This is a genomic window from Streptomyces sp. NPDC045678 (genome assembly GCF_056432085.1).
This window is the reverse complement of sequence record NZ_JBWKJS010000008.1, coordinates 143,716-199,843: the sequence shown is the minus strand read 5'-3', so window position 1 is coordinate 199,843 and position 56,128 is coordinate 143,716. Positions and strand designations below refer to the sequence as shown.

At 71.7% G+C, this 56,128-nt stretch carries 50 protein-coding genes (1 of these 50 cut by a window edge); 35 read left to right on the top strand and 15 right to left on the bottom strand.

The window, feature by feature from the left end; translation table 11 throughout:
* Nucleotides 1–244: the 3' end of a tRNA (adenosine(37)-N6)-threonylcarbamoyltransferase complex ATPase subunit type 1 TsaE gene (gene tsaE / locus AC07DO_RS27445; RefSeq protein ID WP_479063415.1), read on the top strand. It extends 308 nt beyond the left edge of the window; 244 of the gene's 552 nt are visible here — the last part of the coding sequence; its start codon lies off the left edge, out of view; its stop codon occupies nt 242–244.
* 194 nt (nt 245–438) lie between these two features.
* Nucleotides 439–642: a hypothetical protein gene (locus AC07DO_RS27440; protein WP_479063414.1), complete on the top strand. Its 204-nt coding sequence runs from the start codon at nt 439–441 to the stop codon at nt 640–642.
* A gap of 85 nt (nt 643–727) precedes the next feature.
* On the opposite strand, the gene AC07DO_RS27435 is transcribed toward AC07DO_RS27440, so the two are convergent.
* A complete protein-coding gene (locus AC07DO_RS27435; protein WP_479063413.1) occupies nt 728–1,276 on the bottom strand; it encodes a hypothetical protein in 549 nt (182 codons plus the stop codon).
* Between the two features lie 134 nt (nt 1,277–1,410).
* Between AC07DO_RS27435 and tsaB the strand changes: the two genes are divergently transcribed.
* From tsaB to AC07DO_RS27415, 4 genes are read left to right on the top strand one after another with little or no spacing between them, the layout of a single operon-like run.
* Nucleotides 1,411–2,067: a tRNA (adenosine(37)-N6)-threonylcarbamoyltransferase complex dimerization subunit type 1 TsaB gene (gene tsaB, locus AC07DO_RS27430; protein WP_479063412.1), complete on the top strand. Its 657-nt coding sequence runs from the start codon at nt 1,411–1,413 to the stop codon at nt 2,065–2,067.
* Between the two features lie 32 nt (nt 2,068–2,099).
* A complete protein-coding gene (rimI, locus tag AC07DO_RS27425) occupies nt 2,100–2,582 on the top strand; it encodes a ribosomal protein S18-alanine N-acetyltransferase (protein WP_268775748.1) in 483 nt (160 codons plus the stop codon).
* Nucleotides 2,575–3,699, top strand: a complete 1,125-nt coding sequence (gene tsaD, locus AC07DO_RS27420; protein WP_479063411.1) for a tRNA (adenosine(37)-N6)-threonylcarbamoyltransferase complex transferase subunit TsaD — start codon at nt 2,575–2,577, stop codon at nt 3,697–3,699. The genes rimI and tsaD overlap by 8 nt, the downstream gene beginning before the upstream one ends.
* Nucleotides 3,696–3,953, top strand: coding sequence for a hypothetical protein (locus tag AC07DO_RS27415; protein ID WP_479063410.1), 258 nt, complete (start codon nt 3,696–3,698; stop codon nt 3,951–3,953). The genes tsaD and AC07DO_RS27415 overlap by 4 nt, the downstream gene beginning before the upstream one ends.
* Here the strand turns inward: AC07DO_RS27415 and AC07DO_RS27410 are convergent.
* A complete protein-coding gene (locus tag AC07DO_RS27410) occupies nt 3,950–4,540 on the bottom strand; it encodes a class I SAM-dependent methyltransferase (RefSeq protein WP_479063409.1) in 591 nt (196 codons plus the stop codon). The two genes, AC07DO_RS27415 and AC07DO_RS27410, sit on opposite strands and share 4 nt — an antisense overlap.
* Before the next feature lie 533 nt (nt 4,541–5,073).
* Complete coding sequence (locus AC07DO_RS27405) at nt 5,074–5,796, bottom strand: TetR/AcrR family transcriptional regulator (protein WP_479063408.1); 723 nt, start codon at nt 5,794–5,796, stop codon at nt 5,074–5,076.
* A gap of 81 nt (nt 5,797–5,877) precedes the next feature.
* Here AC07DO_RS27405 and AC07DO_RS27400 point away from each other — a divergent pair, with 81 nt between their 5' ends.
* Genes AC07DO_RS27400 through AC07DO_RS27390 form a run of 3 tightly spaced genes read left to right on the top strand, consistent with a single transcriptional unit; the run spans nt 5,878 to nt 9,188 of the window.
* Complete coding sequence (locus AC07DO_RS27400) at nt 5,878–7,407, top strand: MFS transporter (RefSeq protein WP_479063407.1); 1,530 nt, start codon at nt 5,878–5,880, stop codon at nt 7,405–7,407.
* A gap of 43 nt (nt 7,408–7,450) precedes the next feature.
* The gene (locus tag AC07DO_RS27395) at nt 7,451–7,804 is read left to right on the top strand and encodes a YciI family protein (RefSeq protein WP_479063406.1); all 354 of its coding nucleotides are present in this window, start codon (nt 7,451–7,453) and stop codon (nt 7,802–7,804) included.
* A 49-nt stretch (nt 7,805–7,853) separates the two neighbouring features.
* Complete coding sequence (locus tag AC07DO_RS27390; protein ID WP_479063405.1) at nt 7,854–9,188, top strand: RNA polymerase sigma factor; 1,335 nt, start codon at nt 7,854–7,856, stop codon at nt 9,186–9,188.
* Here the strand turns inward: AC07DO_RS27390 and AC07DO_RS27385 are convergent.
* Entirely contained in the window at nt 9,185–10,429 is a 1,245-nt protein-coding gene (locus AC07DO_RS27385; RefSeq protein WP_479063404.1) for a class I SAM-dependent methyltransferase, read from the bottom strand. The two genes, AC07DO_RS27390 and AC07DO_RS27385, sit on opposite strands and share 4 nt — an antisense overlap.
* An 82-nt stretch (nt 10,430–10,511) precedes the next feature.
* Between AC07DO_RS27385 and AC07DO_RS27380 the strand changes: the two genes are divergently transcribed.
* From AC07DO_RS27380 to groL, 3 genes are all read left to right on the top strand, one after another.
* A complete protein-coding gene (locus AC07DO_RS27380) occupies nt 10,512–11,438 on the top strand; it encodes a polysaccharide deacetylase family protein (RefSeq protein ID WP_479063403.1) in 927 nt (308 codons plus the stop codon).
* Nucleotides 11,439–11,908: 470 nt separating this feature from the next.
* Nucleotides 11,909–12,217, top strand: a complete 309-nt coding sequence (gene groES / locus AC07DO_RS27375; RefSeq protein WP_006347174.1) for a co-chaperone GroES — start codon at nt 11,909–11,911, stop codon at nt 12,215–12,217.
* Nucleotides 12,218–12,344: 127 nt separating this feature from the next.
* Nucleotides 12,345–13,973, top strand: coding sequence for a chaperonin GroEL (gene groL, locus AC07DO_RS27370; protein WP_479063402.1), 1,629 nt, complete (start codon nt 12,345–12,347; stop codon nt 13,971–13,973).
* Between the two features lie 226 nt (nt 13,974–14,199).
* Here the strand turns inward: groL and AC07DO_RS27365 are convergent, their stop codons facing one another.
* On the bottom strand, nt 14,200–14,973 hold the full coding sequence (locus tag AC07DO_RS27365) for an SDR family NAD(P)-dependent oxidoreductase (RefSeq protein WP_479063401.1): 774 nt from the start codon (nt 14,971–14,973) through the stop codon (nt 14,200–14,202).
* 139 nt (nt 14,974–15,112) lie between these two features.
* Between AC07DO_RS27365 and AC07DO_RS27360 the strand changes: the two genes are divergently transcribed.
* On the top strand, nt 15,113–16,009 hold the full coding sequence (locus tag AC07DO_RS27360) for a LysR family transcriptional regulator (protein WP_150171153.1): 897 nt from the start codon (nt 15,113–15,115) through the stop codon (nt 16,007–16,009).
* Between the two features lie 53 nt (nt 16,010–16,062).
* Here the strand turns inward: AC07DO_RS27360 and AC07DO_RS27355 are convergent, their stop codons facing one another.
* Nucleotides 16,063–16,392 (bottom strand): WhiB family transcriptional regulator, encoded by a 330-nt coding sequence (locus tag AC07DO_RS27355; RefSeq protein ID WP_150171156.1) that lies wholly within the window; start codon nt 16,390–16,392, stop codon nt 16,063–16,065.
* Between the two features lie 389 nt (nt 16,393–16,781).
* Between AC07DO_RS27355 and AC07DO_RS27350 the strand changes: the two genes are divergently transcribed.
* The 4 genes from AC07DO_RS27350 (at nt 16,782) to AC07DO_RS27335 (ending at nt 21,106) form a co-directional block, all read left to right on the top strand.
* Nucleotides 16,782–17,393 (top strand): response regulator transcription factor, encoded by a 612-nt coding sequence (locus AC07DO_RS27350; RefSeq protein WP_003948568.1) that lies wholly within the window; start codon nt 16,782–16,784, stop codon nt 17,391–17,393.
* A gap of 245 nt (nt 17,394–17,638) precedes the next feature.
* A complete protein-coding gene (locus AC07DO_RS27345; protein WP_055563244.1) occupies nt 17,639–18,214 on the top strand; it encodes a sigma-70 family RNA polymerase sigma factor in 576 nt (191 codons plus the stop codon).
* A 137-nt stretch (nt 18,215–18,351) separates the two neighbouring features.
* Nucleotides 18,352–19,869, top strand: coding sequence for an IMP dehydrogenase (gene guaB / locus AC07DO_RS27340; protein WP_479063400.1), 1,518 nt, complete (start codon nt 18,352–18,354; stop codon nt 19,867–19,869).
* A gap of 112 nt (nt 19,870–19,981) precedes the next feature.
* On the top strand, nt 19,982–21,106 hold the full coding sequence (locus AC07DO_RS27335; protein ID WP_150171160.1) for a GuaB3 family IMP dehydrogenase-related protein: 1,125 nt from the start codon (nt 19,982–19,984) through the stop codon (nt 21,104–21,106).
* A gap of 86 nt (nt 21,107–21,192) precedes the next feature.
* On the opposite strand, the gene AC07DO_RS27330 is transcribed toward AC07DO_RS27335, so the two are convergent.
* On the bottom strand, nt 21,193–22,446 hold the full coding sequence (locus tag AC07DO_RS27330) for a nucleotide sugar dehydrogenase (RefSeq protein WP_479063399.1): 1,254 nt from the start codon (nt 22,444–22,446) through the stop codon (nt 21,193–21,195).
* Nucleotides 22,447–22,673: 227 nt separating this feature from the next.
* Between AC07DO_RS27330 and AC07DO_RS27325 the strand changes: the two genes are divergently transcribed.
* Nucleotides 22,674–24,383: a glycerol-3-phosphate dehydrogenase/oxidase gene (locus AC07DO_RS27325; RefSeq protein WP_479063398.1), complete on the top strand. Its 1,710-nt coding sequence runs from the start codon at nt 22,674–22,676 to the stop codon at nt 24,381–24,383.
* Nucleotides 24,384–24,422: 39 nt separating this feature from the next.
* Here AC07DO_RS27325 and AC07DO_RS27320 read toward each other — a convergent pair whose 3' ends face one another.
* A complete protein-coding gene (locus AC07DO_RS27320; RefSeq protein ID WP_479063397.1) occupies nt 24,423–25,562 on the bottom strand; it encodes a serine hydrolase domain-containing protein in 1,140 nt (379 codons plus the stop codon).
* A 148-nt stretch (nt 25,563–25,710) separates the two neighbouring features.
* On the opposite strand from AC07DO_RS27320, the gene AC07DO_RS27315 reads away from it, so the two are divergent.
* The 7 genes from AC07DO_RS27315 (at nt 25,711) to AC07DO_RS27285 (ending at nt 39,510) form a co-directional block, all read left to right on the top strand.
* Nucleotides 25,711–27,753, top strand: a complete 2,043-nt coding sequence (locus tag AC07DO_RS27315) for a serine/threonine-protein kinase (RefSeq protein WP_479063396.1) — start codon at nt 25,711–25,713, stop codon at nt 27,751–27,753.
* Nucleotides 27,754–27,882: 129 nt separating this feature from the next.
* Nucleotides 27,883–30,309, top strand: a complete 2,427-nt coding sequence (locus AC07DO_RS27310; RefSeq protein ID WP_479063395.1) for a protein kinase — start codon at nt 27,883–27,885, stop codon at nt 30,307–30,309.
* A gap of 132 nt (nt 30,310–30,441) precedes the next feature.
* A complete protein-coding gene (locus AC07DO_RS27305) occupies nt 30,442–32,166 on the top strand; it encodes a serine/threonine-protein kinase (RefSeq protein ID WP_479063650.1) in 1,725 nt (574 codons plus the stop codon).
* Nucleotides 32,167–32,280: 114 nt separating this feature from the next.
* On the top strand, nt 32,281–33,969 hold the full coding sequence (locus AC07DO_RS27300; protein WP_479063394.1) for a serine/threonine-protein kinase: 1,689 nt from the start codon (nt 32,281–32,283) through the stop codon (nt 33,967–33,969).
* A 114-nt stretch (nt 33,970–34,083) separates the two neighbouring features.
* Nucleotides 34,084–35,856, top strand: a complete 1,773-nt coding sequence (locus AC07DO_RS27295) for a serine/threonine-protein kinase (protein ID WP_479063393.1) — start codon at nt 34,084–34,086, stop codon at nt 35,854–35,856.
* Nucleotides 35,857–36,004: 148 nt separating this feature from the next.
* Complete coding sequence (locus tag AC07DO_RS27290; RefSeq protein WP_479063392.1) at nt 36,005–37,621, top strand: succinic semialdehyde dehydrogenase; 1,617 nt, start codon at nt 36,005–36,007, stop codon at nt 37,619–37,621.
* A 74-nt stretch (nt 37,622–37,695) separates the two neighbouring features.
* Nucleotides 37,696–39,510 carry a GMC oxidoreductase gene (locus AC07DO_RS27285; RefSeq protein WP_479063391.1) on the top strand — a complete coding sequence of 605 codons (1,815 nt, stop codon included), beginning with the start codon at nt 37,696–37,698 and terminating at the stop codon, nt 39,508–39,510.
* Between the two features lie 111 nt (nt 39,511–39,621).
* Here the strand turns inward: AC07DO_RS27285 and AC07DO_RS27280 are convergent, their stop codons facing one another.
* Nucleotides 39,622–40,653, bottom strand: a complete 1,032-nt coding sequence (locus tag AC07DO_RS27280; RefSeq protein WP_479063390.1) for an LPXTG cell wall anchor domain-containing protein — start codon at nt 40,651–40,653, stop codon at nt 39,622–39,624.
* A 252-nt stretch (nt 40,654–40,905) separates the two neighbouring features.
* On the opposite strand from AC07DO_RS27280, the gene AC07DO_RS27275 reads away from it, so the two are divergent.
* The 3 genes from AC07DO_RS27275 (at nt 40,906) to AC07DO_RS27265 (ending at nt 43,100) form a co-directional block, all read left to right on the top strand.
* On the top strand, nt 40,906–41,277 hold the full coding sequence (locus AC07DO_RS27275) for a hypothetical protein (RefSeq protein WP_479063389.1): 372 nt from the start codon (nt 40,906–40,908) through the stop codon (nt 41,275–41,277).
* 143 nt (nt 41,278–41,420) lie between these two features.
* Nucleotides 41,421–42,194: a hypothetical protein gene (locus tag AC07DO_RS27270; RefSeq protein WP_479063388.1), complete on the top strand. Its 774-nt coding sequence runs from the start codon at nt 41,421–41,423 to the stop codon at nt 42,192–42,194.
* A gap of 165 nt (nt 42,195–42,359) precedes the next feature.
* Nucleotides 42,360–43,100 (top strand): hypothetical protein, encoded by a 741-nt coding sequence (locus AC07DO_RS27265; protein WP_479063387.1) that lies wholly within the window; start codon nt 42,360–42,362, stop codon nt 43,098–43,100.
* A gap of 602 nt (nt 43,101–43,702) precedes the next feature.
* Here AC07DO_RS27265 and AC07DO_RS27260 read toward each other — a convergent pair.
* Complete coding sequence (locus AC07DO_RS27260) at nt 43,703–44,023, bottom strand: chorismate mutase (RefSeq protein ID WP_479063386.1); 321 nt, start codon at nt 44,021–44,023, stop codon at nt 43,703–43,705.
* A 491-nt stretch (nt 44,024–44,514) separates the two neighbouring features.
* On the opposite strand from AC07DO_RS27260, the gene guaA reads away from it, so the two are divergent.
* Nucleotides 44,515–46,101 carry a glutamine-hydrolyzing GMP synthase gene (gene guaA, locus AC07DO_RS27255; RefSeq protein WP_479063385.1) on the top strand — a complete coding sequence of 529 codons (1,587 nt, stop codon included), beginning with the start codon at nt 44,515–44,517 and terminating at the stop codon, nt 46,099–46,101.
* Between the two features lie 113 nt (nt 46,102–46,214).
* Here guaA and AC07DO_RS27250 read toward each other — a convergent pair whose 3' ends face one another.
* A complete protein-coding gene (locus tag AC07DO_RS27250) occupies nt 46,215–46,694 on the bottom strand; it encodes a pyridoxamine 5'-phosphate oxidase family protein (protein WP_479063384.1) in 480 nt (159 codons plus the stop codon).
* A 154-nt stretch (nt 46,695–46,848) separates the two neighbouring features.
* Between AC07DO_RS27250 and AC07DO_RS27245 the strand changes: the two genes are divergently transcribed.
* The 3 genes from AC07DO_RS27245 to AC07DO_RS27235 all read left to right on the top strand — a co-directional run bounded on the left by AC07DO_RS27245 (nt 46,849) and on the right by AC07DO_RS27235 (nt 49,790).
* On the top strand, nt 46,849–47,634 hold the full coding sequence (locus AC07DO_RS27245; RefSeq protein ID WP_479063383.1) for a class II aldolase/adducin family protein: 786 nt from the start codon (nt 46,849–46,851) through the stop codon (nt 47,632–47,634).
* Between the two features lie 151 nt (nt 47,635–47,785).
* Nucleotides 47,786–49,051 carry a hypothetical protein gene (locus AC07DO_RS27240; protein ID WP_479063382.1) on the top strand — a complete coding sequence of 422 codons (1,266 nt, stop codon included), beginning with the start codon at nt 47,786–47,788 and terminating at the stop codon, nt 49,049–49,051.
* Nucleotides 49,052–49,193: 142 nt separating this feature from the next.
* Nucleotides 49,194–49,790, top strand: coding sequence for a DoxX family protein (locus AC07DO_RS27235; protein ID WP_479063381.1), 597 nt, complete (start codon nt 49,194–49,196; stop codon nt 49,788–49,790).
* Here the strand turns inward: AC07DO_RS27235 and AC07DO_RS27230 are convergent.
* Both AC07DO_RS27230 and AC07DO_RS27225 read right to left on the bottom strand, forming a co-directional pair.
* Entirely contained in the window at nt 49,759–50,010 is a 252-nt protein-coding gene (locus AC07DO_RS27230; RefSeq protein WP_479063380.1) for a hypothetical protein, read from the bottom strand. The two genes, AC07DO_RS27235 and AC07DO_RS27230, sit on opposite strands and share 32 nt — an antisense overlap.
* Nucleotides 49,997–51,376, bottom strand: a complete 1,380-nt coding sequence (locus tag AC07DO_RS27225) for a PspC domain-containing protein (RefSeq protein WP_479063379.1) — start codon at nt 51,374–51,376, stop codon at nt 49,997–49,999. The genes AC07DO_RS27230 and AC07DO_RS27225 overlap by 14 nt, the downstream gene beginning before the upstream one ends.
* 184 nt (nt 51,377–51,560) lie before the next feature.
* On the opposite strand from AC07DO_RS27225, the gene AC07DO_RS27220 reads away from it, so the two are divergent.
* Nucleotides 51,561–52,850, top strand: coding sequence for a PspC domain-containing protein (locus AC07DO_RS27220; RefSeq protein WP_479063378.1), 1,290 nt, complete (start codon nt 51,561–51,563; stop codon nt 52,848–52,850).
* Nucleotides 52,847–53,578, top strand: a complete 732-nt coding sequence (locus AC07DO_RS27215) for a LuxR C-terminal-related transcriptional regulator (RefSeq protein ID WP_479063377.1) — start codon at nt 52,847–52,849, stop codon at nt 53,576–53,578. The genes AC07DO_RS27220 and AC07DO_RS27215 overlap by 4 nt, the downstream gene beginning before the upstream one ends.
* Before the next feature lie 7 nt (nt 53,579–53,585).
* Here the strand turns inward: AC07DO_RS27215 and AC07DO_RS27210 are convergent, their stop codons facing one another.
* Nucleotides 53,586–54,227, bottom strand: a complete 642-nt coding sequence (locus AC07DO_RS27210; RefSeq protein WP_479063376.1) for a hypothetical protein — start codon at nt 54,225–54,227, stop codon at nt 53,586–53,588.
* Nucleotides 54,228–54,258: 31 nt separating this feature from the next.
* Nucleotides 54,259–55,302 carry a C40 family peptidase gene (locus AC07DO_RS27205; protein ID WP_479063375.1) on the bottom strand — a complete coding sequence of 348 codons (1,044 nt, stop codon included), beginning with the start codon at nt 55,300–55,302 and terminating at the stop codon, nt 54,259–54,261.
* Between the two features lie 346 nt (nt 55,303–55,648).
* Between AC07DO_RS27205 and AC07DO_RS27200 the strand changes: the two genes are divergently transcribed.
* The gene (locus AC07DO_RS27200; RefSeq protein WP_479063374.1) at nt 55,649–56,002 is read left to right on the top strand and encodes a hypothetical protein; all 354 of its coding nucleotides are present in this window, start codon (nt 55,649–55,651) and stop codon (nt 56,000–56,002) included.
* Nucleotides 56,003–56,128: the final 126 nt, after the last annotated feature.

Genomic DNA, 56,128 nt, shown 5'->3' with positions numbered 1-56,128 from the left:
GGACCTGGACCTCGACGTCTCGCTGCCCGAGTCCGTGATCGTGGTCGAGTGGGGCGACGGCAAGGTGGAGGAGCTGTCGGACGACCGGCTGCGGGTCGTCATCGACCGCACGGTGGGCGATACGACGGATGGCGAGACCGGCGAGACCGGCGGGACCGGCGCGGCCGACGAGGTGCGCGAGGTGACGATCACCGGGCTCGGCGCGCGCTGGGCGGACGCGGATCTGGCGTCGCTGGGCGCCTGAGGGCCCGAAGGCCCCCCGCTCGCACTCCCGCCCCGGGCCTTTGGTCCGGGGCGTTTCTCGTACGTTCGACCGAACGTTCCGACAAGGCGTCGGCAAAATGTTGCGTTGCGTGTGTCAGGCGTGGTCACATGGGATACAGGTCTTGGTTAGGTCTACCTAACCACGTCCGCCCCCGGAGCCCCCAGGAGGCATCCATGACGGCTTCAGAACGTGACGCCTACGCACAGCCGCGCGGGAACGGGCTGCCCGGACCCTCGGTCGCCGTGGACCCCTCGCACCTGTCGATGAGCGATCTGCTCGCGTCGTGCGCCGCCGCGAGCGCCGTCTCCACGCCGCCGAGCGACCCCCCGGCCTCCGCGCCGGCCGCGCCCGCGGAACGGCGTCGGCCGTCCCGCTGATCAGAGAACCATCCCGATCAGAGAACCTCCCTGATCAGAGAACCCCCCTGATCGGGGAACCAGCCTGATCGGGGAACCAGCCTGATCAGGGAACGACGACAACCTTCTTGTCGCGCAGCGCGAACTCCCACATCGCCTTGGCCTGCGCCCGCGACTGGCGGATGCCGCCCGTCTTCTTCGACGGATCCGGCTTCGGCGTCGAGCCGTCGACCGCGGCGCTGAAGCCGACCGCGACCCCGTCGGTGAGCGTGAAGACCACGACGTTCTCGATCGGCACGCCGTCCGTACCGGTGACACGGCCCGTCCGCGACGTGACCGCGTACGTGCCCGGGGCCGGATCGACCGTGCCCGGCGTGACCTTGAACGTCTGCTTGGCCTTGCCGGACGCCTCGACCAGCCAGACGCGGTCGTCCTCGAGGGAGTACACGACGCGCTCGCCGGTGCCGGACTGCGCGGGCACGGCCGCGGGATTCTTCTTGTCCTTGGGGGAGCGCGACGCCGAGGCGGAGGGCGACTTGTCGGCCTTCTCCGGGTGGTCCGGCGCGCTGGCCGATGCCTGGAAGGCGAGGAACCCGACCGCGGCGAGCGCGGCAGCGGTGAGCCCGGCCACGAATCCCGAGCTGCTCCTTGACACCTTGCGCCACCCACCTCTTCGTACTGCGTACGGCTACGGAGTGACGGTAGCAGCAGCCGTGCCCCATCCCCGGGCAGCCGCACCTCATCCCGGTGCGGGCCGTGCGGAGCGCCCGGGAGCCGTAGGCTGTTCGCGTGCTCTTGCTCGCTCTGGATACCGCAACGCCCGCCGTCACCGTCGCCCTCCACGACGGCTCCTCCGTCGTCGCGGAGTCGAGCCAGGTGGACGCCCGCCGTCACGGGGAACTGCTGCTTCCGGCCGTCGACCGTGTGCTCGCCGAGGCCGGCCTGAAACTCGACGCCGTGACCGGCATCGTCGCTGGTGTGGGCCCCGGCCCCTACACCGGCCTCCGTGTCGGCCTGATGACCGCCGACACCTTCGGCCTCGCGCTCGGCGTCCCGGTGCACGGAGTGTGCACGCTGGACGGCCTCGCGTACGCCTCGGGCATCGAGAGCGGCCCCTTCGTGGTGGCCACCGACGCCCGCCGCAAGGAGGTCTACTGGGCGCGCTACGACGACGTGCGCACGCGCGCCGGCGAGCCCGCCGTCGACCGGCCCGCCGACATCGCCGCCGAGGTCGAGGGGCTGCCCGCCGTCGGCGCGGGCGCGCTGCTCTACCCCGACACGTTCCCCGACGCCCGCGCCCCCGAGCACGTCTCGGCGGCCGCGCTGGCCTCGCTCGCCGCCGAGAAGCTGGCCGCGGGCGAGGAGCTCCTCGAGCCCCGGCCGCTGTACCTGCGCCGCCCCGACGCGCAGGTCCCCAAGAACTACAAGGTGGTCACCCCGAAGTGACCCAGGTGACGGAGTCCGCCGTGCTGCGCGAGATGCGCTGGTGGGACATCGACGCGGTGTTCGTCCTGGAGAAGGAGCTCTTCCCGGACGACGCCTGGTCCCGCGGGATGTTCTGGTCCGAGCTCGCCCACGCGCGCGGCCCGCTCGCCACCCGGCGCTACGTGGTGGCGACGGACGGCGACCGCCTCGTCGGGTACGCGGGACTCGCGGCCTCCGGAGACCTCGCCGACGTCCAGACCATCGCGGTGGCCCGCGACCACTGGGGCACCGGTCTCGGCGCCCGGCTCCTCACCGACCTGCTCCAGGCCGCGACCGCCTTCGAGTGCGCCGAGGTGATGCTGGAAGTGCGGGTCGACAACACACGGGCGCAGAAGCTGTACGAGCGCTTCGGCTTCGAGCCCATCGGCTTCCGGCGCGGCTACTACCAGCCCGGCAACGTGGACGCCCTGGTCATGCGCCGCACCGATCCCTCCACCCCCGCATCCGGCGTACAAGGAACCGAGATTCATGGCTGACTCGCGCGACGAACCCCTCGTCCTCGGCATCGAGACCTCCTGCGACGAGACCGGCGTCGGCATCGTCCGCGGCACCACGCTGCTCGCGGACGCCGTCGCCTCCAGCGTCGACGAGCACGCACGCTTCGGCGGCGTCGTGCCCGAGGTGGCCTCCCGCGCCCACCTCGAAGCGATGGTGCCCACCATCGACCGTGCCCTGAAGGAAGCGGGCGTGAGCGCGAGGGACCTCGACGGCATCGCGGTGACCGCGGGCCCCGGTCTCGCGGGCGCGCTGCTCGTCGGCGTCTCGGCCGCGAAGGCGTACGCGTACGCGCTCGGGAAGCCGCTCTACGGCGTCAACCACCTCGCCTCGCACATCTGCGTCGACCAGCTGGAGCACGGGCCGCTGCCCGAGCCGACGATGGCGCTCCTCGTCTCCGGCGGCCACTCGTCGCTGCTGCTCTCGGAGGACATCACGTCCGACGTCCGGCCGCTCGGCTCGACGATCGACGACGCGGCGGGCGAGGCCTTCGACAAGATCGCGCGCGTGCTGAACCTCGGCTTCCCCGGCGGCCCGGTCATCGACCGGTACGCGCGCGAGGGCGACCCGAACGCGATCGCCTTCCCGCGCGGCCTCACCGGACCCCGCGACGCCGCGTACGACTTCTCCTTCTCCGGCCTGAAGACGTCCGTCGCCCGCTGGATCGAGGCGAAGCGGGCCGCGGGCGAGGAGGTGCCGGTACGTGACGTGTCGGCGTCCTTCCAGGAGGCGGTCGTCGACGTGCTGACCCGCAAGGCCGTGCGGGCCTGCAAGGACGAGGGCGTCGACCACCTCATGATCGGCGGTGGCGTGGCCGCCAACTCGCGGCTGCGCGCCCTCGCCCAGGAGCGGTGCGAGAAGGCGGGCATCCGGCTGCGCGTGCCGCGCCCCAAGCTCTGCACGGACAACGGCGCGATGGTCGCGGCCCTCGGCGCGGAGATGGTGGCCCGCAACCGGGCGGCATCGGACTGGGACCTGTCGGCGGACTCGTCGCTCCCGGTGACGGAACCGCACGTGCCGGGTCACGCGCACGCGCACGCGCACTCGCACTCCCACGACCACGTGCACGAGGTCAGCAAGGAGAACCTGTACTCATGACGGTCGCGCTGATGTGGGAGGCCCGGGCGGCCGAGGGGCGCGGCGACGCACTGCTCGCCTGGGCGCGCGCCCAGGAGCTCGACGGCACCCCGACCCGCCGCGAGACGTTCCGCGCCCCGCAGGACCGGGTGCTCGTCATCACGTGGTGGGACGCCGCGTACGACGCGGAGCTGCCCGAACTCCCGGAGCCCGCGGAGGACCTCGTGACGCGTGCGGTGCACCGGTGGCGGTTCGAGTCGGTGGAGGGGGCCTAGGCCTTCTCGTACGTCAACAAGTACCGCCAGAAAAGGAGTTGGCGCACACTGCTGCCCGGCAGCAGGCGGGACGCCTCCGCGCGGATCGCGGGGAGTCGCATGTCCGGCCGGTGCACCGGAGGCTTGAGCGGCGGCTTGCGTGCGCCCCGGAGGCGCTCGGAGGCGTGGACCGCCGCCCGCGCCACCGCGTTCGCGGGGGAGGCCACGACGTCCCACCAGGTCATGCCCGCGTAGCAGCCGAGGACGAGCAGGGTGCCGCCCGGGGCGAGGGCGTCGCGCAGGCGGGTCACCGTGTCGAAGGGCATGTGGTGCAGGCTCGCCAGGCAGGTGATGACGTCGTAGTGGGCCGCGGGCAGGGCTTCCTTCGTCACGTCCGCCCGGCGGAAGCGGGGGCCGCCGCCCGCGGCCTCCGCCTCGGCGATGACCTCCGCCGACGGGTCCAGCGCGTCGACCTCGTAGCCGCGGGCCGCCAGGCGACGGGCGAAGCGGCCCGTGCCGCAGCCGACGTCGAGGGCGGTGCGGCCGCCCCCCGGCGGCAGGCTCCGGAGGAGCAGGGGGTGGTAGTGGTCGTTGTGATCGAAGGGCACACGGGGGAGCCTCGCACACCCGCCCGGGTCGCCGGTACGTCCGCTCGGCCCACCGGTGCGTCCGCCTGGGGCGCCGGTACATCTGCCCGGGTCGCCGGTGCGTCCGTCCGGCCCACCGGTACACCCGCCCGGATCACCGGTACACCCGCCCTGACTACCGGTACGCCCGCTCGGCCCACCGGTACATCCGCCCGGGTCGCTGGTACGTCTGCTCGGCCCACCGGTACATCCGCCCGGGTCGCCGGTGCGTCCGCCCGGGTCGCTGGTGCGTCTGCCCGGGTCGCCGGTACTCCCGCCCGGATCACCGGTGCGTCCGCCCGGGTCGCCGGTACGTCCGCCCGGCCCACCGGTGCGTCCGGCCGGGTCGCCCGTGCGTCCGCTCGGCCCACCGGTACATCCGCCCGGCCCACCGGTACACCCGCCCGGATCACCGGTACACCCGCCCGACCCACCGGTACACCCGCCCGGATCACCGGTACACCCGCCCGACCCACCGGTACACCCGCCCAGATCACCGGTTCCCCCATACGTGATCACCGGGAGTTCGGCGCCCTGCCCAGCAGCCCGTCGATGACCGCCCCGAGTTGGCCCGCCACGTCGTAGTCGTCGGTGAGCTCCGACCAGCGGTTCGCCAGCGCCGCCAGGTGAGGGAGGTCGGTCGCGTCCGCGTCGGCGAGCAGGTCAGGGAAGTGGCGCTTGCGGCCCGGGTCCTCGGCGCGGCGCTCCATCGCGCGGCGGAAGGCGAGGTCTCCGTAGACGCAGTGCCAGATCGTCCGGTACGCGCGTACCGCCTCCTCGGGAGCGAGCCCGCACGCGATGCCGCAGGCGATGATCTCCTCGACCATCCACAGGGCGCCCTCGTCCGTGAGGTCGCCGAGGCTGAGCACCTCGACCACCCAGGGCATCCGCGCCAGCGTGCCGTGCATGTGCAGGGAGACGGCGAGGAGGCGGTCGCGCGGGTCGGCGGGGAGTTCGGGACGCGGGACCGTCGCGGCCGTACCGGCGAGCGTGAGCATCAGGAGCTCGTCCTTGTCGCGCACGTGGTGGTAGAGCGCCATCGGCGTCGTGCCGACCTCCTTGGCGACCCTGCGCATGCTCAGGCCCGCGACGCCCTCCGTCTCCAGGATCCGGCGGGCCGTCGCGACGATCGTCTCCGGCTCGATGCGGCGGGGGCGGCCCACGGAACGCTTCTTCGCCGGGGCGGGGGCCCCGGCTTCCTTCGAGGGGGTCGTCCGCTCGTTGTCTTCTGCTGCCACCCGCTCATTGTCCCGCCCGCCCGGGGGAGGGGCGCCGCAACCCTTGCGCTATTCCTATACGCGTATAGTAATGTCCGTCGCATGGTGAACGTGAACCCGAATCCGAGCCCGGACACCCCGCACGGGCGTCTGCTGCTGCCGGTGCTGCTCACCGTGCAGTTCCTCGTCTCCCTCGACATGTCCGTCGTCAACATCGCCCTGCCCGACATGGGCGCCGACCTCGGCTTCGCGCCCGACTCGCTGCTCTGGGTCGTCAACGCCTACGCGCTCGCCTTCGGCGGCCTGCTCATGCTCGGCGGGCGCCTCGCCGACCTCGTCGGCCGGCGGCGCACCCTCATGTGGGGCTTCGCGGTCTTCGGCGCGGCGAGCCTCGCGGGCGGGCTCGCCCTCGCGCCGGGGCAGCTCATCGCGGCGCGGGCGGTGCAGGGCGCGGGCGCGGCGGCGCTCGCACCCGTCGCGCTCGCCCTGATCACCGTGAACTACGCGGCGGGGCCCGCGCGGTCCCGCGCGCTCGGCCTGTGGGGCGTCTCCGGGGCGCTCGGCGGCGCCGTCGGGATCATGGCGGGCGGCGTGCTCACCGACTGGGTGGGCTGGCGCTCCGTGATGCTGATCAACGTCCCCGTGGTGCTCGCCGCGCTCCTCGCCGCCCGGCGCGGCGTGCCCGCGGACCGCCGTACGGGACCCGCGCCCCGCCTCGACGTCACCGGCGCCCTGCTCGTCACGGCGGGGGCGACGCTGCTCGTCCTCGGTCTCGTACGCACGGAGACGTACGGCTGGACGTCGGGCACCACCCTCGGCACGCTCGGCGCCGCGGCCGCGCTGCTCGCCGCCTTCGTCGCCGTCGAGGCCCGCAAGCGCGAGCCCCTGCTGCGGCTCGGCCTGCTCGGCACGGCGCACCGGCCCGTGCTCTCCGCGAACGTCTTCGCCCTGCTGATGTCCTCGGGACAGTTCGCCGCGTTCTACTTCACCTCGCTCTACCTCCAGCAGGTGATGGAGTACGGGCCGACGGCGGCCGGCGCCGCGTTCCTGCCGTTCTGCGCGGGCGTCGTGGCCGGGTCGACGGCCGCCACCCGGACGGTCGGGCGGCTCGGCGAGCGGACGCTCCTCGTGGCGGGCGGACTGCTCGGGGCCGCCGGGTTCGGGTGGTTCGCGCTGACGGTCGAGGCGGGCGGCACGTTCCTGAGCTCCATCCTCGGGCCCTCGCTGGTCGCGAGCGTCGGCATCGGCCTGTGCTTCGTACCGCTCGGCGTGGCGGCGACCGGCGGCGTCGCCCCGGAGGAGACCGGCATGGCCTCCGGGCTGCTCAACAGCTCCCGCCAGCTCGGCGGCTCCCTCGGCCTCGCGGTCCTGGTCACCGTCGCGGCGAGCGCCACGGGGGAGGGGCGCGGCAGGAGCGCCCTCGCCGACGGGTACGCGGCCGCCTTCGCCGTGTCCGCCGGGCTCCTGGTGGCGGCGGCCCTGGCGACCGCGGTCCTGCACGGACGGCGTACGCCGCCGGCCGCGGCCCCGGCCACACCGACGCGACCTGCGAAAACAGCCGCCGGGGAAGAAACTTCGAAAAATCTCGGCGACGATGTCGAAACGGGCGTCTCCCGTTCGACGCAGGGGTGAGAGGCGAGGAGAGGCCACGCCGCCACCCGAAGGGGAGACCACCATGCCGCGCTACCTGACGATGATCCGCATCGACGAGAACAACGCGCCCGAGGGCGGCCCGAGCCCCGAACTGCAGGAGCGCATGGGCGCGCTCCTGGAGGAGATCACCAGGGCCGGGGTCATGCTCGACACCGCGGGCCTGCGGCCGACCTCCGAAGGCACCCGCGTGACCTGGGACAAGGGCGAACTGACCACGACGGACGGCCCGTTCACCGAGACCAAGGAGGTCATCGGCGGCTACTCCATCTGCCAGGCCAAGGACATGGCGGAAGCCGTCGAGTGGACCAAGCGGTTCCTCAAGACCCACGAGGACTACTGGACGGTCACCGCCGAGGTCCGGGAGATCGAGGGCTGAGCCGCACCCTTGTTGCCTTTGCGGCGGTGGCGCCGGGGTGCTCTGATGGATGGCCGTGAGCCATCCCCCGGAGCACCCCCGCCAGGCCATCGAAACCGTCTTCCGCATGGAGTCGCCACGCATCATCGCCGGTGTCACGCGGATCGTACGAGACGTCGGCATCGCCGAGGAGCTGGCCCAGGACGCCCTCGTGGCGGCCCTCGAACAGTGGCCCGCGCAAGGCGTCCCCGACAATCCGGGCGCCTGGCTCATGGCCACCGCCAGGAACCGCGCCGTCGACCTGGTGCGCCGCCGCGAGCGCTACGCCCGCAAGCTCGCCGAGGTCGGCCGCGACCTGGAGACCGCCCCGGCGCAGGCGGGCCCGCTCGAACCCGCCGACCCCGACGCGATCGACGACGACCTCCTGCGCCTCGTCTTCATCGCCTGCCACCCGGTGCTCTCCACCGAGGCCCGCGTGGCGCTCACGCTGCGCCTCCTCGGCGGCTTGTCCACCGCGGAGATCGCGCGCGCGATGCTGGCCCCCGAACCGACCGTGGCGCAGCGGATCGTGCGCGCCAAACGCACCCTCGCCGCCCGGGCCGTCGCCTTCGAGGTCCCCTACGGCCCCGACCGCGACGCCCGCCTCGGCTCGGTCCTCGAAGTCATCTACCTGATCTTCAACGAGGGGTACGCGGCCACGGCGGGCGACGACCTCGTGCGCCCCGCCCTCTGTGAGGACGCGCTGCGCCTGGCCCGGGTGCTCACCGCCCTCATGCCCGAGGAGTCGGAGGCGCACGGCCTGGCCGCGCTCCTCGAACTGCAGGCCTCGCGCACGGCGACCCGCACGGGGCCGGCCGGCGAGCCGGTGCTGCTGAAGGACCAGAGCCGGGCCCACTGGAACCAGATGCTGGTCCGGCGCGGTTTCGCCGCCCTGGCACGGGCCCAGGCGACGGCGCCCTCCCCGGCGGGCGCCCTGGGCCCGTACGCCCTCCAGGCCGCGATCGCCGCCTGCCACGCCCACGCGCACAGCTACGAGGAGACCGACTGGCAGCAGATCGCCGCCCTCTACGGCCTCCTCGCCGCCCGCGCCCCGTCCCCGGTCGTCGAGCTGAACCGCGCGGTCGCGGTGGCGATGGCCCAGGGGACGGAGGCCGGGCTCGTCCTGGTCGACGCGCTGACCGCCGAACCCGTCCTGAAGGACTACCACTTGCTGCCCAGCGTCCGGGGCGACCTCCTGGAGCGGCTCGGACGCACCGACGAGGCCCACGCGGAGTTCGAGCGTGCGGCGTCGATGGCGCGCAACGAGCGGGAACGGGAACTGCTCCTGGCGCGGGCCGCCGACTGCTGGGCCGGGTCGGGCCGCGGGGCGCGACCGGCGGAGAGCGCCCAGCAGGGCCGCGCCTAGGCGGGCGGGGGTGCCGGGTGGCCGATCAGCATCGTCGGGGCGCCCGCCACCCGCGTCAGGAAGACGGTCGCCGCGTTCTTCCCCTGCGGCTTCACCTTGCGCCGCAGCTCCTCCGGTTCGACGGCCGAGCCGCGCTTCTTCACGGTGAGGACGCCGACCCCGCGCTCGCGCAGCAGGGCCTTCAGCTTCTTCACGTTGAACGGGATCCGGTCGGTAATCTCGTACGCCGTCGCGTACGGGGTGGCGTGCAGGGCGTCGGAGGTGACGTACGCGATGGTCTCGTCGACGAGTCCGCCGTCGACCCGGGCGGCGACCTCGGCGACAAGGTGGGCGCGGATGACGGCGCCGTCCGGCTCGTACAGGTAGCGCCCGACGGGACGCACCTCGGGGTCGGGCAGCATCGTGGCGAGCGGGCTCCACAGGGCGGCGCCGCCGGGCAGGAGCGTGGCGCGGTGCGAGGCGGGCGTGTCCGTGCCGAACCAGAGCACGGCCTCCTTCACGTCGCCGCCGTCCGAGATCCACTCGGCTCCCGCCTCCGCGGGGATCGCCTCGTGCGGGATGCCGGGGGCGATCTTCAGCGCGGCGAGAGGGGCCGCGAGGGCCGCCCCGACCGCCCAGGACAGGGGCGGGGAGTAGGCCTCGGGGTCGAAGATCCGTCCGCGGCCGCCCCGCCGCGCGGGGTCCACGAAGACGGCGTCGTACGCGGACGTGTCCACGCCGGTGACATCCGCCTCGCGCACCTCGATCAGGTCGGCGAGACCGAGCGCCTCGGCGTTGGCGCGGGCGACCGCGCAGGTCAGCGGGTCACGGTCGACGGCGAGCACGGAGATCCCGGCGCGCGCCAGGGCGATGGCGTCGCCGCCGATGCCGCAGCACAGGTCGGCGAGTGAACGTACGCCCAGGGCCTTGAAGCTCTCCGCGCGGTGCGCGGCGACGGAGGCGCGCGTGGACTGCTCGACGCCGTTCGGCGTGAAGAACATGCGGGCCGCGTCCTCGGCGCCGAACTTCGCCGCTGCCCGGGTGCGCAGCCGCGCCTGGGCGAGCGCCGCGGAGACCAGGGGCGCCGGGTGGGTGCGGCGCAGCCGGGTGGCGGCGGCGAGCTCCTCGGCCGGCGCGACGTCACGGACCTCGTCGAGCAGGGCCCGGCCCTCGTCGGTGCGGAGGGCGGCGAAGGCGGCGAGGGGGTCGCCCAGGTCGGTCTCGTGGGCGCTCGGCGTGTTCGGGTCGTTCACCCGCCCCATTGTGGGCCAGTCGGTGGATGGTGCGCGTCCGGCGGCGGTGTCGGGCCGTCGGCACGGCCTTGAGCTGCGAGGATCCGGCGCCATGCAACTAGTACGACAAAAGGAAGAATGCGCCAGAAGGCGGAAGAATCAGACGCGCGTCCTGGTGGCCGTCCTGTCCGTCGCGGCGATCGCATCCGGCTGCGCCTCCGGAGGCGACTCCGACGGCGCGGAACCCGCCCACGGCCAGCAGCCGCTCAACGCGCCCCCCGCCCGCGCCCTCGACTCCTACGCCCAGAAACTCGCCGCCACCCAGGTCGCCCGCACCATGGCCGCCAAGCGCTGGGGCCTGGCCAAGACCCCGCTGCCCGCGCCCCCGCCGCCCGCGGCCAAGCCCCGCATCACCACCCGCAAGGGGTTCGAGGTCAAGGGCCAGGCGAGCCTGCCGCCGGTCTTCACGACGATCCCCACCAAGGAGAAGGTCGTCTTCCTGACCATCGACGACGGCGCCGAGAAGGACCCGGCGCTGCTGAGGATGATGAGCGAGCTGCGGCTCCCGTACACCGCGTTCCTCAGCGACTACCTGGTCAAAGAGGACTACACCTACTTCAAGAAGATGCAGGACCGCGGCGTCACCCTGAACAACCACACGCTCAACCACCGCTACCTGCCCGGACTCTCGTACGAGGGCCAGCGCCGCGAGATCTGCGGCATGCAGGACGTCATCGAGAAGCACTACGGCAAGCGCCCCGAGCTCTTCCGCCCGCCGTACGGCAACTACAACCGCGACACGCTGCGCGCCGCCAAGTCCTGCGGCGTCAAGGCGGTGCCCCTGTGGGCGTCGGAGGCCTTCGCCGACCGCATGGAGTGGCGCGAGTGGGACCGCGACCTGCATCCCGGCGACATCATCCTCACGCATTTCCGGGGGCGTGAGGACTGGAAGGGCACCATGCCCGACATGATCCGCAAGGTCATGAAGACGGTCACCGACAAGGGGTACGCGGTCGCCAGGCTGGAGGACTACCTGTGAACCCGCGGGCGCGAGCGCGCCGCCGCCTCCTCGCCGGGGCCCTGCTGTGCGGAGTGCTCACGCCCGCGCTGCTCACGGGGTGCGCGGAATCGGTCGACCCGATCGAGAGGCTCGGCAGGAAGGCCGCGCAGAAGGTGCCACGGACACCGGACAACGGCAGGGCGGGGCCGGTTGCCTGCGCCGGGGAGCGGGAAGTACGTCCTCCTTGGCTCGCGCGGACGGAACTGGCACCCCCCGCCGTACGTTGCCCCGAAGGGGTGCTCCGCACCCCTTCCCGCTGAAGCCCGACGCAGTGGATTGGCACTCCGCTTGACCGAGTGCTAATCCCCGTCCTAGTCTCACTTCTGGCACTCCCCACTGGAGAGTGCCAACAGCGACGGGCAGGTCCGGCACCCGCGACGACGGATCCACCTGGTCGCCACACCTCAGACTCTTAACCCCGTGAGATCTCCGAAGGGGGAGACCGGATCGTGACGACCGCAAGCTCCAAGGTTGCCATCAAGCCGCTCGAGGACCGCATTGTGGTCCAGCCGCTCGACGCCGAGCAGACCACGGCCTCCGGCCTGGTCATTCCGGACACCGCGAAGGAGAAGCCCCAGGAGGGCGCCGTCCTCGCCGTGGGCCCGGGCCGCTTCGAGAACGGCGAGCGCCTGCCGCTCGACGTCAAGGTCGGCGATGTCGTGCTGTACAGCAAGTACGGCGGCACCGAGGTGAAGTACAACGGCGACGAGTACCTCGTCCTCTCGGCTCGCGACGTCCTCGCGATCGTCGAGAAGTAATTCACCGCTTCACCTGCTTCACCAGCAGATTTGCTTTTGAGCTGCGCCCCTGGTCACCCCGCTGATTGCCGGGCGGCGAGGGGCGCAGTTCGTTCACCCGAGTTTTCGAGAGGGCTGAATCGCTCCCATGGCGAAGATCCTGAAGTTCGACGAGGACGCCCGTCGCGCCCTTGAGCGCGGCGTCAACAAGCTTGCCGACACGGTCAAGGTGACGATCGGTCCCCGCGGCCGCAACGTCGTCATCGACAAGAAGTTCGGCGCCCCGACCATCACCAACGACGGCGTCACCATCGCCCGTGAGGTCGAGGTCGACGACCCGTACGAGAACCTCGGCGCCCAGCTGGTGAAGGAGGTGGCGACCAAGACCAACGACATCGCTGGTGACGGCACCACCACCGCCACCGTGCTCGCCCAGGCCCTGGTCAAGGAAGGCCTGCGCAACGTCGCCGCCGGCGCCTCCCCGGCCGCCCTGAAGAAGGGCATCGACGCCGCCGTCGCGGCCGTCTCCGAGGAGCTCCTCGCCACCGCCCGTCCGATCGACGACAAGGCCGACATCGCGGCCGTCGCCGGTCTGTCCGCCCAGGACCCGCAGGTCGGCGAGCTCATCGCCGAGGCGATGGACAAGGTCGGCAAGGACGGTGTCATCACCGTCGAGGAGTCCAACACCTTCGGCCTGGAGCTCGACTTCACCGAGGGCATGGCCTTCGACAAGGGCTACCTGTCGCCGTACATGGTGTCCGACCAGGAGCGTATGGAGGCCGTCCTCGACGACCCGTACATCCTGATCCACCAGGGCAAGATCTCCTCCATCCAGGACCTCCTGCCGCTGCTCGAGAAGGTCATCCAGGCCAACGCCTCGAAGCCGCTCCTGATCATCGCCGAGGACGTCGAGGGCGAGGCCCTTTCGACCCTGGTCGTCAACAAGATCCGCGGCACCTTCAACGCCGTCGCGGTGAAGGCCCCCGGCTTCGGCGACCGCCGCAAGGCCATGCTCGGTGACATCGCCACCCTCACCGGCGCCACCGTCATCGCCGAAGAGGTCGGTCTCAAGATCGACCAGGTCGGTCTCGACGTGCTGGGCACCGCCCGCCGCGTCACCATCACCAAGGACGACACCACGATCGTCGACGGCGGCGGCAACAAGGCCGACGTCGAGGGCCGCGTCGCCCAGATCAAGGCCGAGATCGAGACCACGGACTCCGACTGGGACCGCGAGAAGCTCCAGGAGCGCCTCGCGAAGCTGGCCGGCGGCGTGTGCGTCATCAAGGTCGGCGCCGCCACCGAGGTGGAGCTGAAGGAGAAGAAGCACCGTCTGGAGGACGCCATCTCCGCGACCCGCGCCGCGGTCGAGGAGGGCATCGTCTCCGGTGGTGGCTCCGCTCTGGTGCACGCCGCCAAGGTGCTGGGCGACTCGCTCGGCAAGGACGGCGACGAGGCCACCGGTGTGGCCGTCGTCCGCCGCGCCGCCGTCGAGCCGCTGCGCTGGATCGCCGAGAACGCCGGCCTCGAGGGCTACGTCATCACCTCGAAGGTCGCCGAGCTCGACAAGGGCTTCGGCTTCAACGCCGCGACCGGTGAGTACGGCGACCTGGTCAAGGCCGGCGTCATCGACCCGGTCAAGGTCACGCGCTCCGCGCTGGAGAACGCCGCGTCGATCGCCTCGCTGCTCCTGACGACCGAGACCCTCGTCGTCGAGAAGCCGGCCGAGGAAGAGGCGGACGCCGGTCACGGCCACGGCCACGGTCACTCTCACTGACCTGAGTTGCCCGAGGCCCGGCTCCCTGTACTGGGGGCCGGGCCTCGGGCCTTTTTCGGGGGCGCGTCTGCCGGGTGCTTCCCGTTGCCGGGTGCGGATCGTGGTCCGTCCTCGCGCAGTTCCCCGCGCCCCTTCAAGGGGCGCGGGGAACTGCGCGATCAGCCACGTACAACGCGCACCCGGCGACGGGAAGCAACCCGGCAGACGCGCCCCCGCCCCCGGGAAGCTACTGCGGCCCGTACTTGCGGCCCGTCCGGGACGTCACGCCGCCGAGCAGGTTCCTCGGCGTCACCTTCACCACGCCCATCAAAGCCTTGTACCGCGGATCCGGGACGGAGAGCGTCTTGCCCCGCGCCAGGTCGGCGAGCGCCACCGTGACCAGCTTGTCCGCGTCGAGCCACATCCAGTTGGGGATGTTGGACGTGCCCATCCCCGCGCGCTGGTGGAACTCCGTGCGTACGAAGCCGGGGCAGAGCGCCATCAGCCGCACCCCGGACCCGGCCAGGTCCTTCGCCGCGCCCTGCGTGAACTGCACGACCCACGCCTTCGAGGCGCCGTACGTCCCGCGCGGCACGAACGCCGCCACCGACGCGACGTTCACGACACCGCCCCGGCCACGCTCCCGCATCGCCTCCGTCGCGGCCGACGTCAGCCGCAGCACCGCTTCGCAGTGCACCTTGAGCATGGTCAGCTCGTCGGCGAGCGAGACCTCCAGATAGCGGCCCTTGTTGCCGAACCCGGCGTTGTTGATCAGCAGATCGACCGCGTCCCTGCGGTCGGAGAGCCGCTTCTCGACGGCCTCGATGCCGTCGTCCGTCGCCAGGTCCGCGGTCAGCACCTCCGCCTCGATGCCGTGCCGGTCGTGCAGTTCGGTCGCCTGTTCCCGCAGCCGCTTGGTGTCGCGGGCCACCAGCACGAGGTTGTGCCCGTCACCGGCGAGGCGGCGCGCGAAGGCCGCGCCGATGCCGGAGGTCGATCCCGTAATCAGAGCCGTAGTCATGGCCCAAGGCTAGTGAGATCGCCCGACCACCGCGTCGCCGACCGCGAGCGGCCCCCGGCAGCGGGCGGGCCGGGCGAGCCACCTCAAAGCAGCAGCGCACTATTTCGCCGTATGCCCAAGTGTGACTTATGCTCTCACCATGATCGAGGCCCGACACCTCCGTGTCCTGCGCGCCGTCGCCGCCACCGGCTCCTTCTCCGCCGCGGCACGCGAACTCGGCTGCACCCAGCCCGCCGTCAGCCAGCAGATGAAGGCCCTCGAATCCTCGGCGGGCACGCCGCTGCTGATCCGCACCGGCCGCGAGATGCGTCTGACCCAGGCGGGCGAGGCCCTGGTCAGGCATGCCGCGGGCATCCTCGCCGGGCTCACCGCGGCGGAGGAGGAGGTCGCCGCCATCGCGGGCCTGCGCGCCGGCCGGGTCCGGCTCGTCTCCTTCCCCAGCGGCAGCTCCACCCTCGTCCCGTGCGCCCTCGCGGCGCTCCGCGCGGCCCACCCGGGCACCCGCGTCTCCCTCGTCGAGGCCGAGCCGCCGCGCTCGGTGGAGATGCTGCGCGAAGGGGACTGCGACGTCGCGCTCGCCTTCCGGTACGAAGGAGCGACGGCCGCCGAGGAGTGGAGCGACCTCGTCGTGCGGCCGCTGCTCGCCGACCGGCTCGTCGGCCTCGTGCCGGAGGGGCACCGGCTCGCCGGAGCGGACTCGGTCACCATCGGTGAGTTCGCCGACGAGTCGTGGATCGCGGGCTGCCCCCGCTGCCGCAGGCAACTGGTGGAGGTCTGCGAGAGCGCGGGCTTCGTGCCGCGGATCGATTTCGCGACCGACGACTATCCGGCGGTGATCGGCCTGGTCGGCGCCGGTCTGGGAGTGGCGGTGCTGCCCGAGCTCGCGATCGAGTCGGTACGCCCGATGGGCGCCCGCACCGTGACGGTGGAGCCCGCCGTGCAGCGGGAGATCGTCGCGCTCACGCTGCCGGACCTGGCGCAGGTACCGGCCGTCGCCGCCACGCTGGACCACCTCGCGCGGGCCGCCGCCCGCTGATCCCCGCCGTGCCGGGGCGGCAGGGCGGCACGGGATTTCGAAGAAACGTTCCTTCAGCTGTGCGACACGGCGCTGCCCGCCGACGCGGCCGCCGTGACGAGGCGATTGCGCGCGCGGCCCATGAGCTCCTCGCGCTCGTCCTCGGTCAGACCGCCCCACACGCCGTACGGCTCGCGCACCGCGAGTGCGTGAGCGGCACACTCGGCCCGCACCGGGCACCGCATGCAGACCTCCTTGGCGGAGTTCTCACGTGCGCTGCGCGCCGCTCCCCGTTCGCCCTCCGGGTGGAAGAAGAGCGAGCTGTCGACCCCGCGGCAGGCCGCGAGGAGCTGCCAGTCCCAGAGATCTGCGTTCGGTCCGGGAAGGCGGGAGAAATCTGCCATTGCTGGTCCCCTTGATGCCGTTCTGACGCGGATACGATGCCCATGACCGTACATCTACTGTCTAAGGAGATGAAAATATGACTCATTGCGAATCTAGCCATAGACACTGCGAAAAGGGAAGAAAAGGCGCTAAATGGGGCATAGGTTGTGATGAAACGTTGAGGGTCTCCCGCGCGCTCTCCGCTGTATTGGCGCCCTCACGTAGAGTGCCGAAGGTGTCCGACTGCCCCGTAACTCTTTCGGGTGACCGTCGTTGAGAGTGCGAGGCGGTTGAAAGAACAAGCGCTCGGGCAGGTGTCCGAGAGCGTCAACCGCACAGGTGACGAATAAGTACCAGCCTGGAGGCTCAAGGTGACGCGCAGCAGCTGTGAGAGCCGCGGAGGACAGTCATGACATCGGTCCTCGTCTGCGACGACTCCCCGCTTGCCCGAGAGGCGCTCCGCCGCGCGGTCGCGACCGTGCCCGGCGTCGAGCGCGTGACCACGGCGGCCAACGGCGAGGAAGTCCTCCGCCGCTGGGGCGCCGACCGCTCGGACCTGATTCTGATGGACGTACGCATGCCCGGTCTCGGCGGCGTGGAGACCGTCCGCCGGCTGCTGTCCGCCGACCCCGGTGCGCGCATCATCATGCTCACCGTGGCCGAGGACCTGGACGGGGTCGCACTCGCGGTCGCGGCCGGCGCCCGCGGCTATCTGCACAAGGACGCCTCGCGCGCCGAACTGCGCGCGACCGTCACCCAGGCGCTCGCCGACCCGACCTGGCGGCTCGCTCCGCGCAGGCTGCGCTCGGCCGAGATGGGCGCCGCGCCCACCCTCACCGCGCGTGAGATCCAGGTCCTCGAAGGCATGAGCCACGGCCGCTCGAACGCGGAGATCGGACGTGAGCTCTTCCTCTCCGAGGACACCGTGAAGACGCACGCCAGGCGGCTCTTCAAGAAGCTCGGCGCCTCGGACCGCGCGCACGCCGTGGCGCTCGGTTTCCGCTGGGGTCTGGTGCGCTGAGTGTGCCGTCGCGGGGGCACGGCGATCCCCGCCCGCCGTCCGGCGGGCGGGGCGGCGTACGCCCGGCGACGCTTGTTTCGCCGCCGATGCCGCATCCTTGAGGTGTGGAGTTCCTCGGGGACGAGTCGATCGAGCGGGAGGGGAGGGCGCAGGAGATGAGTTCCGGCGCACCTGCTCATAACGCTTCAGTGCACAACTACGGACGCGGTGCCACGGATCAGCCGCCGTCAAGGCACCATGGACCGATGCGCGATGACAAGACGACGGTGATCGGTGCCCTCGTTCTCCGCGCTGTGGAGGGTGACGAGCAGGCCACGCACGACCTCCTGGCCCACGTCCACCCTCTGGCGCTGCGCTACTGCCGCACCCGGCTGTCCCGGCTGCCCGGTGACGCACGGCACTTCGTGGAGGACCTGGCGCAGGAAGTCTGCGTCGCCGTCCTCCTGGCCCTGCCGCGCTACAAGGACACGGGACGCCCCTTCGAAGCGTTCGTCTTCGCGATCGCGGCGCACAAGGTGGCCGACCTCCAGCGCGCGGCGATGCGGCACCCCGGATCCACCGCCGTGCCCTCCGACGAGATGCCCGAGCGGCCCGACGACTCGCTCGGCCCCGAGGAGCGGGCGCTGCTCAGCAGCGACGCCGAGTGGGCCAAGAAACTCCTCGCCAACCTCCCGGACAACCAGCGCGAGCTGCTGCTCCTGCGGATCGCCGTCGGGCTCACGGCCGAGGAGACCGGGCAGATGCTGGGGATGTCGCCGGGGGCGGTGCGGGTCGCACAGCACCGGGCGCTGAGCAGGCTGCGGGCTCTCGCGGAGCAGTAACCGGGTCCTCTCGACCGACTGGTGGCGTACGTGTGAACGTACAAAGCTCGCCGATGATCTTGATCGTGGAATGAGACACCCTCGGAGCCCGTTAGCATGGACATCCGCACCGATCAAGGCCATTTGGGGAAGGTGTCATGACTGCAAACGGCGGTTCTTCGACTGGGGTGCCCGAGAAATTCGCGACACTCGGGCTGACCTACGACGACGTGCTGCTGCTGCCGGGCGCGTCGGACATGGCGCCCGACCAGATCGACACTTCCTCGCTCGTCTCGAAAAACGTCAGGGTGAACGTCCCGCTGCTGTCCGCGGCGATGGACAAGGTCACCGAGTCCCGCATGGCGATCGCCATGGCGCGGCAGGGCGGCGTCGGTGTGCTGCACCGCAACCTCTCCATCGCGGACCAGGCCAACCAGGTCGACCTGGTGAAGCGCTCCGAGTCCGGCATGGTCACCGACCCGATCACGGTGCACCCGGACGCGACGCTCGCCGAGGCCGACGCGATCTGCGCGAAGTTCCGCATCAGCGGCGTCCCGGTCACCGACGCGGCCGGCAAGCTGCTCGGCATCGTCACCAACCGTGACATGGCCTTCGAGTCGGACCGCACGCGCCAGGTGCGCGAGGTCATGACGCCGATGCCGCTCGTCACCGGCAAGGTCGGCATCTCCGGCGTGGACGCCATGGAGCTGCTGCGTCGCCACAAGATCGAGAAGCTTCCGCTGGTCGACGACGCGGGCGTCCTCAAGGGCCTCATCACGGTCAAGGACTTCGTGAAGGCCGAGAAGTACCCGAACGCCGCCAAGGACGGCGAGGGCCGCCTCCTGGTGGGTGCCGCCGTGGGTGTCGCGGGCGACGCGTTCGAGCGCGCCCAGGCCCTCGTCGCGGCGGGCGTCGACTTCATCGTCGTCGACACCGCGCACGGCCACTCCCGGCTGGTCGGCGACATGGTCGCCAAGATCAAGTCCGACGCCCCCCGCGTCGACGTCATCGGCGGCAACATCGCCACGCGCGACGGCGCCAAGGCGCTCATCGACGCCGGTGTCGACGGCATCAAGGTCGGCGTCGGCCCCGGCTCCATCTGCACGACCCGCGTCGTCGCCGGCATCGGCGTACCGCAGGTAACGGCCATCTACGAAGCGTCGCTCGCCGCCAAGGAGGCCGGTGTCCCGGTCATCGGCGACGGCGGCCTGCAGTACTCCGGAGACATCGCCAAGGCGCTCGTCGCCGGCGCGGACACCGTCATGCTGGGCTCGCTGCTCGCCGGCTGTGAGGAGTCCCCCGGAGAGCTGCTCTTCATCAACGGCAAGCAGTTCAAGTCGTACCGCGGCATGGGCTCGCTCGGCGCCATGCAGACGCGCGGCGACCAGCGCTCCTTCTCCAAGGACCGGTACTTCCAGGAGGGCGTCGCCTCCGACGAGAAGCTGGTTCCCGAGGGCATCGAGGGCCAGGTTCCCTACCGCGGTCCGCTCTCGGCGGTCGTCCACCAGCTGGTCGGCGGACTGCGCCAGTCGATGTTCTACGTGGGCGGGCGCACCGTCCCCGACCTGCAGGCCAACGGCCGTTTCGTCCGGATCACGTCCGCAGGTCTCAAGGAGAGCCACCCGCACGACATCCAGATGACGGTCGAAGCACCGAACTACAGCCGCACGAAGTAGTCTTCCGGCGCCACGCGCGCGTGGAAGGGGCGGTCCCGGCTCACCGGGACCGCCCCTTCCGTGTGCGTCGGGGATACTGGACAGGCAGACCAAGAGGGAAAGGCCCCACAACGTGACTGAGATCGAGATCGGGCGCGGCAAGCGCGGCCGCCGCGCGTACGCCTTCGACGACATCGCCGTCGTACCGAGCCGGCGCACCCGCGACCCGAAGGAGGTCTCGATCGCGTGGCAGATCGACGCCTACCGCTTTGAGCTGCCCTTCCTGGCCGCCCCGATGGACTCCGTGGTCTCCCCGCAGACCGCCATCCGCATCGGTGAGCTGGGCGGCCTGGGCGTCCTGAACCTCGAAGGGCTCTGGACGCGGTACGAGGACCCGCAACCCCTCCTCGACGAGATCGCCGAGCTGGACGCGGAGACCGCGACCCGGCGCCTCCAGGAGATCTACGCGGCCCCCATCAAGGCCGACCTCATCGGACAGCGCATCAAGGAGGTGCGCGACGCCGGTGTGGTCACCGCCGCCGCGCTCTCCCCGCAGCGCACCGCCGAGTTCTCCAAGGCCGTCGTGGACGCGGGCGTCGACATCTTCGTGATCCGCGGCACCACGGTCTCCGCCGAGCACGTCTCCGGCGCCGCCGAGCCGCTGAACCTGAAGCAGTTCATCTACGAGCTGGACGTCCCGGTCATCGTCGGCGGCTGCGCCACGTACACGGCCGCGCTGCACCTGATGCGCACCGGCGCCGCGGGTGTCCTGGTCGGCTTCGGCGGCGGCGCCGCGCACACCACGCGCAACGTCCTCGGCATCCAGGTGCCGATGGCCACCGCGGTCGCCGACGTCGCGGCCGCCCGCCGTGACTACATGGACGAGTCCGGCGGTCGCTACGTCCACGTCATCGCTGACGGCGGCGTGGGCTGGTCCGGCGACCTGCCCAAGGCCATCGCGTGCGGTGCCGACTCCGTGATGGTGGGCTCCCCGCTGGCCCGCGCCACGGACGCGCCCGGCAAGGGCCACCACTGGGGCATGGAGGCCGTCCACGAGGACGTGCCGCGCGGCAAGAAGGTCGACCTCGGCACGGTCGGCACCACGGAGGAGATCCTCACCGGCCCGTCGCACATCCCGGACGGCTCGATGAACTTCTTCGGAGCGCTGCGCCGCGCCATGGCGACCACGGGCTACAGCGAGCTCAAGGAGTTCCAGCGCGTCGAGGTGACGGTCGCGGACTCGCAGCACAAGCGGTGACGCTCGCGCTGGGCGTATGACGTCACGACAGGGCCCGGACGCCGATGCGTCCGGGCCCTGTCCTGTGCGGGGGCACGCGCGCGTGTCTAGAGGCGGTGGGCGGCGCCTGCCGGGGTCGCGCCGCGCGTGTCGAGGAGCAGCTGGGCCTTCACGGCGAGGCCTTGCAGGTCGTACGTGCGGTGGTGCTGGAGGAGGATCGTGAGGTCGGCGTCGGCGGCGGCCTCGTAGAGGGAGTCCGCGCGCGGAACGGGGCGGCCGAGCACGCTCCAGTTGGGCACGTACGGGTCGTGGTAGCTGACGGCGGCGCCGAGCTCCATGAGGCGGGTCGCCACCTCCTGGGCGGGGGCGCCCTGCTGGTCGGCGAGGTCGGGCTTGTAGGTGACGCCGAGGAGCAGGACGCGGGCGCCGCGGACGGACTTGCCGTGCTCGTTGAGCAGGGTCGCCGAGCGCTGGATCACGTACTGGGGCATGCGGTCGTTGACCTGCTGGGCCAGCTCGACCATGCGCAGGGGGCGGGCGCCGCGGGAGGGGTTCGGGACGTCCAGAGGGACGCCGTGGCCGCCGACGCCGGGCCCGGGGCGGAACGCCTGGAAGCCGAAGGGCTTGGTCTCGGCGCAGCGGATGACGTCCCACAGGTCGATGCCGAGGTCGTGGCAGAGCACCGCCATCTCGTTGACCAGAGCCATGTTCACGTGCCGGTAGTTGGTCTCCAGGAGGTGCACGGTCTCCGCCTCGCGGGGGCCGCGGGCGCGGACGACCTTGTCGGTGAAGCGGCCGTAGAAGGTGGCGGCGGACTCGGTGCAGGCCGGGGTGAGGCCGCCGATGACCTTGGGGGTGCCCGCGTAACCGTGGGAGCGGTTGCCGGGGTCGAGGCGGCCGGGCGAGTACGCGAGGTGGAAATCGCGCCCGGCCCGCAGGCCCGAGCCCGATTCGAGAATCGGACGGAGGAATTCCTCCGTGGTCCCCGGGTACGCGGGGGATTCGAGGATCACGGTGGTGTGCGGACGCAGGCGGGCGGCCAGCGCCCGGGCCGCTTCGGCCACCTGGCTCAGGTCGAGCGAGCGGTCGGCCGCCGGCGGAGTGGGGGCGCAGATGACAGCGGTGCGGACCCGGCCGAGTTCGGCCGGGTTGACCGTCGGCCGGAAGCCCCCCGAGAGCATCCGGCGGACGTCGGCGGCGGTGAGGGTGCCCTCGGCGCCGTCGCAGGGCAGCCGGCCGCCGGCCAGGTCGGCGGCGCGGGCGGGGTCGTAGCCGATGGTGTCGATGCCGCGTGCGACGGCGGCCTGGGCGAGGGGCAGGCCGAGGTGGCCGAGACCGATGACGGCGAGATCTGCGGGCATGGCGGTGGGCCGTCCTCCCAATAGCCGGAGTGGGACGAGTGCGCAAGCCCTGTGGACAAGGCGGACCAGCGCAATGTCAGACTAGGAGTAAATATGACCGATTTGCGGTATTGCGCCGCGTGGGACTCCGGAGTGTTGTCCACAGGCTGGGGCCGCGTTCAGCGGGCGGCGGAGAAATCTGGGCATGATGTGAGTCCGACCACACCCGATCACAGCGGGAGGCAGCGGTGAGGACAGCGACACTGGGGCCGGCGGAGCGCGCCGAGGCACTGGCGGGAATGGCCGAACGGGAACTGGACATCCTGGTCGTGGGCGCGGGAGTGGTCGGCGCGGGCACGGCACTCGACGCGGTGACACGCGGCCTGTCCACCGGCCTGGTCGAGGCCCGCGACTGGGCGTCCGGCACGTCGAGCCGGTCGAGCAAGCTGATCCACGGCGGCCTCCGCTATCTGGAGATGCTCGACTTCGCCCTCGTGCGGGAGGCGCTGAAGGAACGCGGCCTGCTCCTGGAGCGCCTCGCCCCGCACCTCGTGAAACCGGTCCCGTTCCTCTACCCCTTGCAGCACAAGGGCTGGGAGAGGTTGTACGCGGGATCGGGCGTCGCGCTCTACGACGCGATGTCGATGTCCCGCGGACACGGCCGCGGCCTCCCCATGCACCGCCACCTGACCCGCCGCCACGCCCTGCGCGTCGCCCCGTGCCTGAAGAAGGACGCACTGGTCGGCGCCATGCAGTACTACGACGCCCAGATGGACGACGCCCGCTACGTGGCGACCTTGGTCCGCACCGCTTCGGCGTACGGCGCGAAGGTCGCCAACCGCGCCAAGGTCACCGGCTTCCTGCGCGAGGGCGAGCGCGTGGTCGGCGCCCGGGTGCAGGACGTCGAGGGCGGCGGGGAGTACGAGATCAGGGCCAAGCAGGTCGTGAACGCGACCGGCGTGTGGACGGACGACACCCAGGCCATGGTCGGCGAGCGCGGCCAGTTCCACGTCAGGGCGTCCAAGGGCATCCACCTGGTCGTCCCCAAGGACCGTATCAACGCGACGACCGGGCTGATCCTGCGCACCGAGAAGAGCGTTCTCTTCGTCATCCCGTGGGGACGCCACTGGATCGTCGGCACGACCGACACGGACTGGGACCTCGACAAGGCCCACCCGGCCGCCTCCAGCGCCGACATCGACTATCTCCTGGAGCATGTGAACTCGGTGCTCGCCAGGCCCCTCTCCAGGGACGACGTGCAAGGGGTGTACGCGGGCCTGCGGCCGCTGCTCGCCGGTGAGTCGGACGCCACGAGCAAGCTCTCCCGCGAACACACGGTCGCGCACCCCGCCCCGGGCCTGGTCGTCGTCGCCGGCGGCAAGTACACGACGTACCGCGTGATGGCCAAGGACGCCGTCGACGAGGCGGTGCACGCCCTGGACCAGCGCGTCGCCGACTGCGTCACGGAGGACATTCCGCTGGTCGGCGCCGAGGGGTACAGGGCGTTGTGGAACGCCCGGGCGAGGATCGCCGCCCGGACGGGCCTTCATGTGGTGCGCGTGGAGCACCTGTTGAACCGGTACGGCTCGTTGGCCGAGGAGGTCCTCGAACTCATCACCGCGGACCCGTCCCTCGGCGCCCCCTTGCAGGCGGCCGACGACTACCTGCGGGCCGAGGTGGTCTACGCGGCGTCGCACGAGGGCGCCCGCCACCTGGACGACGTGCTGACCCGGCGGACCCGCATCTCCATCGAGACGTTCGACCGGGGCACGCGCAGCGCCCGCGAGTGCGCCGAGCTGATGGCGCCGGTCCTCGGCTGGGACAAGGACCAGATCGAGCGGGAGGTGCAGCACTACGAAAAGCGGGTGGAGGCCGAGCGGGAGTCGCAGCGCCAGCCGGACGACCTGACGGCGGACGCGGCACGGCTGGGCGCGCCCGACATCGTGCCCCTCAACTGAGGATTCTCAGGACAGGCGTTAGGCGATGGGTGGCGGGTCCTAAGGGGCGCGGGGGCAGAACTCGGCCGCGAGAAGGGCCGATTCCTGGGCCTGGTCGGCCGGCTTGTCCGTGTTGACCCGGAAGGTGACGACCCGTCGGCCGTCGCGGGTGGCCGCGGTGCGGACGTAGCTGCCGGTGATGCGGCCGTTGTGGCCCCAGACGGTGGTGCCGCAGGGAAGCGTCCGCGGATACAGGCCCATGCCGTAGTGGCCGTGCGCGAGACGGGTGTTGAGCATCTCCCGCAGCAGCGGCGCGGGCAGGAGCCGTCCGGAGAGCAGGGCGGCGTAGAAGCGGTTCAGGTCGGCGAGGGTGGAGATCAGCTCACCCGCGGCCCCGGCCACGCGCGGGTCGAGAGCGGTGACGTCCCGGCCGCCGCTCGTGAAGGCGCGGCCGTGAGGGGAGGGGAGCGTGGTGCGGGCGCCGGGGAACGAGGTGCCGGTGAGGCGGAGGGGGTGGAGGATGCGGCGTTCGGCTTCGGTGGCGTACGCGTTGCCGGTGACGCGTTCGATGACCATGCCCAGGACGACGTAGTTGGTGTTGGAGTACGTCCAGCGGCCCTCGGAGGACGCCGGGTGGGCGAGCGCGGTCCGGACGGCCAGCGCGGGAGTGACGGGGGCGGTGCCTTTGGTGACGGCGGTGAAGTCGTAGAGACCGCTGGTGTGGGTGAGCAGGGCGCGCAGGGTGATCGAGCGGCCGTCGACGCCCGGTCCGCGGACGAGTCCGGGCAGATGGTGTTCGACCGGGTCGGACAGGGACAGACGGTGTTCCGCGGCGAGTTGGAGGACGACCGTCGCGATGAATGTCTTGGTGATGCTGCCCACCCTGAAGTGGTCGGCGAGGGACAGGGAGGGGTCGGTGCGGGCGAAGTGAAGATAGGGGCGCGGGCTCGGCGCGGCGGGGTTCGGCCGTGCGGGGCGTCGCACGGAGACGGGAGATGCCTGGTGGCGTAGGGTGCGTGCACCCGGGGGTGGTTCGGGCTGAGTGCGACTCAGGAGTGCCGCGGCCGGGGCCTTGCCTCGGGTGGTGAGCAGCGGAAGAGTGGCGTCCGTGGCCGGTGCCGCGGGTTGCGGGCTGCCCGCCACCAGGCCGATGAGCGCCGCCGCCAGCAGGATCGCCGGTATCGAGCGCGGTGTCGGCAAGGCGGGTCCTTCCTCGTGCGCGGTCCATGATGGGGCACGGGACGGGGGCCGGCGGACCCTGGGCACCGACCGGTCCCCGAGTAAGGGACAATGAAGGCTCTGTCAGGGCGGGTTGCTCGGGTAGCAGCGGTAGCAGCAGAGGGGACGCATGTCGGACGCGGAGCAGACGGGTGACGCCCGTCGGGACAAGAGCGAACGTCTCCTCGCCGGCCGGTACCGGCTGGGAGAGGTGCTCGGCCGCGGAGGCATGGGCACCGTCTGGCGCGCCAAGGACGAAACCCTTGGGCGTACGGTCGCGGTGAAGGAGCTGCGGTTCCCCTCGAGCATCGACGAGGAGGAGAAGCGGAGGCTCATCACGCGTACGTTGCGTGAGGCCAAGGCGATCGCGCGGATCCGCAACACCAGCGCCGTGACGGTCTACGACGTGGTCGACGAGGACGACCGGCCGTGGATCGTGATGGAACTCGTCGAGGGCAAGTCGCTCGCCGAGGCGATCCGCGAGGACGGACTGCTCACGCCGCGGCGCGCGGCCGAGGTCGGGCTCGCCGTGCTCGACGTGCTGCGCTCCGCGCACCGCGAGGGCATCCTGCACCGCGACGTGAAGCCCTCGAACGTGCTCATCGCCGAGGACGGCCGGGTCGTCCTCACGGACTTCGGCATCGCGCAGGTCGAGGGCGACCCGTCGATCACGTCGACCGGCATGCTCGTGGGCGCTCCGTCGTACATCTCGCCGGAGCGCGCCCGTGGGCACAAGCCGGGTCCCGCGGCCGACCTGTGGTCGCTGGGCGGCCTGCTGTACGCGGCCGTGGAGGGCGTTCCCCCGTACGACAAGGGGTCGGCCATCGCGACCCTCACCGCGGTGATGACCGAGGACGTCGAACAGCCCACCAACGCCGGACCGTTGGAGAAGGTCATCTACGGCCTGCTCGCCAAGGACCCGGAGCAGCGGCTCGACGACGCCGGAGCGCGGGCGCTCCTCATGGACGTCATCCACGCCCCCGAGACCAAGCCGGAGCCCGAGCCGGTCGAGGCGACCAAGGTCGTGCCGCTGCCGCCGGCCCCGCCCAAGCCGCCGAAGGCGTCGAGGGTGCCGAAGCCGAGCAGGCTGACGAAGGCGCCGAAGGGCGCGGGTGCCGCTGCCGGCGCGGCGGGTGCGGCCGGTGGGGCCGGTGCCGCTCACGGGGCGGTCGGGTCCTCCGCCCCTGCCAGGAGTGCCGGGACCGCGACGACGTACGGGACAGCGCGTCCCGAGGGGCGCAAGGCCGGGGAGACGTCCGACCGGCTGAAGGGCGCCCTGCAGTCCGTGCGCAAGGCGGCCGCGTCCGCCACCGCGCGCGGCACGGGCGGCGCGGCCGCGGCCACGAACGGGACCGCGGCCAACGGGTCCGGAGGCGTGCCCCCGCGGGCGCCCGCGAAGGCGTCGCTCACCGACGTGGTGCCGCGCCGGACGCTGGTCATAGTGGCCATGGTGGTGGTGCTCGCCGTGCTCGGCACGGTGCTCGCCCTCGCCCTCGGCGACGACAACGCGGACAACAAGGACAACAAGGGCGGCGACAAGGCCGTGTCCGCCGGGGCGACGGGCGGCGGCGACCCGGGCGAGGACGAAGGCAAGAAGGACTCCGGCAAGGACGCCGACCAGGGCACCGGCACCGGTACCGGCGACGGCGGCAAGGACCCGGGCAAGGACGAGAGTTCCGACCCGGACGAGGGCGAGGGCCACGACCCGGGCAAGGACGACGAGGCCAAGAAGCCGCAGGACGGCGCCGAGTCGACGTACAAGCACTCCCAGGGCTTCAAGATCGGTCTCCCGAAGGGCTGGAAGTACCAGTCCACGGGGCGGGCGGGCGCGCGGTTCGGCGGCCCCGACGGGCAGAAGCTGCTGCTCGGCTGGACGACGACGCCCAAGGACAACCCGGTCGGCGACTGGAAGAACCAGGAGAAGTACATGGTCCGGCCGCAGTACGACCGGATCCGTATAGAGAAGGTCGGCTTCCGCGGCTGGAACACGGCCGACTGGGAGTTCACCTACGTGGACGGCGGGACCAAGTACCGGTCGATAGACCGCGGCTTCGTCGTCAACGGCGGCCTCGGCTACGGAATGATGTACACGGCCAAGGCGGACGACTGGGGCAGCGAGAAGCGTCGTGCCACGTGGCAGACCTTCACGAAGACCTTCGAGCCGAAGTCCTGAGGCCGGGTTCTCGTATCCCCTCAATACGGTTCACCTACGGCACGTATCGTGAGTGCTTGCGGACCGTAAGCAGCCGCAACGCGCCGCAAGACGAACGGATTTGACCACCGGGCGGACGGGGAAGGCATCGTGGACGACTACGCGGGACGGGTGCTCGCCGACCGCTACCGCCTGCCGCTGCCGCCCTCCGACGTGTACGAATTCGCCGAGTCGCGCGCCTTTGACACCTACAGCGGGCAGGAAGTCCTCGTCCGCCAGGTGCCGCTGCCCGAGATCGTCGAGGCGGAGGTGCTCGACGAGGACGACCTGCCCGAGGGGTTTCTGCCGCGGGAGGGCGCGGGCGGCCCCGGCGTGCAGCGGCCCGGGACCAGGAGGGCCGGGACCAGGACGACGCGCAGGCCCACGGATCCGGCGGTGCGGCGCGCCATCGAGGCGGCGCAGACCGCCGCCCAGATACCCGACCATCCGCGGCTCGACCAGGTCTTCGACGTGTTCGCGGAGGACGGCTCGCTGTGGATCGTCAGCGAGTTGGTCGCCGCGCGGCCGCTGGCGGCGCTCCTCGCGGACCGGCCGCTGAGTCCGTACCGCGCGGCCGAGGTCGCGGCGGACGTCCTCGCGGCGCTGCGGGTGCTGCACGCGTACGGCTGGGTGCACCGGAACATCACCGCGCGGACCGTCCTGATCTGCGACGACGGCCGCGTGATGCTGACGGGGCTGGCGGCGGGCGCCGCCGAGGAGGCCCTCTGCGGGTACGACCCGCGGCCGGTGGAGGCGGGGGAGGCGACGGGCTCGGCGGGGTCGGTCGGCAATGTCGCGGAGTACGGCACGGGATACGGCACGGGGCACGGGGACGCCGCGGACGGGGCCGGGGACGTGGCGCTCGACCCCGCGCCGGAGCACGGAGCGGAGCTCGCACCAGAGTCCCGGTCCGAACCCGCCGGACGAATAACGGATCCCTACGGAGTAACGGAAGCCTACGGAGTAACGGAACCCTACGGAGTAACGGATCCCTATGGGGTGGCGGGCGAGAAGCCGTGGCACGGGGCGGTGCCGCGGGACGGGAGCCCGGCGGCGCGCGGAGGATGGGACGACGGCGACGGCGCAAGCGCCCCCGTGCGCGGCCCCGCCACCGCCCTCGCCGCCGAACGCGCCCGGCTCGCCCGCATGGTGGTGGTCGGAGCCGTCACGGAGCGGTGGGCACCCGAGCAGGCCGTCCCCGTGCACGAGAACTGGCAGCTCGCCGCGCCCATCGCCCCCGCCACGGACCTGTGGGCCCTGGGGGCGCTGCTCTACCGCGCCGTGCAGGGACACGCGCCGTACCCGGAGGACAGTACCGCCGAACTCGTGGAGCTCGTCTGCTCCGAGCCGCCCGCCTTCGCGGAGGAGTGCGGCCCGCTGCGTCCCGTCGTCGAATCGCTGCTCCGTCAGGACCCCACCGAACGGCTCGACTTCGAGGAGCTCAGCGGCTGGCTGCGCTCCCTGGTGCGGTCCGCGCCCGAACCGGAGGCCGGGGCGCACGTCGTGCCGGTACCGCCGTACGACGCGGGGAGGCTGCCCGTCGTACGGCGACGGGGCGAGGTCGTGCGCAGGCGGCGGGGCACCGCGGTCGCGGGGAAGAAAACCGGGAAGAACACCGGGAAGAACGCCGCGAAGAGCAGTGAGGCGCACGGACGGCACAAGCGAGGCCGGGGGCGGGGCGGCAAGGCGCAGGGCGGGCCGGGACACGACGTACCCGACGTCTCGCCCCTCCAGGGCCACAGCGGCCCTCGCGCGCCCCGCGAGGCGCCCCCGCGCGGCCCGGCGCGCCCCCGTTCCCTGGGCCGCCTGATCCTGATCGCCATCCTGCTCGGGCTCGCCGCGGCGATCGCGTACGCCATGGTCTTCATGCCCAAGTCCGACGACCGCTCAAGTGACCGCGCGGGCACCGCCGGCGAGGTCAGCTCGGTCCCGGAACCGAGCGAAAGCAAGGACGAGAAGGGCAAGAACGAGGGCGAGGAGGGGGGCGCGGGGGACAAGGGGAAGGGCGAAGAGAAGGGCAAGGAGGAGGACGAGGCGGGCAAGGGTCCCGGCTCGCAGAAACCGCAGTCCTCCGGCCCCGAGGTGCCGCAGGGATTCGTCGTCCGCAAGGATCCCGAGGGCTTTCACGTCGCCGTGGCGGGCGGCTGGGACCGGCAGCCGAAGAACGGCAGGGGCCAGGTCCGTTACACCCACGGCGGCTTCGAACTGCTGCTGGTGCCGGGCCGCGACACCACGGACAGCTATGGCCGCGACCCCATGAAGTACCAGCGCGAACACGAGCGTGAGCTGCAGCCTTTCCGCGACTCCTCCTGGGCGACGTCCAGCGGCATGCGCCGTATCGACGTCGGTGGCCGGGCCATGGCGGAGGGGCAGTTCACCTGGCAGGACGACGCGGGCCGCGAGGTCTTCGTACGCAATCTCGCGATGGTCGTCAGCGGCAAGTACCACGTCGTCCAGGTGCGGGGGCCGGAGGCCGAACGGGACGAAGTGACACGGCTGTACGAGCAGGCGTCGGCCACCTATCGGGTCACCGACTGAGCCGAATCCGGCCATCGGGACATGCACGGCATGCGTCACAGTGCGGTCTCCTAAGCCCCCCTGTGGTTCCCTGCGCGGCTCCCGCTCCTTAACCTGGGCCTGTCAAGACCATTGTGGGGAAACGTGAATCAGATGCAGGGCCTGGTCCTCGCGGGCCGCTACCGACTCGTTGAGTCCATCGGCCGCGGTGGCATGGGACGGGTGTGGCGCGCACAGGACGAGGTGCTGCACCGTGCCGTCGCCGTCAAGGAACTGACGGCGGCACAGTACGTGCAGGAGGCCGACCGCGCCGTCCTCTTCACGCGTACCCAGACGGAGGCGCGCGCCGCCGCCCGCATCAACCACCCCGCCGTCGTCACCGTCCACGACGTCCTCGAGTACGACGACCGCCCCTGGATCGTGATGGAGCTGGTCGAGGGCCGTTCGCTGGCGGACGCGGTCAAGGACGACGGCCGTGTCGAGCCCGTCGAGGCCGCCCGCATCGGCTTGTGGACCCTGAAGGCGCTGCGGGCCGCGCACGCCGCCGGGGTGCTGCACCGCGACGTGAAACCCGGCAACGTCCTTCTCTCCGACGACCGGCGGATCCTGCTCACCGACTTCGGGATCGCCGCGATCGAGGGGGACTCCACGATCACGCGGACCGGGGAAGTCGTCGGATCCGTCGACTATTTGGCGCCCGAGCGCGTCAGTGGCGCCAACCCGGGGCCCGCGTCCGACCTGTGGGCACTGGGGGCGACGCTGTACACGGCGGTCGAGGGGAACTCGCCGTTCCGCCGTACGTCGCCGCTCGGCACGATGCAGGCCGTGGTGACCGAGGAGCCCGAGCCGCCGAAGCACGCGGGGCTCCTCGCGCCCATCATCGAGGCCCTCCTGCGCAAGGACCCGGCGACCCGGCCGACCGCCGCGGAGGCCGAGTCGATGCTGGCCGAGGCGGCGGAGGGGCGACAGCCGGGCACGACGCAGACGTACGGTCCGACCCAAGGGAACACGACCCAGGGGAACGCGACTCAGGGGAACGCCACGCAAGGTGCCGCCACTCAGCATGGCCCGACCACCTCGTACGGCAGGACGCCTCCGTACAGCCAGACGCCCGTCCCGTACGACCAGGGCACCCCGCACCACCAGGCTGCCCCGTATAACCACGCCGTCCCGTACGCCCCCACCGGTCCGCACCCCCGCGGCTCCGGCACGGCGGCCCAAGGCGCCCACGGCGGCCACGACACCTACGCCCACGTACCGGCGCCCGCCCCGGCCAAGCGGCGTCGTCGCGTGCTCGCCGTCGCCGCCCTCGTGGTCGCGGCCGCCCTGCTCGGCGGCGGCGGTGTCCTCGGCTTCCTGCGTCTGACCGGCGACGACGGGGGGCGGGAGCAGAGCACGGGCCAGGACGACGGGAAGGCCCCGCGCGGCATCCCCGCCGACTGGAAGCGCGTGTACGACCCCGACGGCTTCAGCCTCATGCTGCCCAAGGGGTGGGAGCGTCGGGCGAACGGCTCGCAGGTGGACTACACGCCGGACGACGGCCGGAGCTTCCTGCGGATAGGCGTCGACAAGTCCCCGGAGTTCGAGTCGCCGTACACGCATCAGCTGGCGCTGGAGAAGGGCCTCCGGAACTACAAGGACTACAAGCGGCTGCACCTGGACTCGAACACGTTCCGCGGCCAGCACGGAGCGCTCTGGGACTTCAGCTGGACGGCCGGGTCGAACGACGTGACCAGGGGCCCGCGCCGGGCCATCGAGCAGACGTATGTCAGCAAAGACGGCGTCGAGTACGCCATCTATCTCTCGGCCCCCGCCGAGGGCTGGGACAAGACCCGACAGCAGTTCGACTCGATGCTCCGGGGCTGGCGGGAGGGCTGACGCGGGTCCGGAGAACCCCGTCGTGCGGGTGGGGCGCCCGGGGGTGACGGCCGGAACCAGCCGCCGCACGGCGAGACCCATTCCGTTCGCACACGTGTGGGGCATGATGGCCGCATGGGGAGCCTGGGAGACCGCGCCGGAGCGGCGGGTGGAGGCAACGCCCGAGTGATCGCGGGCCGTTACCGCCTGGAGGCGCCGCTCGGCCGGGGCGGCATGGGGGTCGTCTGGCGCGCCACCGATCTGCTCCTCGGCCGCCGGGTGGCCGTCAAGGAACTCGCGCGCGACGAGACCCTCTCCGACGCCGAGGCGGAGCAGCGGCGCGAGCGGACCCTGCGCGAGGCGCGGGCCGTGGCACAGCTGCGGCATCCGCACGTCATCGTCGTCCACGACGTCGTGGTGCAGGACGAGCAGCCGTACATCGTCATGGAGTTGATCGAGGGCGGCTCGCTGGCCGGGCGTATCGCGCGGGGCGGGCCGCTGGACGCGCACGCCGTGGCGCGGATGGGCATCGACCTGCTGGGCGCCCTGAGCACCGCGCACGAGGCGGGCATCCTGCACCGTGACCTCAAGCCCGCCAACGTACTCCTGGAGCGGGCGACCGACCGTGTCGTGCTCACCGACTTCGGCATCGCGCAGCTCTCGGGCGCGACGACGCTCACGGAGGTCGGGTCGTTCGTGGGCTCGCCCGAGTACACCGCGCCGGAGCGGATGGCGGGGGAGCGGACGGGGCCCGAGTCCGATCTGTGGTCGCTCGGCGCGCTCCTGGTCACCGCGCTCGCCGGCGAGTCGCCGTTCCGCCGCGACTCCATCGGCGGCGTCCTGCACGCGGTCGTCTTCGACGAGATCCGGCCATCCGCGGCCGTCGATCCGCTGCTGCCCGTGGTGCTCGGCCTCCTCGACCGCGATCCGGCGCGGCGGATGGGCGCGGCGGAGGCGGAGGGGCTGCTGCGGGTGTACGTCGAGACGGGGCGGATGCCGGCGGTGGTGCGGGAGAGACCGGGGGCCGGGCTGCCGGGGCTTCCTGGGCGGTCCGGACTTCCGGGGCTTGCGGGGCTTTCGGGTCGGTCACCGCTTTCGGGGCGGTCGGGCCGGGGTGCCTCGACGCCGGCCGAGCGGGAGCTGCTCGCCGCGCAGGCCGCCGCGGGGCTCGTGAAGCCGGAGAAGCACGGCCGCACCTTCATGGTCGGCGCCGCTCTGGTGGCCGCCCTCGCCGGTGCGGGGGTCTCCGCCGCGCTGCTGCTGAGCAGGGACGGCGACGGCGGGGGCGCACCGGCTCCGTCGTCCGCCGCCACGGCGACGCAGAGCTCGCCGACACCGACGGTCACCGTGACGACCCCCACGGCGCGGCCGTCCTCGCCGCAGGCGCCCCAGGGCTACCGCATCGCGAGGGACCCCAAGGGCTTCGCGCTCGCCGTGCCCGAGGGCTTCGGACGCCAGGTGGACGGGTCCCGCGTCCTCTACGCGTCGTCCGACGGCACGTACCGCATCGGCATCGAGGAAGCGGCGGCAGGCCGGGGCGGTCCGGTCGCCGCGCAGCGCCGCGCCGATGCGAACGGGCCGCGGGACAACCCCGGTTACCGCGACGGCAGGGTCACGGCGACCACGCGCAACGGCAGGTCGGCCGCGCTCCGCGAGTTCACCTGGGACGGGTTACGCAACGAGGAGGGCGGCCGTCGCACGTTCGACCTGTGCTGGGAGGAGGGCGGCCGGAGGTTCGACGTGTGGGTGTCGGCGCCGGTGGGGGAGGCGGCGCAGGCGCGGAGGTACTTCGACGCGGCGGTGGACACGTTCGTACGCCGGTGACGTGGGCCTCGGCGGTTCGCGTACGACCATGACGCCCCGCTCACGTGCATCACCCCGGTCACAATGCGGGGCCTGGCTGGAAACCGAGGTGCCGCGCAGGGTAGGCATGTGGGCATGAGTAACGACGGGGGAGCCTCCTACGGGCCGTACGAACCCACCAGCTTCGGCCTCCAGCCACCACAACAGCCCGGCGTACCGGGGCAATCCGGCCAGAGCGGTGGAGCTCATCCCGACAACCCGTACGCGCAGCCGTACGCCCCGCCGACCCAGGCTGTGCCGAACCAGGCTGTGCCGACCCAGGCCGTGCCGAACCAGCCGCCCGCGTCCGCACCGTCGCCCTCGCCCGCGCCCTCACCCGCACCGTCGCCGTCGCCGTCGCAAGAGAGCGAGCCCGGTACCGGCCGGCTGATCGCGCACCGCTACCGGCTGCTCGCCAAACTCGGCCACGGCGGCATGGGCACGGTGTGGCGCGCCAAGGACGAGACGGTGGACCGTGAGGTCGCGGTGAAGGAGCCGCGCGTCCCCGACCACCTGCCGGAGCGCGAGCGGGCCAACGTCTTCGAGCGGATGCGCCGTGAGGCGCGCGCCGCCGCCCGTCTCGACCATCCGGCCGTGGTCAACGTCCATGACGTGGCGGTCGAGGACGGCCAGCCGTGGATCGTGATGGAGCTCGTGCACGGCCGTTCCCTCGGCGCCGCGCTCCAGGAGGGCACGCTCGGCGCCCGCGAGGCCGCGCGGATCGGCCTCGACGTCCTGAACGCCCTCGACGCCGCGCACCAGGCGGGCATCCTGCACCGCGACGTGAAACCCGACAACGTGATGCTCGGCCGGCACGACCGTGTCGTCCTCACCGACTTCGGCATCGCCCAGATCGAGGGCGAGACCAATCTGACGGACACCGGCGGTTTCGTCGGGTCGCCCGAGTTCATCGCGCCGGAGCGGGTGCTGGGCCGGCGGCCGGGCCCGGCGTCCGACCTCTGGTCGCTCGGCGTCGTCCTGTACGCGGCGACCGAGGGCGTCTCCCCCTTCCGCCGCAACAACACCCCCGCGACGCTCCAGTCCGTCCTGAACGCGACGCCCGCCGCACCCGCGTCCGCGTCGGTCCCGCTGGCCGAGGCGATCACCCGCCTGCTGGCCAAGGACCCCGCCCAGCGCCCGAACGCCGCGCAGGTCCGCGCCCTCCTGGAGGAGGCGGCGAAGCCTCCGCAGCCCGTGCCGACGCAGCACGTGACCGTCGCGGGCGGCGGCGATCAGGGGCGCGGCAAGGGGATCTTCCTGAGCCGCAAGGCGCTCGCCGTCGTCGCCGGAGTGGTCGTCGCGGCGGTGGCCGCGGGCGTGCTCGTGGCGCTGAATCCTTTCGAGGGCTCGGACGCGGGGGGCTGGGAGAAGCACGAGGCGAAGGCGGTCTCCGCGACCGTCTCCGTCCCGAAGGGGTACGTGGAGAACAAGCCGGAGGCCACGGACACGGACAAGTCCTGGGTCCGGTACACCGATCCGAGCGGCGCCGTCTTCGTCACGCTCGACCTCGCGGAGAAGAAGGACACCACGCTGGAGGTCGCGGGGACCGCGGCGGCCCAGGCGTACGCGGACGCGGAGACGTTCGAGGAGAGCGGCGAGTCGTCGATCAGCGACATGTCCAGTGACCCCGCCCCCGCCGCCACGACCAAGGAGACGACGTACAAGGACCGGGGCGCCGCCGAGAACACGGTCACCTACACCGACTCGCAGACCGAGCTCCCGCGCGAGGCGCGGATCCTCTACTACCGGACCGGGTCCGGGGACATGTACCGGCTGTGGATCGACTATCCCGGCAAGGGCGACTTCACCGAACGGGGCCGTGAGGTCGCCGAGACCGCGATCGCGGACCTGGAGCTCCACAAACTCTGAGAAGTCACTCGGCGCGGCGGTATTGCGCAGCGGTAACAGCCTGATCAGCGGCTTTGTCGCCAGCAATCACTGGCGTCGTGTGCGGAGGTCGTGAACCCCCGTTACCGATGGGTACCCAAAAGCCTGGCGTAGGCCTACCCTCACGTGCATGACGGACTCGCAGGCCACCGCAGCGCCCCTCGGAACGAACCCGACCGCCCCGGCCCCCGACGGCGCGCGCACCGCCGCCGACGTGGTCACGCCCGAGCTGATCGCGCAGCTCACCCGTGACGTCATCGGGTCGGGACGGACGGCCAACCACTCGCCGCTCACCGGCGAGAAGCTGGCCGACCTGCCCGAGTCCACCCCCGAGGACGTCACCACCGCGTTCCAGCGGGCCCGCACCGCCCAGATCGCCTGGGCGAGGACACCGGCCAAGCAGCGCGCCGCCGTCCTGCTGCGCTTCCACGACCTGGTGCTGCAGCGCCAGGCCGAGGTCCTCGACCTGATCCAGCTGGAGACCGGCAAGTCCCGGCTGCACGCGCACGAGGAGGTCCAGGCCGTCGTGGTCGCCGCCCGGCACTACGGCCGCAAGGCCCCCTCCTACCTGGCGCCGAAGCGGCACACCGGCGTCGTCCCGGTCCTCACCAAGGTCACCGAGAACCGTCAGCCGCGCGGCGTCGTCGGGCAGATAGCCCCCTGGAACTACCCGCTCGAGCTCTCCGTCGGCGACGCGCTGCCGGCCCTCGTCGCGGGCAACGCCCTGGTCATGAAGCCCGACACGGAGACCTGCCTCACCGCGCTCTGGGCCCGCGACCTGATCATCGAGGCGGGCCTGCCCGCGGAGGTCTTCCAGGTCGTCCTCGGCGAAGGCCCCGTCGTCGGCCCCGAGATCGTCAAGCACGCCGACTACGTCTCCTTCACCGGCTCCACCCGCACCGGCCGCGAGGTCGCGCAGGGCGCCGCCGCACGCCTGGTCGGCGTCTCGCTCGAACTCGGCGGCAAGAACGCCATGCTGGTCCTGCACGACGCCGACGTCGACAAGGCCGCGTCGGGTGCGGTGCGCGCCTGCTTCTCCTCCGCCGGCCAGCTCTGCATCTCCATCGAGCGGCTCTACGTCCACGAGTCGATCGCGGACGAGTTCGTGGCGCGCTTCGCGGAGCGCACCAAGGCGATGCGGCTCGGCAAGTCCCTCACGTACGGCGCCGACATGGGCTCGCTCGTCGGCGAACGGCAGCTGGAGACCGTGACCCGGCACGTCGAGGAGGCCGTCGCCAAGGGCGCCGTGCTCGTCGCGGGCGGCGTCGCCAGACCCGACATCGGCCCCTACTTCTACGAGCCGACCATCCTCGACGGCGTCGAGGCCCCGATGGCGGTCTGCAACGAGGAGACCTTCGGCCCGGTCGTCTCCATCTACCGCTTCACGGACGAGAACGAGGCGGTCGAGCTCGCCAACGCCACGCCGTACGGCCTGAACTCCTCGGTCTGGACGAAGGACGGCAGCCGCGGCCGCAAGATCGCCGCCCGGCTGCGCACCGGCACGGTCAACGTCAACGAGGGCTACGCACCCGCCTACGGCAGCGCGCAGGCCCCGATGGGCGGCATGAAGGACTCCGGCCTCGGCCGGCGGCACGGCTCCGAGGGAATCCTCAAGTACACCGAGGCGCAGACCATCGCGACCCAGCGGATCATGCCGCTGGCGCCGTCGTTCGGCCTGGACGACGAGAAGTACGCGGCGTTCATGAGCACCAGCCTGAAGGTCATGAAGGCGTTCCGGCTGCGCTAGCAGCGCCGTCAGGGGCGCGGGGAACCGCGCGAGCAACCACAGACTGCCCGCAGGCAATTTGACGAGGAGAGTCGATGTCACAGGAGAGCTCTGCCCGGATCCAGGTGGGCGACGACGCGTACGACTACGACGTAGTCGTCGTGGGCAGCGGCTTCGGCGGCGCGGTGTCCGCGCTGCGCCTGACGGAGAAGGGGTACCGCGTCGGCGTACTGGAGGCGGGCCGCCGCTTCACGCGCGCGACGCTGCCCAAGAACTCCTGGGACCTGAAGAACTACTTGTGGGCACCTGCGCTCGGCCTGTTCGGCATCCAGCGCATCCATCTGCTCGGCAACGTGATGGTCCTCGCGGGCGCAGGGGTCGGCGGCGGCTCGCTGAACTACGCCAACACCCTCTACGTACCTCCGGAGCCGTTCTTCAAGGACGCGCAGTGGAAGGACATCACGGACTGGCAGGACGAGCTGCGCCCCTACTACGAGCAGGCCAAGCGCATGCTCGGGGTGCGGCTCAACCCGACGATGACACCGTCGGACGTCCATCTGAAGGCCACCGCCCAGGCGCTGGGGGTCGGCGACAGCTTCCACATGGCACCCGTCGGCGTCTTCTTCGGCGACGAGAAGGACGCGGACGGTCGTTCAACGTCCGAGCCCGGCGCGGAAGTTCCCGACCCCTACTTCGGCGGCGCGGGCCCGTCCCGCAGGGCCTGCACCGAGTGCGGCGAGTGCATGACCGGCTGCCGGCACGGCGCGAAGAACACCCTGAACGAGAACTACCTGTACCTGGCGGAGAAGGCCGGCGCGGTCGTCCACCCCATGACGTCGGTCGTCGCCGTCACCGAGGACTCCCGGGGCGGCTTCGCCGTCGCGACCCTGCCGACTGACAAGAAGCGCAAGGGCGAGGGACGTACGTTCACAGCCCGCAAGGTCGTCGTGGCCGCAGGCACGTACGGGACGCAGACGCTCCTGCACCGCATGAAGGACACCGGCCTGCTGCCGCACATCTCCGCACGTCTCGGCAGCCTCACCCGCACCAACTCCGAGGCCCTCGTGGGCGCCCAGACCACCGACCGCCGCTACCGCAGGAAGCACGGAGCGGAGAGGGCCGACTTCACCAAGGGCGTCGCGATCACCTCGTCGATCCATCCCAACGGCAGCACCCACATCGAGCCCGTCCGCTACGGCAAGAAGTCCAACGCCATGGGCAGCCTCACGGTGCTCCAGGTCCCGTACAGCGTGCGGGGCGGCAAGGCGCGGGTCGCGGGCTGGCTCGGCAACGTGGCACGCCACCCGCTGCTGCTGGTCCGTTCGCTCTCCAACCGGCACTGGTCGGAGCGGACCATCATCGGTCTGGTCATGCAGTCGCTCGACAACTCCCTGACCACGTACCGCAAGGAGAAGGGCCCCGGAAAGGGGCTGCTCACCGCCCGGCAGGGCCACGGCGCACCCAACCCCGACCAGATCCCCGAGGCCACCCGCGCGGCGACGCTCCTCTCCGAGGAGATCAACGGCTTCCCCGGGTCGAACGTCGGCGAGCTCATGGGCACCCCGCTGACCGCGCACTTCCTCGGCGGCTGCCCGATCGGCGACTCCGCGGAGACCGGCGTCATCGACCCGTACCACCGGGTTTACGGCCATCCCGGCATCTCGGTCGTCGACGGCGCCGCGGTCTCGGCGAACCTGGGCGTGAACCCGTCCCTGACGATCACCGCGCAGGCCGAGCGCGCCATGTCGTTCTGGCCCAACAAGGGCGGGGAGGACCCGCGTCCGGCGCAGGGTGCGCGGTACGTGCGGCTCGCGGCCGTCGAACCGAAGACCCCGGCTGTTCCCGCTGACGCGTTCGGCGCGCTGAGGCTGCCGTTCTTGGGGATGCCGACGGTGCCGGCCAAGAAGTAGCCCCCGGACACACGTAAGGACCTGCACCCCCCTCCGAGCGCAGGTCCTTCCGCGTGATCAGGCGGCCGATGAGGCCGAGCCGGCCGTGGCGACCGACGTGGCCGTGGCGGCTCAGGCGGTGCCGTCCGCCTTCCGGCGGCGTACGGCGAACACGACGCCCGCACCGGCGACGACGGCGATACCGCCGATGACACCGACGGTCGGCAGCATCGAGCTGGAGCCGGTCTCGGCGAGGCCGCCGGTGACCGGGGCCGGGCTCTCCGAGGCGCTGCCCTGCGGCTCGGGCGAGGACTGTGCCGTCTTGGACGGGGACGGCTTCGGCGTGGGCTTGGCCGACTCGTCACCGGGCTTCACGACGGTGAGAGGCCAGTACTTGGACGACGTGTGCTCGCAGTCCAGTTCGGGGTCGACGTAGGAGCCGAGGCCCTCCACGTACCCGTCGACGGCCGGAGCCTTGTCGTTGACCCGGGCCCGCAACTTGACGACGGCCTTGTCCTCGGCGTCGAGCTCCACGGTGTCGTAGGCCAGGCCCGCGCCCAGCGGGCTGTCGACCGTGGTCCACTCCTCGTTCTCCGAGTCAAAGTACTGCACGTCGGTGAAGTACCGCAGCCCGTCCTTCCGGTCCTTGCCGGCGCTGAGGTTGTTCACGAACGCGGTCCACGCCACCTCGCCGAGCGGCTCGTCGGTGGGGTTGTCCGCGGTGAGCTTGAACCGGTGCCAGCCGCTGCCCGTGACGATCTTCTTGGGCAGTCCGACGAGGTCCACCTTCAGTACGGAGTCGGGATCCGTGCTGCCGTCGTCGGACTCGCACTTGGGCGGCGCCTCTTCGTCGTCCTCGTCCGGGACCTCGGGGACCTCCGGCGTCTTCGGGGCCTTCGGGGTCTCGACCTCGGCCGTGTGCTTCCCGGGCGCCGGGGGCTCCGTGGGCGGGGTCGGCTTGCCGGGCGTCTTGGCGGGCTCGGGCGTCTTCGCGGGCGGCGTCACGGACGGCGTCGGCGTGGCGGACTCCGTCGGGGCTCCCGCGGCCGGTGCGGGCGGAGTGGACGTGCCCTCGGTCGCGGAAGCGGCCGGGGCCGACAGCAGCGCGATCGGGGCTATGGCAGCCGTAGCGGCCGCGGCAGCCATGGCACGACGAAGCTTCATGAAGACCTCAGAAGTCGGAGACGCGGGGGTGGCTCTGTACTGACTTTCGGTACTGACTCTTGGTACTGGCTCTCAGTACCGGCTCCCGGTACTGATCTCGTGTTACTGCATGCATGACATGTGATCCCTGTGAATGGTTGTCCTCGACTTCACAGAATTCTTATGTGGCGTGCCTCACAGATCTGGTGCGGGTGGCTCGTGCTAGAACTTCCCCCGCCCACAGGGCATCCGGAGAACAGGGGAGGGGACAGCGTGGCCATACCCGACGAGGTGTGGGAGAGATTCGAGAACGACAGCGAGCGGGAGATCCGCTCGTCGGCGCCGAAGGAGCCGTCCGCGCGGGCGCGCATGGTGGCGGAGCGGCTGCGGCGCCTGGACGAGGAGGCCGCGCGGCGGCGGGTCGAGGAGGCGGGCCGGTTCCGCCGCAGGCGCGCGAAGCGCGAGGCCGAGTCCGCGCGGTGGCGCCCGGACGACTGGCGGGCGATGCCGACGGGCTCGACGGGTGGCCGTGGCGGCAGGTCAGAGCGCAGCCGCCGCGTGTGGAGCGTGGTGATCGTCATCGGCGGCATGGCCCTCGCGATCGTCCTGCTCAGCCCGTTCCGCTTCTGGATCTGGGGCTGGTGACACGGCGGGACGCCGCGGGTGACACGGCGGGGCACCCGCTGGCGACACGGCAGGACACCGCCGGTGACGAGCGGGGAACCAGATTCGATCTTCTCCCGTCGTAGGTTTCGTCCAGAAGCGGTGAACCGGCAGGGGAACAGAACGTGAAGTCAGCTGTGTCGCGCGTCGTGGCGGCCGTATCGGTCGTGGCCGCACTCGGCGCGAGTGCGGCCTGCAGCAGTGGTGACGGTGGCTCCGACGCCGGTGGGGGCGCGAAGCCGCGCGCGAGCGCGGGCCCCTCGAAGCTGGAGAAGGCGGCCCTGACCGCGGGTGACGTGAAGGGCTACAAGGTCGAGGAGCCGGACGAGTCCGAGTCCTCCGCCGCCGCACCGCCCGGGGTGAAGCCGTCTCCCGCGGAGTGCGGCCCGCTCGCGGCGATGCTCGACGTACGCACCGCGGAGAAGACCGAAGGCCACGCCCGCCGCGTCCTGACCGCCGCCGACGACAAGGACTTCACGACGACCCGCGTCGGCCTGTCCTCCTACGCCGGGTCGGACGCCGAGCAGGCGATGGCGGACCTGCGCGCGGCGGCGCGGTCGAAGAAGTGCTCGGCCTTCCGGGTCGGGGAGCAGCGCTACATCGGCGTACGGTCGCTCGACGCACCGAACGTTCCGGGCAAGGCGGGCAAGGGCGACGAGGCCGTCTCGTACAAGATCGCCCACCGCAGGGGCGAGTACGTGATGCGGGAGACCGTCACGGTCGTGCGCACCGGCTCGACGCTCGCCGTCTTCGACGCGTCGAACCTGTACGACCCCGAAGGCGTCCAGAGCGACAAGGACGCCGAGAAGGACGGCACCGGCGGCATCGGGACGCCCACGGCGGACCAGGACCCGAAGGTGGCCCCCGAGATCGTCACCGCCCAGCTCGCCAAGATCTAGCGGGCCCCGCCGACCTCGGTTCACACATTCACACGCGCCGCGTACAACCTTTTCGGCGGTTCCTGATCGTTACGGAAAACGCTGGTCAGCGGCGTGTGTTTGCCGCTTTCATGTCGCCTCGGCGCGGGCCGTCGCCCGCGCCGTGAACACGTGAAGGTAGGAAACGTGAAGTCATCTGTGTCTCGGGCCGTCGTGGCCGCGTCCGTCACGGTCGCGCTGGGCCTGACCGCAGCGTGCGGCAGCGACAGCGACAGCGGCTCCGACGACAAGAAGTCGTCGGGGCAGCAGGCCGAGCAGAAGCCGGCCGAGGGCAAGCCGGCCGAGAAGAAGTCGGCCGCGCTGTCCGCCGCCGATCTGGAGAAGGCGGTGCTCGCCAAGGGCGACCTCAAGGGCTACAAGGTCGAGAAGATGTCCGCGGCGGACATGCCCTCGCAGACCGTGCCCGCCGACCCGGCCGCATGCCAGCCGTTCGCCGACATGTTCATGTTCGCGACGCAGCCGTCGGCGAAGGCGCGTGTCGGCCGCACCCTGACCGGGCCCGACGAGCTGGACGCCACGGTCATCTCGCTCGCGCTGCTCGCCCACGAGCAGCCCGAGGCGGAGAAGGTCATGGACGACCTGCGGACGGCCACGAAGAACTGCACCGCCTACGAGCACGCGGACTCGAAGTACCGGGACGTCGCGGCCCTGCCCACGCCGAAGGCGGGCGACGAGGCGGTCTCGTACAAGGTCGTGGGCCTCATCGAGGGCCAGAAGACACCGATGAGCTTCACCGTCGTCCGCAGTGGTTCGACGGTCGCGGCCTTCTACTCGATCAACCTGCTCAAGCCGAAGGAGTTCGGTGTCTCGGCGGAGGTCGTCGAGACGCAGGTGAAGAAGTTGGAGGGCGAGGGCAAGGGCGCGTAGTCGGCGTCGGCCATCGAAAGAGCGAAGGGCCCCGCGGGACGGATCCGCGGGGCCCTTGGCTGTCGGCACCGACGTCAGGGCCGCGTCGATGCCTCATGAGGACGGCGCAGGGGGAGTGCGCCGCTCTGGTCGAGGTGCCGGTGACCGACCCGGCGCACGAGGGGCGCTCGCGTGGTATCGACCATTGGCAATGAAGTTGTGGACGGCGGGACTCGCTGTCCGCCTTCTACGCATCGTGCTGGACGGGTTGTTCGCTGCGCAACCGTTTGGACCGCATCTGAGGGGGGACCGGGGATTCGGTCCGGGTGCCGGGACGGAGGCCGGCCGGCTCCGGGCGTCCCCGAAGCCGACCGTTCTCTTGGGTGACCGGGCTGCTGTCCCCTGCCGTCCGGTCACGTCACTGGAGCGAGGTCCCACGGTGCAGGGATCGCTCCCTGCGCCTCATCGCTCCAGCGGAGCCACGCGTGGTTCTTGCGGGCCCGCACCTGGCTGACACGGACATTGAGACCAACGAAGCCCCTCCGTGACCGGTCACGCGCCGTACGGGTGAGAGCGGATCCGAACTCAGATCCGCAGTCGGCGGGGGTGCGGGGCGGCGGCGGTCAGACACGGCCGCGGCACAGCTCCAGGAGCGTCATCGCGAGCGCCGTGCCGGGCTTGCCGAGCGCGTCCCTGTAGTGGCCGAGGACCTCCATCTCGCGGGAGAGGTTCACGCGGCGGCCACCGGAGGTGATGCGGGCCTCCTGGATGACGGCCGAAACGGCCATGCGTTCCTGTACGAGGCCGATGATGTGGTCGTCGAGCGCGTCGATCCGCTCACGGGCGTTCTCGATCACCCCGGCGGCCTCCGGAGTGCGGGCTCCGGTCTTGTCCGTGGCGGTGGGGGCGGCGACGGCGGCGGTGGTGGCGGTCGTGGTCGTCATGCGGGGCTCCTTGTAGCTGTCGGAAGAGGTGCCCCGGAGCGGCAGGACCCGCGTACGACAGAGCGCCCCGGGCCTTGTCGGCCCGGGGCGCCCGGTAAGTCGCTTGTCGGTGGGATCAAGCAGCTCGACCATGGCAGCCGGCAGGCCGGTTGCCATAGGTAAAGAGGAAGCTGAGGTGCTTGGTCACGAGGCCAGTATGCCCCCACGCGCGCGTGCCGGGTCAATCGGGACGCCGTACGGCTCGGATGCTGAGACGCCCGCCGATCCGCGGGGGCGCCCGCCGGGTGAGTGGGCGCCGCTCCGGGGCCGGGGTGGGAGAGGGCGCCGCTCCGGGGCGAGGGAGGGTGCCGCGTCGGGGCGAGCGCGGGTGCCCGTCGGATACGACGAAGGGGTCGCCCCGGGCCCGTTAGAATTGACAAACACAGACCCCCTGCTCACGCACGAGCCTCTGCTCACGCACCGCTCAAGCTCAACGCCGGAAGGCCGCCGCCGTGCCATCAGCGCCCCCCGCTGCCGCCGCTCCCGACACCGTTCTGGTCGTCGACTTCGGAGCGCAGTACGCCCAGCTCATCGCCCGTCGCGTCCGTGAGGCCCGCGTCTACAGCGAGATCGTGCCGAGCACGATGCCCGTCTCCGAGATGCTCGCGAAGAAGCCCGCGGCGATCATCCTGTCCGGCGGCCCCTCGTCGGTGTACGCGGAGCACGCGCCCACCGTCGACCGCCGGCTCTTCGAGGCCGGCGTCCCCGTCTTCGGCATGTGCTACGGCTTCCAGCTGATGGCCACGACCCTCGGCGGCAAGGTCGACAACACCGGCGCCCGTGAGTACGGCCGCACCCCGCTGGCCGTCTCCAAGGCCGGTTCCACGCTCTTCGAGGGCACCCCGACCGAGCAGTCCGTGTGGATGTCGCACGGCGACGCGTGCAGCGCGGCGCCCGAGGGCTTCACGGTCACCGCGTCCACGGACGTCGTGCCGGTCGCGGCCTTCGAGGACGACGAGAAGAAGCTGTACGGCGTGCAGTACCACCCCGAGGTCATGCACTCCACGCACGGCCAGCAGGTCCTCGAGCACTTCCTCTACCGCGGCGCCGGCCTCAAGCCGGACTGGACGACCGACAACGTCATCGACGAGCAGGTCGCCGCGATCCGCGAGCAGGTCGGCACCAAGCGTGCGATCTGCGGCCTCTCCGGCGGTGTGGACTCCGCGGTCGCCGCCGCCCTCGTGCAGAAGGCCATCGGCTCGCAGCTGACCTGCGTGTACGTCGACCACGGCCTGATGCGCAAGGACGAGACCGAGCAGGTCGAGAAGGACTTCGTCGCCGCGACCGGCGTGCAGCTGAAGGTCGTCGACGCGCAGGAGCGCTTCCTCGCCGCACTCGCCGGGGTCTCCGACCCCGAGGAGAAGCGGAAGATCATCGGGCGTGAGTTCATCCGCGTCTTCGAGCAGGCCCAGGCGGAGATCATCGCCGAGGCCCCCGGCGACCAGCCGGTGGAGTTCCTGGTCCAGGGCACCCTCTACCCTGACGTGGTCGAGTCCGGTGGCGGCACCGGCACCGCGAACATCAAGTCGCACCACAACGTGGGCGGGCTCCCCGAGGACCTCGAGTTCCAGCTCATCGAGCCGCTGCGCAAGCTGTTCAAGGACGAGGTCCGGATGGTCGGCGCCGAGCTCGGCCTGCCGGACGAGATCGTCCAGCGCCAGCCGTTCCCCGGCCCCGGCCTCGGCATCCGCATCGTCGGCGAGGTCACCAAGGACCGCCTCGACCTGCTGCGCGAGGCCGACGCCATCGCCCGCGAGGAGCTGACGGCGGCCGGCCTCGACCGGGAGATCTGGCAGTGCCCGGTCGTGCTGCTCGCGGACGTCCGCAGCGTCGGCGTCCAGGGCGACGGCCGCACGTACGGCCACCCGATCGTCCTGCGCCCCGTCTCGTCCGAGGACGCCATGACGGCCGACTGGACCCGCATGCCGTACGACGTCCTCGCGAAGATCTCGACGCGCATCACGAACGAGGTCGCCGACGTGAACCGCGTCGTCCTCGACGTGACGTCGAAGCCGCCGGGCACCATCGAGTGGGAGTGACCCCCGCGGTCGACCTTCCCAAGGCTTGCTGAGCGCCGGTGCCGCCCCTTCGTGTTCGACACGGAGGAGCGGCACCGGCGTTCTCACATGCGCCGTACTCGCTCTCTCGCGCCTCACGTGCGCCGCGTGACACGCACCCCCGCCCCCGGCCTCCACACCTGCACCGCCAGGTACTTCTCGTCCTCGATGAAGGTCCGCACCACCTCCGTCAGCTCGGTGCGGAAGAGGTGGAAGGCGTCCGGGTCCGGCGGATTCACCGTGTCCGTGTACCGCGCGACGGTCGCCGGGTCCCGCACCTCGACCGCCCGCCCCGCGATGCGGACGTCGCCGCCCGCCATCTCCGTACCCGCCCCCGGATTCGCCTGCAGCGCGAACCGCGGATCGCGGCGCAGGTCGAGTGCCTTGAGCGAGTTCGGCATCATGCCGAGCCACAACTCCCCGTTCAGAAAGCGGACTTCGAGCCCGGTGGTGCGCGGCGACCCGTCCTTGCGGAGCGTCGCGAGGACGTGGTGCGTGAACGCGCCGAACCGCTTCTCGACGGTCGAGGCAAGGTCCGGCTCTGCGGCGGCGAAGGCTTCCCAATTGCACGTCATACGTCGAGTCTGCCGCCGATACCCGACACCTCCTGTCGCCTTTCACCGCCCCGCCGAACGTGCCGCCCCTCGCACCCGTGATCGCGTCACACCCCTGTTCTCCTGTGCTTCCCGCCGGTAACTTCCGCCCCGTACAGCCACGGATGGAGGACACATGCAGGCGCCCACACCGATCCCCGTCGAGCGGTTGCAGTTCGCGATGCCGCCCGTCCACACCTCCGTGGCGGACGAACGGCAGCACCGCAAGGAGCGGCTCGCCGGCGCGCTGCGGATCTTCGGGAGGCTCGGGTACGAGGACGGGGTCTCGGGCCACATCACGGCACGCGACCCGGAGCACACCGACTGCTTCTGGGTGAACCCCTTCGGGATGCCCTTCAAGCACATCACCGTGGGCGACCTCGTCCTCGCCAACGCGGACGGGCAGGTGGTCGAGGGGCGCCACCACGTCAACCAGGCCGCGTTCACCGTCCACGCCCAAACCCATCTGGCACGGCCCGACGTGGTCGCCGTCGCGCACTGCCACTCCCTGCACGGCCGCGCGCTCTCCACGCTCGGCGAACTCCTGGACCCGATCACCCAGGAGGCCTGCGCCTTCTACGAGAGCCACGCGCTGTACGACGGCTACACCGGTGTCGTCGTCGACGCCGAGGAGGGCCGACGCATCGCGACCGCGCTCGGCGACCACAAGGCGGTCATCCTGCGCAACCACGGCCTGCTCACCGTCGGGGACTCCGTCGACGCCGCCGCCTGGTGGTTCATCTCCATGGAACGCTCCTGCCAGGTCCAGCTGAGCGCGCGGGCGGCGGGGCGGCCCGTGCTGATCGGTCACAAGCAGGCGGTGCAGACCCGCGAACAGCTCGGCAGCGACCTGGTCGCGTGGATCAACTACCAGTCCCTGTGGCAGGACATCAGCCGCAGCGAGCCGGATCTGCTGGCCTGACCTGGACGTCAACGCCGAGCCACGCCTTTCACCCCCGCTGACCTGACCCCGGGCATCAGTTCGCCCGCCAGTACGGCACAATTCCCCTTCTCTACAGGGAAGTTCGCGGGAAGCCCCAGAGGCTTCAAGGGTGGGGAAGGCGGCGTACGCGGTGGCAGTGCAGGAGGCGGGGCAGGGCGTGCACGGGGGCGGTTGCACGTGCGGCGGCTGCCCGCACGGGGCGCGTGAAGGACATCGGCGCGCCGTGGCCGCGTTCCTCACCCAGCGCGACGCGTTCGCGGCGGGGGAGGGGCTGCCGGCGGCCGTCGCGCACTCGGCGGGCGCCTCGCGGCAATGGGTGTCGGACGAGCTGACCCAGTCCGCGCGCGCCGTCGCCGACCGCGGCAGGGCCGAGGGCGAGGCGTGGCTGAGACGGCTGTGGACCCGCACGCTCGGCGTCGTCTGGGGCTCCTTCGGCGTACTCCTCCTCGTCCAGGCGCTCACCGCCGTCGGCGCCGGCTGGTCGGACGCGCGCACGGCCGGCCTCCTCGCCGCCTTCGTCATGGGCGGCCTGCTGAGCGGTGCCGCATACGCGCACCGGGCGCGCGGTGGGGTCCTCGCGCCCGTGATCGGCGAGGACAACCGGCTCTCCACCTCACGCGCCGTGGCTGCCTCCTGGGTCTTCCTCGTCGTCTTCGCCGTGCTCGTCCTCGCGGCCGAACTCGCCGCGGCCTCGGGACACGCGGAGCGCGAGGAACTGATCGACGGCCTCCAACTCGCCCGCGCCGCAGGAACAGTGACCGTCCTCGCCGTGGTGTGCGCGGTCGCCGTCCTGGTGCGCAGAGTCGTCGGCCTGCGCGTTCTGGGCCAGCGCCTGCAGAAGATCCGCGCGGACCGGCCACGGGCCTCTGACCCGCTCACCGACGACGCGGGCCGCGGCAGCTTCGCCGACGCGCAGTACGTCCTGATCAGCGCCGTCGCCGTGATCTTCGCCGCCGTGCGCCTCGCGCGCCGCCCCGAGCAGCTGCCCGACCTGCCGTGGGGTCTCGCCCTGCTCGTGCTGGTCTCCGCCGCGACGTACCTGGCGGGGAAGTACGCCGAAGGCGGCCGTCCCGTGATCCTCTCCGTCGTCCGCGCGCGGGAGGCCGGCGACCTCGACGCCCCCATCCGCACCGGCGACGACATCGAGATCCGCGGCGCGGGCTTCGTCCCGCCCGGCGCCGGGGACGCGGACCGGCTCGCCCGCACGGTCGTCCGCATCGGCGCCGTGCACGTCCACGTGCCGCTCGTCCCCGTACCGGGTGGATTCACCAACCCGACCGACGCGATCCTCACCGTGCCCGTCCCCGTCGACGTGGAACCCGGCCGCGTCGAGGTCCAGGTCGTCACGGCCGCGGGCGTCGAGACGAACCGCGTCACCATCGACGTAACGGACTGACCCACAGCGACTCCTTCCCCGAGCACCGCTCCCCCTCCCCGGCACTGTCCGGGCCGTGTATCCCCTTGCTCGTCGCTGAGCAGCGACCCCTCTTCGTACGTATCGTCAAATGACGGGACCACGCGAGAGGCGGCTGAGTGCCATGGCGCACGGCATACGTACGAACAGCCACACCGGCCGCATTGGCCACACCAGCCATACCAGCCACACCGGCCGCACCCGGCGTGACGACTGGCGGGAGCCCGCCACCCGCTACGCCCTGCTCCCTCTGCGGATCTTCCTGGGCATCACCTTCATCTACGCGGGCCTGGACAAACTCACCGACGGCACCTTCATGCAGGCGAGCGGCGCGGGCTCGATCGGCGCTCAGATGGAGGGCGTCCGCGACATCTCCGCGATCCCCGCTCTCGTCGACCTCTCCCTCAAGAGCCCCGTCGGCTTCGGCTACGCCATCGCCCTCGGAGAACTCGCCGTCGGCATCGGGACTCTGATCGGGCTGTTCGCCCGGGGCGCCGCGGTCGGAGGTGCGCTCATCTCGCTCAGCCTCTGGCTGACCGTCAGCTGGCACGAGGAGCCCTACTACTACGGCAACGACCTGGCCTATCTGATGGCCTGGCTGCCGCTGATCCTCGCCGGAGCCCCGGTCCTCTCGCTCGACGCCCTGCGCGCCGCCCGCCGCGGAACACCCCGGGGCCCGGACGGACCCGCTAGGACAGGCCCTGGTCCCGCGACTCCTTGACGCCCCCGACACCACCGCCGGAACGGGCAGCACCTCTCGGACGTATTCCATGGATCGCCGCCGCCACGCCCGCCAGGAACAGGCCGGCCATCATCAGCGGCAGCGCGACGAACCACGGCGCGTTCCAGGCACCGCCCGCGTCGCCCGCGTACACGATCGCGACCGACAGCAGGCAGAGCCCTGCCACCAGCTTGCCGGGGTGGAATTCATGACGTAGCACGGGTCACCTTCGCTTGTCCGACGCCGACTTCGAGGCGCAGATCGATCGTGCCGCCGCTGTCGCTGCCCGAGGGCGGCCGCAGCGTCACCGTCTTCTCCCGGCCCGGAGCGATGTCCAGGTCCTTGTCCTTGTCGCCGGGCAACGAGATGTCGCCGACGCCCACTTCCACGTCGAGCCGCACGATGGCGTCCTTCGGCAGGATCACGTCGATGCTGCCCGCGCCGATCTCGGCACTCGTCTGCAACGTCTTGCCCTTGCCGACGTCGAGCCTGCTCAGATCGAGCGTGCCGGTGCCGAGCCCCAGCTCGTACTGGGGCTGGACGTCCGCCACCGCGGTCGGTATCCAGTCCGGGTGCGCGTAGTGCGTCGTGATGTTCTTCGGCAGGGCCGCCGAGGCGGTGAGGAGCCCGGCGGTCAGCACCGCCAGCACGATCGACCCCGCCCCCGTGCGTCCGAGGAGGGCGCTCACCGCGATGCCGAGACCGAACACTCCGAGCGCGCACGCGAGGCCCACCTGCAAGGTCGTGCCGAGCGGATGGTCCTCCCAGGTCAGCCCGGTCCCGAGGCCGCCCGCGAGCAGGGCGGTCAGGAACACCCAGCCGCCGATCCAGCGCGGACCGCGGGGTGCGGGCGCGGGCGGCGGTACTTTGGCCTCGCGGAGCACGCCCGCGCGGTGGCCGGCCACCCGGTACTCAAGGGTGAGGCCTTCTGGCTTAAGACCCTCGGGGCCCCAGAAGTAGCCCGAGATCCCGTCGTACGTGCCGTCCTTGATGATCGGGTCGCGCCACCACGAGGGACCCCCGGCGACGGGCGGCGCCTTCGCCTCGGGTGGTGCGTCCGCCACGGCCTGCGCCGCCACCGGGTCCGGATCGAGGGTGTCGCGCTGCTGCGACCAATACCCGGCGCCCGCGAGGAGCAGCGCGAGGACCGCGGCGAAGGTGAGCGCCCCGCCGTTGTTCAGCAGTGTGAGGAAGACACCGCAGCCGACGAGCGAGAAGAGCACGGCGGTCAGCGCCTGGCCGTCGACCCGGCCGGAGAGGAGCCTGCGCGCCTCGTTCTCCTCCTCGTCCTCGTACGGCACGAAGAGCCACGCGAAGCCGTAGAACACCAGACCCAGACCGCTGGTGATCGCGAGCACGGCCAGGCCGATCCGGAAGATCACCGGGTCCATGTCGCAGTGCCGGCCGAGACCGGCGCACACACCGCCGATCTTCTTCTGCCGACGGTCGCGGCGGAACTTGCGCTCCTCCGCGGGCAGGCCCGGTTCAGGAGTGTCCGCGGGACCGCCCGGGACGCCGTGCGCGGCACGCCGGGAGCCGTGGGTGGCGGCCTCGGTCTCCGTCTCGGCGGGCTGCTGATCTGTCATGTGTCCATGGTGACCGCCGCGGGGCCGCCGCGGCAGTCGGGACGACCCTGGACGAACCCTGATATCGCCCCTGAGGCTCTGCGGGCCACGCCCCTGACAGGGCCGCGGCAGGGGAACGGATCAGGGAAGTCTCGGGGGTCGACCCTGATGCTCCGACCCGCGCCCGCGTGTGAATATCGAGAACATGCCGGAAGCCGCTGCACCGCCCATCGACGACGTCCGACCGCTGCGCAAGCTCTATCGCAGCGGTGACGGGCGCTGGCTCGGTGGTGTCGCGCGCGGTCTGGCCGGACATCTCGGGCTGCCCGTGATCTGGGTCCGGCTGATCTTCGTCGGCCTGTTCACGGCAGACGGCCTCGGCGGTCTGCTCTACGCGGCGTTCTGGTTCTTCGTCCCGCTCGGCGTGGGCGGAGTGGACGCCCAGCGGCCGCCCGCGGCCGTCACGGCCGAGACGGCGCCGGACGGCCGCCGAAGACTCGTCGCCCGCAAGCCCGACAAGGGACAACTCGTCGCGCTCCTCGCGATGGTCGTCGTCGCCATGATCTTCGTCAGCAACGTGGACCTGGACGGCTCGACGAAGGCGTACGTCGTCCCGACCCTGCTCGTCGCCGCCGGCGTCGCCCTCGTCTGGCGGCAGGCCGACAACGCCCGCAGGGCCCGCTGGATGGCCGTCGGCCGTCGCAGGCGCACCCTGACGATCGCCCGCTCGGCGGCCGGAGTGCTGCTGGTCGGCGCCGGGGTGTCCGGCATATTCGTGCTGCAGGGCTCCGCCGCGCACCTGGGCGCCGTGCTGCAGGCCTCACTCGCCGTGCTCGTCGGCATCGCGCTGCTCGCCGGCCCCTACCTCGTCCGGATGATGCAGGACCTCTCCGAGGAGCGGCTCATGCGCATCCGCGCCCAGGAGAGAGCCGAGGTCGCCGCCCATGTGCACGACTCCGTGCTGCACACCCTGACCCTGATCCAACGCAACGCGGAGAGCGCGAGCGAGGTGCGCCGCCTCGCCCGCGCCCAGGAGCGCGACCTGCGCGCCTGGCTGTACAGACCCGAGGGCACCGGCAAGGACGAGGACGAGGAACCCGACACCCTCGCCGAAGCGGTCCGCCGCAGTGCCGCGGAGGTCGAGGACAAGCACGGCGTCCCCATCGAGGTCGTCGTCGTGGGCGACTGCCCGCTCGACGAGCGGCTGACCGCGCAGATGCAGGCCGCGAGGGAAGCGATGGTGAACGCCGCCAAGTACGGTGGCGAGGGCGGCGCGGTGCAGGTCTTCGCCGAAGTCGAGGGGGAGACGGTGTTCGTGTCCGTTCGGGACCGCGGTCCCGGGTTCGATCTGGATTCCGTGCCGGACGACCGCATGGGCGTACGAGAATCGATCATTGGCCGTATGCAGCGCAACGGCGGCACGGCGCGGCTCCGCGTGGTGCCGGGCGGCGGCACGGAAGTCGAGCTGGAGATGGAGAGGACGGCGACGACATGAGCGACGCGACCGGGGCGAGCGGGCCCACGGAGCCGACCGGGACGGACGTGGGCGGCGGTGCGGACGGGCGTCGTGTCCGAGTCGTCCTCGTCGACGACCACCGGATGTTCCGCACCGGAGTGCAGGCGGAGATCGGCCGCACCGACGTCACCGGCGTCGAAGTCGTCGGCGAGGCGGCCGACGTCGACCAGGCGGTCACGGTCATCACGGCCACGCGCCCCGAGGTCGTCCTCCTGGACGTCCATCTGCCGGGTGGCGGAGGCGTGGAAGTCCTGCGCCGGTGTGCGCCGTTGATGTCCGACGCGGAGAACCCGGTGCGGTTCCTCGCGCTGTCGGTGTCCGATGCGGCGGAGGACGTCATCGGTGTCATCCGCGGCGGCGCCCGTGGCTACGTCACCAAGACCATCACCGGTACCGACCTGGTGGACTCCGTCTTCCGCGTGCAGGACGGCGACGCGGTGTTCTCGCCGCGCCTCGCCGGATTCGTCCTGGACGCCTTCGCCTCGACCGACGCGCCCCCGGTCGACGAGGACATGGACCGCCTCACCCAGCGCGAGCGGGAGGTCCTGCGGCTCATCGCGCGCGGTTATGCGTACAAGGAGATCGCCAAGCAGCTCTTCATCTCCGTGAAGACGGTGGAGTCGCATGTGTCGGCGGTGCTGAGGAAGCTGCAGCTGTCCAACCGTCATGAGCTGACGCGGTGGGCGACGGCGCGACGGCTGGTCTGAGCGGGCGCTAGCGGTGTGCGGCGGCGGTGGCCGGTAGCGCGGGGCCGAGGTTGCGCAGGGCCCAGCGGTAGTGGCCGACCGCCTTCGCGGCGCCGAGGAGGCCGGTCAGCCAGATGAGCAGTCCGGCACCCATGCCGAGGACGACGTCGGCGTAGGTCTCGTCGCCCGGTTCGGCGTACGCGGCCGCGGAGAAGGACGTCCAGAGCCCGAGCGTGCACACGGCGAGGGACGACAGGAGCCAGAGGAGGCTGAGGCCGGGGGAGCGCAGTCGGGCGTCGGACGCGGGGTGGCTGTCCAGGGCGAGCCAGGCGTCGACGAGTTGTCGTACGCGTCGGTCGTGGCGGATGCCGAGGACGACGCCGATGATCGCGGGGGCCAGCGCCGCGAGGCCGAGGACCACGAGGATCGGGCCCAGAAGGAAGGCGCTGGGGTCCTTGTCGTCGATGTACCGGATCGGCTGGATCAGCAGGGCCCAGCCGGTGACGCCGCCGAGTCCGCACAGCCACAGCAGCAGGAGCCGGCCCACTCCGAGGTGGCGCCTGTGCAGCTCTTGGAGGGCCGTGCCGCGGTCGGTGAGCAGCGTCTGCCGGTCCGGCCAGGTGCGCAGGTACACGGGTGGCGGGGGCGGAGGCAGCGTACGGCTAGGCATGCGCGTGACAATACTGGCGGGGGCCGGGGGTTCAGGACACGCGTGTGGCTCCGGCGAACGGCATCTGGTCGATGGGGGCGAGCCGGACCGGGGCGCTCGGGTTCGGGGCGTGGATCATCTGGCCGTTGCCGACGTAGAGACCGACGTGGCTGATGCCGGAGTAGAAGAACACCAGGTCGCCGGGGCGCAGTTCGGAGCGGGGGACGCGTTCGCCGGCGGCGATCTGGGCGTAGGTGGTGCGGGGCAGCGCGACGCCCGCCGAGCGGTAGGCGGCCTGGGTGAGCCCCGAGCAGTCGAAGGCGTCGGGACCGGTGGCGCCCCAGATGTAGGGGCTGCCGAGGGCCTTGTACGCGTAGGAGACGGCGGCCGCGGCGCGGGCGTCGGGCGCCTTCGCGGCTCCCAGGGCCGCGTCGCGGGCGGTGGAGCGGGTGGCGCGGTCGCCCGGGGGGTCCGCGAGGTCGGCGCGCTGTTCGGCGGTGAGGCGGGACAGGAGGCGCTTCGCCTCGCCGAGCTTTCCGGTGATCGTCTTCTTGTGCTTGCGCAGTTCCGCCTGGCGCGTGCGGAGGGCGTCGAGCCGGTCGTCGGCCCGGTCGCGCAGCCGGTCGAGTTCCCGCACCTGGTCCCGTACCTCGCCGACGGCCACGGCCTGGCGGCTGCCGGCCCGGTCGGCACGTGACGCGCGGTCCAGGAACTGATCGGGGTCGGAGGAGAGCGCGAGCTGTATGGAGGGGTCGATGCCGCCCGCACGGTACTGGGCGGCCGCGTACGAACCCAGGCTGTTGCGGGCGGTGTTGAGCTTCTCCGTCTTGCGGGCGGCTTCGTCGCGCAGGCTGCCGAGTGTCTTTTCGGCCTTTTCTGCCTTCTCCTTGGCGCCGTTGTACTTCTCGGTGGCGGTCTCCGCCTCGCGGTAGAGCGAGTCGACCTTGGACTTCACCTCGGCGGGGCTGAGCCGGGGGTCCGCGTGGCCCGTGCCGTCGAAAGCGGTGGCCGACGCGGCTCCCGCGAGAGCGAGGGTGGCGGCGGCGCGGACCGTGCCGCTGAGCGAGCGCTGTCGGGGCTTGCGGTGCGCTGGCACGAAGAGGGGCTCCTTACGTGTCCGGCGGCGGCCCGCACAGGGGGAGCGGACCGCCGCCGGGTTTCTCGGCGGTGGTGGCCGACGGCCGTCCCGGGACGGACGGCGGTGGGGAGCCGGTCACCTGGTGGAGGACGCTAAACCTGGCCGTCACGGGTTGGATACGGATTGTGCGCAATTGGCAGAAGTGGGCGGAACGGGGACCGGTCGCGACCGAGTGCTCCGGGTGGTGACAGCCGTTTCGCGCGCTGCTGTGACCGATGGCTCGATTCCTACGTATCCGAAGACGGGGTGGTGGTAAGGGGGCGCCTGCCGGGTCAGGCAGGGGCCCCGGCTAGGCTCCGGCCTCATGGACGTACTCATCCATCTCTTCGTCGGCCTGCACATCATCGGCATCGCCTCGCTCCTGGGCGGTTTCCTGACCCAGATGAAGCAGATGGGCCAGGGCACCGCCCGCTTCAGCCCCGCGATGCTGCACGGCGCGCTGACCATGCTCGTCACCGGTGTGGTCCTGGTGGGCCTCAACCAGGCGGACGACCACACCGTCAACAACGTCAAGATCGGCATCAAGCTGGCCCTGCTGATCGTGATCCTCGCGCTGGTCTACGTGAAGCGGGACGAGGAGAAGGTCGACAAGGGCATGTTCGGTGCGGTCGGCCTGCTGACCACGGCGAACATCTTCATCGCGGTGCTGTGGACCTGAGCCGGACCTGAGTTTTCCCCCGCTACGCGCGCGTGGGCCGAACCCAGGAAGGGGGGGGGGCAAAGGAACGTCAGGCATAAGAGGGGGACACCCCTTCACACGGGGAGGGACACAATCTGGGGTGGC

What these genes read in the sequence shown, in the direction of transcription:
- AC07DO_RS27440 (WP_479063414.1), top strand. Translation starts at nt 439, where the DNA reads ATGACGGCTTCAGAACGTGACGCCTACGCACAGCCGCGCGGGAACGGG.
- rimI (WP_268775748.1), top strand. Translation starts at nt 2,100, where the DNA reads ATGCGCTGGTGGGACATCGACGCGGTGTTCGTCCTGGAGAAGGAGCTC.
- tsaD (WP_479063411.1), top strand. Translation starts at nt 2,575, where the DNA reads ATGGCTGACTCGCGCGACGAACCCCTCGTCCTCGGCATCGAGACCTCC.
- AC07DO_RS27415 (WP_479063410.1), top strand. Translation starts at nt 3,696, where the DNA reads ATGACGGTCGCGCTGATGTGGGAGGCCCGGGCGGCCGAGGGGCGCGGC.
- AC07DO_RS27400 (WP_479063407.1), top strand. Translation starts at nt 5,878, where the DNA reads ATGGTGAACGTGAACCCGAATCCGAGCCCGGACACCCCGCACGGGCGT.
- AC07DO_RS27395 (WP_479063406.1), top strand. Translation starts at nt 7,451, where the DNA reads ATGCCGCGCTACCTGACGATGATCCGCATCGACGAGAACAACGCGCCC.
- AC07DO_RS27390 (WP_479063405.1), top strand. Translation starts at nt 7,854, where the DNA reads ATGGCCGTGAGCCATCCCCCGGAGCACCCCCGCCAGGCCATCGAAACC.
- AC07DO_RS27385 (WP_479063404.1), bottom strand. Translation starts at nt 10,429, where the DNA reads ATGGGGCGGGTGAACGACCCGAACACGCCGAGCGCCCACGAGACCGAC.
- AC07DO_RS27380 (WP_479063403.1), top strand. Translation starts at nt 10,512, where the DNA reads ATGCAACTAGTACGACAAAAGGAAGAATGCGCCAGAAGGCGGAAGAAT.
- groL (WP_479063402.1), top strand. Translation starts at nt 12,345, where the DNA reads ATGGCGAAGATCCTGAAGTTCGACGAGGACGCCCGTCGCGCCCTTGAG.
- AC07DO_RS27365 (WP_479063401.1), bottom strand. Translation starts at nt 14,973, where the DNA reads ATGACTACGGCTCTGATTACGGGATCGACCTCCGGCATCGGCGCGGCC.
- AC07DO_RS27360 (WP_150171153.1), top strand. Translation starts at nt 15,113, where the DNA reads ATGATCGAGGCCCGACACCTCCGTGTCCTGCGCGCCGTCGCCGCCACC.
- AC07DO_RS27355 (WP_150171156.1), bottom strand. Translation starts at nt 16,392, where the DNA reads ATGGCAGATTTCTCCCGCCTTCCCGGACCGAACGCAGATCTCTGGGAC.
- AC07DO_RS27350 (WP_003948568.1), top strand. Translation starts at nt 16,782, where the DNA reads ATGACATCGGTCCTCGTCTGCGACGACTCCCCGCTTGCCCGAGAGGCG.
- AC07DO_RS27345 (WP_055563244.1), top strand. Translation starts at nt 17,639, where the DNA reads ATGCGCGATGACAAGACGACGGTGATCGGTGCCCTCGTTCTCCGCGCT.
- guaB (WP_479063400.1), top strand. Translation starts at nt 18,352, where the DNA reads ATGACTGCAAACGGCGGTTCTTCGACTGGGGTGCCCGAGAAATTCGCG.
- AC07DO_RS27330 (WP_479063399.1), bottom strand. Translation starts at nt 22,446, where the DNA reads ATGCCCGCAGATCTCGCCGTCATCGGTCTCGGCCACCTCGGCCTGCCC.
- AC07DO_RS27315 (WP_479063396.1), top strand. Translation starts at nt 25,711, where the DNA reads ATGTCGGACGCGGAGCAGACGGGTGACGCCCGTCGGGACAAGAGCGAA.
- AC07DO_RS27305 (WP_479063650.1), top strand. Translation starts at nt 30,442, where the DNA reads ATGCAGGGCCTGGTCCTCGCGGGCCGCTACCGACTCGTTGAGTCCATC.
- AC07DO_RS27300 (WP_479063394.1), top strand. Translation starts at nt 32,281, where the DNA reads ATGGGGAGCCTGGGAGACCGCGCCGGAGCGGCGGGTGGAGGCAACGCC.
- AC07DO_RS27295 (WP_479063393.1), top strand. Translation starts at nt 34,084, where the DNA reads ATGAGTAACGACGGGGGAGCCTCCTACGGGCCGTACGAACCCACCAGC.
- AC07DO_RS27290 (WP_479063392.1), top strand. Translation starts at nt 36,005, where the DNA reads ATGACGGACTCGCAGGCCACCGCAGCGCCCCTCGGAACGAACCCGACC.
- AC07DO_RS27285 (WP_479063391.1), top strand. Translation starts at nt 37,696, where the DNA reads ATGTCACAGGAGAGCTCTGCCCGGATCCAGGTGGGCGACGACGCGTAC.
- AC07DO_RS27280 (WP_479063390.1), bottom strand. Translation starts at nt 40,653, where the DNA reads ATGAAGCTTCGTCGTGCCATGGCTGCCGCGGCCGCTACGGCTGCCATA.
- AC07DO_RS27260 (WP_479063386.1), bottom strand. Translation starts at nt 44,023, where the DNA reads ATGACGACCACGACCGCCACCACCGCCGCCGTCGCCGCCCCCACCGCC.
- AC07DO_RS27250 (WP_479063384.1), bottom strand. Translation starts at nt 46,694, where the DNA reads ATGACGTGCAATTGGGAAGCCTTCGCCGCCGCAGAGCCGGACCTTGCC.
- AC07DO_RS27245 (WP_479063383.1), top strand. Translation starts at nt 46,849, where the DNA reads ATGCAGGCGCCCACACCGATCCCCGTCGAGCGGTTGCAGTTCGCGATG.
- AC07DO_RS27235 (WP_479063381.1), top strand. Translation starts at nt 49,194, where the DNA reads ATGGCGCACGGCATACGTACGAACAGCCACACCGGCCGCATTGGCCAC.
- AC07DO_RS27225 (WP_479063379.1), bottom strand. Translation starts at nt 51,376, where the DNA reads ATGACAGATCAGCAGCCCGCCGAGACGGAGACCGAGGCCGCCACCCAC.
- AC07DO_RS27220 (WP_479063378.1), top strand. Translation starts at nt 51,561, where the DNA reads ATGCCGGAAGCCGCTGCACCGCCCATCGACGACGTCCGACCGCTGCGC.
- AC07DO_RS27215 (WP_479063377.1), top strand. Translation starts at nt 52,847, where the DNA reads ATGAGCGACGCGACCGGGGCGAGCGGGCCCACGGAGCCGACCGGGACG.
- AC07DO_RS27210 (WP_479063376.1), bottom strand. Translation starts at nt 54,227, where the DNA reads ATGCCTAGCCGTACGCTGCCTCCGCCCCCGCCACCCGTGTACCTGCGC.
- AC07DO_RS27200 (WP_479063374.1), top strand. Translation starts at nt 55,649, where the DNA reads ATGGACGTACTCATCCATCTCTTCGTCGGCCTGCACATCATCGGCATC.